Here is a 56,332-nt window from a genome sequence, read left to right on the forward strand (position 1 = left end):
CCTCTCACAACTTCCCGGAAGTGGCATCATCTATGCCCTCACCGTCTCGGCGGCGGAGGACACGGCCCGTCTGCTTCGCGAGGCCGGCCACGAAGTGCATGCCTACACCGGTCGCACCGACACGGCCGAGCGGGAGCAGCTCGAGCGGCGCCTCAAGTCGAACGAAGTCAAGGCTCTGGTCGCTACCAGCGCGCTCGGAATGGGCTTCGACAAACCCGACCTCGGGTTCGTCCTGCACCTCGGCGCTCCGTCCTCGCCGGTTGCCTACTACCAGCAGGTCGGCCGGGCGGGTCGCGCGACCGAGAACGCCGACGTTCTTCTTCTGCCCGGTACGGAAGATGAGGCGATCTGGAACTATTTCGCCACCTCCTCAATGCCCGTCGAGCACAAGGCCCTCGCGGTCATCGATGCTCTCGGCAGCTCGCCTCTGTCGACAGCGGCGATCGAGTCGCGGGTGGATCTTCGGCGCACCCCCCTCGAATTGCTGCTCAAGGTACTCGATGTCGATGGTGCGGTGCGTCGGGTCTCCGGAGGCTGGGTGGCCACCGGTGCCCGCTGGACCTACGATTCCGAGCGCTACGAGCGAATCGCCGCAGCGCGGGCGGCGGAACAGCAGTCGATGCTGGACTACGAGACAACACCCGGATGCCGCATGGAGTTCCTGCAGCGTGCCCTCGATGACGATACGGCGGTGCCCTGTGGACGATGCGACCGCTGCGCCGGCGCCTGGTACCCCACCGGGATCGAACCGGATGCTGTCGCGGCCGCCTCGGCTTCGCTCGACCGGGTGGGTGTCGTGCTCGAACCCCGAGCCCAGTGGCCCGGCGGCATGGACCGGCTCGGCATCACGGTTCGCGGCAACATTGCGGTTTCGGAGCGCAACGAGCCGGGGCGGGCGCTGGCCAGACTCACCGACCTCGGCTGGGGCGGAGCGCTCAGGGACCTGTTCGCCCCGGCGACGCCCGACGCCCGAGCGAGCCCGGCGCTGGTCGCGGCTTGCGTGCGAGTACTCGCCGACTGGGGGTGGGAGGAACGCCCGCTTGCCGTCGTCAGCATGCCCTCCCGCCACCGTCCCTTGCTCATCGCTTCTGTGGCGGAGGCTCTCGCCGCAGCGGGAAAGTTGCCATACCTCGGTGCGCTCGAACTGACCGGCGGCGGACCTTCGGGAGATCCGGGAGGCAACAGCGCCTATCGACTCGCGGGAGTCTGGGAGAGGTTCTCCCCCGCGAAACTCGCCCTTCCCGCGGGACCGGTGCTTCTGGTCGACGACCTGGCGGACAGTCGGTGGACGATCACGGTGGCCGGTCGCGAACTGCGGCGGGCCGGCGCCGCGTCCGTGCTGCCCTTTGTGCTCGCCCTGCGCGCGTGAGCGGCGGGGCAGAACTGGCTTTCGGGGCTCGGCCGCACAGCTCGCCCGCACAGCTCGGCCGCACAGCTCGCCCGCAGAACTCTGCTGCAGAACTCAGCTGCAGCACTCGATCTCAGCATCCGGGAGAAACGCTCGGGGTGTAGCGCCATGAGTGCGCCAGCAGCGGCATTAGGGTGGCGATCATGATCATCGTGACGACTAACGACATCGCCGGCTACCGCATCGACGCCATCTACGGCGAGGTGATGGGGCTCACCGTGCGGTCCCGCGACATCGGCGCGAGCTTCACGGCGAGCCTGCGTTCGATCGCGGGCGGTGAGCTTCCCGAGATGACGCGGATGCTCTACGAAAGCCGCCAGGAGGTCATGCGGCGGATGATCGCAGAGGCGGAAGCGAAGGGCGCCAATGCGATCGTCGCGATGCGTTTCGATACCTCCGATCTCGGCACCAACTGGACAGAGGTCTGCGCCTACGGCAGTGCGGTGATCGTCTCTCCGATCGCCGCGGGCGAGCCCGGATCGACCCTGCAGTCCGCCCCGCTCGCCGTCTGAGGCCGGCCGGAGCGCGGGTCACCCGCGCGAAACTAGGGACTTTCGTACTACTGCACGTCATGACGGTCGAGTACGGTGCCACACAGGCTGCAGCACGCGCAGCCCGACTGAAGTGGAGCCCAGATGACCGACACGATCAGCACCGTCGATACGGCGAACACCACCGCGGCGAACACGCCCGGCGACACCGAGCACGGCACCGGGGGCACCTCCTTCTGGCCGTCCAAGAACATCACCCCCCTCGATCCGCACACGCTCGCCCAGATCGACGGCTGGTGGCGGGCCGCGAACTACCTGTCGATCGGCCAGATCTACCTGCTCGACAACCCCCTGCTTCGCACCCCCCTGGCGCTGGAGAACATCAAACCCCGCCTTCTGGGCCACTGGGGCACGACCCCGGGGCTCAACTTCATCTATGCGCATCTCAACCGGATCATCCGGGAACGCGAACAGAAGACCCTCTACATCACCGGCCCCGGTCACGGCGGTCCGGGCATGGTGGCCAACAGCTACCTGGAAGGCACCTATTCGGAGTTGTACTCCTCGATCCGAGAGGACGCTGAGGGCATCCGTCGGTTGTTCCGGCAGTTCTCGTTCCCCGGTGGCATCCCGAGCCACGCGGCACCGAACGTGCCCGGATCGATCAATGAGGGCGGAGAACTCGGCTATTCGCTCTCGCACGCCTACGGTGCGGCCTTCGACAACCCCGACCTTCTCGTCGCGTGTGTGATCGGTGACGGCGAAGCCGAGACGGGTCCGCTCGCGACCGCCTGGCACTCCAATAAGTTCATCGACCCGCTTCAGGATGGCGTGGTGCTTCCGATCCTGCACCTCAACGGCTACAAGATCGCGAACCCCACCATCCTCGCCCGCATCCCGGAGGAGCAGCTGCTCGACCTCATGCGCGGCTACGGCCACAAGCCGTACATCGTCTCCGGGGGCTTCGACGGCGAAGACCCCCTGCGCGTGCACGAGCGAATGGCGGAGACCCTCGACGAGGTGCTCAACGAGATCGCGCGCATCAAAAAGGCGGCAGCGGAGGGCGAGCTCGAGGGCACCGCCGTCTGGCCGATGATCATCCTTCGCACGCCGAAGGGCTGGACCTGCCCGGCGGAGATCGACGGCAAGCCCGTGGAGAACACCTGGCGAGCCCACCAGGTGCCCCTTGCGAACGCCCGCGACACCGAGGAACACACCCGCATCCTCGAGAACTGGATGCTGAAGTACAAGCCTGCCGAGCTGTTCGACGAATCCGGTCGCCTGGTCGACTGGATCGCGGAGCTCGCGCCAAAGGGCGACCTGCGGATGTCTGCGACCCCCTTTGCGAACGGCGGTCGACTGCGTCGCGACCTCGAGCTTCCCGACTTCCGGGAGTCGGCAGTCGAGGTCGGAGAGCCGGGAAGCGTCGCGATTGAAGCGACGAAGGTGCTCGGTGGGTGGCTCGCCGGAGTGATCCGCGCGAACCCAACCAACTTCCGCATCTTCGGACCGGACGAGACGGCGTCCAACCGCCTGCAAGACGTCTACGAAGCCACCGACAAGCAATGGGACAGCGCGATCTGGCCGGTCGATGAGCACCTCGCGCGCGCCGGGCGAGTGATGGAGATGCTGAGTGAACACCAGTGCGAGGGATGGCTCGAGGGCTACCTGCTCACCGGAAGGCACGGCATGTTCAACTGCTACGAGGCATTCATCCACATCATCGATTCGATGTTCAGCCAGCACGCCAAGTGGCTGCAGGAGTCGAAGAAGCTCGAGTGGCGTCTCCCGATCTCCTCGCTCAACTACCTGCTGTCGAGCCACGTATGGCGCCAGGACCACAACGGGTTCAGCCACCAGGACCCGGGGTTCATCGACCATGTGGTGAACAAGAAGGCGAGCATCGTGCGGGTGTATTTCCCGGTCGATGCGAACACCCTGCTGTCCACCTACGATCACTGCCTGCGCTCCGTCGACTACGTGAATGTGGTCGTCGCCGGAAAGCAGCCGAGCCCGCAGTGGCTGAGCATGCCAGACGCGATCGCGCACTGCACCCGCGGAGTCGGCATCTGGGACTGGGCCGGCACAGAGGTCGAGGGAGAGGAGCCCGATGTTGTGCTCGCGTGCGCCGGCGATGTGCCGACCCTCGAGACGATGGCGGCGGCATCCATCTTGCGCGAGCGACTGCCGGAGCTCAAGGTGCGGGTCGTCAACGTGATCGACCTCATGCGCCTCCAGGACGAATCGGAGCATCCACACGGCCTTGCGAGCCGCGAGTTCGACGCGATCTTCACGACCGATAAGCCCGTCGTGTTCGCGTACCACGGCTATCCGACCTTGATCCATCGGCTCACCTACCGCCGCAGCGGGCACTCCAACATCCACGTGCGCGGTTTCAACGAAGAGGGCGGAACGACCACGCCATTCGACATGGCGATGCTGAACAGCCTCGACCGCTATCACCTCGTGATGGACGTGATCGATCGCGTTCCCGGTCTCGCCGCCCGTTCTGCGGTCCTTCGTCAGGACATGCAGGACTCCCGCCAGCGCGCCCGGGCGTACACCCGAGAGCAGGGCGAGGACATCCCGGAGGTCGCCGACTGGACCTGGAACGGATCCGGGGTCGGCGCGATCTCCGCCTCCGAAACGGGCGGGGACAACAGCTGAGGATCAGCAGGAAGGTCACGATTCGGGCACGTGCCCCAACGGGGTAGACCGACGCGTACAGTGCGACTCACAATGGTGAGGTGAGGCGAAAGGGGGGCCTGGTTGTGAGTCGGAAATCGCGGGAGCCTGCACCCTTGCAGACCGCCATGAGCCAGTCTTCGGTGTCGGACTATGGCAAACGGGGTACGGTATTCGGTTCCCTGATCGGTCTGGTGTTCTTCAGCCTGCTCGCCGGCGTGCTCGTGGCATCCCTCGCCCTGCCGTCGATTCTGGTCGCCAGTCGAGGTGCAAGCGCCTCGATCGGATTCTTCGACAATCTGCCGGGGTATCTCACTATCGATGCGCAGACCCAGCGCAACCAGATCTACGCCCAGCGCGACGGTGCACCCGTCGCCATCGCCACGATCTATGACCAGGATCGCCAGAGCGTGTCCTGGGACGGCGTCTCGAAATTCATCACCGAAGCGACTGTCGCCGGCGAAGACCGCCGGTTCTGGGAGCACGGCGGAGTCGACGTCAAGGCGATCGTGCGCGCGGCGGCGGGCAACCTCGTACACAAGTCGATCACCAGCGGCAGTTCGACCATCGCGATGCAGCTTGTGAAGAACATCCTGATCCAGCGTGCCCTGCGGGTGGACGATCCGGCCAAGAAGAAGAAGGCCTATGCGGCCGCGATCGACGATACTCTCAATCGCAAAGTGCGCGAGATGAAGTTCGCCATCGGCCTCGAGAAGCGGTACTCCAAGAAGGAGATCCTCCTCGGCTATCTGAATATTGCCGGCTTCGGTGGCAACACCTACGGCATCGAATCGGCGGCGCAGAAGTATTTCAGTGTGAGCGCGAGGGACGTCACGCTCCCCCAGGCCGCGAGTCTCATCGCGATGGTGCAGCAGCCGAACGCGCGAAATCTCAGCGACCCCTCGCTCTATGCCGCCAACAAAGAGCGCCGCGACCTGATCCTGTTCGACATGCACGACCTCGGCTACATCGAGGACACCGCCTACCAGGCGGCGTTGGCGACACCGATCGAACCGAAGCTGCGCACGCCCAACAACGGATGCCTCTACGCGGCCGACGCGAAGTTCGCATGCGACTTCGCCCTGCGGCTGGTCCCCACGCTCACCGCCCTCGGCGCCACCGCGGAGGCTCGGGCCGCGGCATGGGCAGCCGGCGGTTACAGCATCTATACGAGCATCGATCTCAACCAGCAGGATGTCGCGCAGAACAATCTCAACGCGAGCGCTCCCCCGGAGGAGTCGCGCTTCGCGCTGGGTGCGGCGGCGGTGGCGGTGCAACCCGGTACCGGCCGCATCGTGGTGATGGCGCAGAACAAGGCCTTCGACAATTCGAAGGACGGCGGTGGGCCGACGACTACCGCCGTCGACTACATGACCGACAAACAGTACGGGGGCTCGATCGGCTTCCAGACCGGGTCGACCTACAAGATCTTCACCTTGACGGAGTGGCTGGAGAAGGGTCATACCCTGAGCGAGGTCGTGAACGGCACAGCCCGACCGTTCAACCTGAGCACGTTCAACGCACGGTGCATCAACTCCGACGGCCAACCGCCGTTCTTCTTCCACAACGACTCCCCGGGCGAGGGCGGGATGATGACCGTCGCGACGGCAACGAAGAATTCGGTCAACCTTGCCTTCCTGTCCATGGCACAGAAGCTCGACGTCTGTGACATCCGGGATACCGCGAAGGCCTACGGCGTCCACCGCGCCGATGGGGCGGAACTCGGCGCCCAGCCCGCGGCGATCATCGGCACCAACGAGATCGCCCCGGTGACGATGGCGGCCGCCATCGCGACCGTCGGCGCCAACGGGATGTACTGCGCGCCGACGATCATCGACAAGGTCGTCGGGCCGGACGGCAAGGATGCCCCGGGGCAGCCCCGCTCCTGCAGCCAGGCGGTCGCACCCAACATCGCCGCGACCGTGGCCTACGCCCTCAGCGCCGTCATGACATCCGGCACCGGCACCGCCGGACGGCCGCGCGACGGTGTGCCGATCGTCGGCAAGACCGGGACCACCGAGGATGCGGCGCAGAACTGGTTGATCGCGACCACCACGAAGATGTCCCTGGCGGTGTGGGTGGGCAACACGGATGGTGGCCACCGCTCCCTCCGCAAGATCACGCTCGCCGGCACCAACGGCTACAACACCAAGTTCAACATCTTCCGCAACACCATGACCTCGCTGAACGCGAATCCGGATTATCGCGGTGGCGCGTTCCCCGCTCCCGATCCGGCTCTCGTCAGCGGACGCGGGACCGCAGCCGCTCAAGCCGCCGCCAAATAGACGCGATCCGAACGGTAGACAGATCGGGTGTTGACCGAGCTCGGTTGCGGGGCTAGCGTTCGAAAGTAGAACGTTCTCAAAGGAGAGACCCCCCATGTTCCGACGCAGCATTGTCGCGCCAGCCCTCATCGCAACCCTTGCCCTCGTGTCGCTGTCGGTCGGCTCGGCTTCCGCTTCCACCGCAGCCACCCCCGCGGCTGAGGCGGCCGGTGCGCCCGGTGCCACGAGCCATCAGGGCCAGTCCCGCAAGGACTGTGTCGGCACCTCGCGCACGACCGACTCCAAGATCTGGTTCACCGTGGCCGGAGGCATCCTCTCCGATGTCTACGCACCCACCCTCGACGCGACCAATGTCGAGACGATGCAGTACCTCGTCACCGACGGATCTTCCTTCACCGACCTGCAGAGCCGGGACACCACGTACACCGTGTCGTCTGATCCCACGGGCACGGTCTGCACGATCACGTCGACCGCGAAGAGCGGTGCCTACCGCTTGGTGAACACCTACCTCACCGACCCTTCGCGCGACAGTGTGGTGGTGCGCACCACCTTCCAGCCGCTCACGAAAGCGGCTCGCAGCTACGCGCTCTACGTGCGTCTCGACGCGAATGCGGGCGGGAACGGCGGCGGTGGCGCTGCCAACGGAGGTGCCGACAGCGCCGTCATCGATACGAGCAGCGGGCAGTCCGTGCCGGTCTCCTTCGACACGAAGACGACGAGCCAGGCCAACCGCACGGCCTATGCCGTGCCCTCCTTTCTCGCTCTCACGGGCGATCGGTCCTTCAGCAGCGCCAGCAGTGGATTCGTCGGAACAGCGAGCGACGGACTCGTCCAGCTCGATTCATCCCACACTCTCGGCCCGGTCACGACGACGGCGACGAACGGCAACGTCGAGCAGACCGTCGGCGTGCAGCGTGACCGCGAGGGCCGAGCCGTGCTCGCGCTCGGATTCGGCACCTCCCAGGCTGCGGCCGTCGCGACGGCGCGAGCGACCGTGAGCTCCTCGCAGGCCCGCCTGACGGCGAGTTACCTCGCCGGTTGGGCTCGCTACGACGCCGGCCTGAAGTTCCCGGTGCTCACGACCCCCGGGCTGACCGGCTCGCAGAGACTGGCCGCGATCAAGAACTATTACCAGTCGGCCAATGTGGTGAAGGCCTCAGAAGACAAGACGTACCCGGGCGCGATCGTTGCCGGATTGGATGCCCCGTGGGGCCAGTCCATCGTGGCGAACGACCCGAACAACCTCTTCGTCGGCGGCTACAAGGAGGTGTTCGCGCGCGACCTCTACGAGGCCTGGACCGCGCTCTACACCGACGGCGATGTCTCCACAGCGCAGGCGACGGTGCGCTACCTGCTGCTGAAGAGCCAGCAGGCGAACGGATCGCAACCCCGCAACTCGCTGCTGGATGGCACCAAGGCCGCCGATGCTTTCAACGACCAACTGGATGAGACGGCGTACCCGATCCTGATGGCACTGCAGTCCGGACTCGCCGGAGACAACACCCTCTGGCCTCGGGTGAAGAGTGCCGCCAACTTCCTCGTGAGCCACGGGCCCAGCTTCGGGGTCGAGCGCTGGGAGGAGCAGACCGGCTACTCCCCCTCCACCATCGCCGCCGAGATCGCGGGGCTCATCGCTGCCGCGACCATCGCCGACCAGCACAACGATCCCGCCAGTGCGCGTGTCTGGAGGGCGACAGCCGACCAGTACCAGCGAACGATCAAGACCTGGGGCGTGACGACGAACGGGCCGCTCTCCAGCTCTCCGTATTTCATCCGGCTCTCCAAGAACGGCGACCCGAATGCCGCGATCAGCTACAACGTGGGCAACGGCGGACCGACGCTCGACCAGCGTGCGGTGGTCGATGCAGGCTTCCTCGAATACGTGCGCCTCGGCATCCTGCCGGCGTCAGACCCGGTGATCCTCAATTCGCTCGCGGTGACGGATGGCACGATCCAGCGCCCCACCGACAGCGGCGCCGGATGGTTGCGCTACAACGGTGACGGCTACGGTGACTGCTTCGTCGGCGCCGGAACGAACTGCACGGTCACCGGCGCCCCCTGGACGAACAACTTCTCCGGAACTGGCCACCCGTGGCCGGTCCTGGGAGCGGAACGGGCGCAGCAGTACCTCGCCCAGGGACAGAAATCCGACGCGTCGTCGGTGCTGGTTTCGATCAACCGGATGAACTCCGGCCCGGGACTCGTGCCGGAGCAGGTGTGGGACCGGGCTGATGTGCCCGCCTCACCGTTCGGTACCGACCCGGCGACGGCATCCATCGGCTTTGTCAATGGCAAGGCGGACGGATCGGCTTCCCCGTTGACCTGGGGATCGGCGTCACAGGTTCGCCTCACGGCAGACCTGTCCGCGGGGCGCAGCCTCGAGCAGCCGGCCCCCGTGCGGGACCGCTATGTGACGCACACGCAGGGCTCGACACCGCTCACGGTCACGGCTCCGGCCGACGGATCTGCGACCGGCGCCACGACAACGGTGAGTGGCACTGCCGCGGCCGGCTCGGCCATCGACATCGCCGACGTGGCGACGGATGCGAATAGTGTCACCACCCTGACACACACGACGGCGGCCGCGGATGGGTCGTTTAGCGTCGACGTCACCTCAGCCGCCGGCACCAACGTCTTCGTGATCACGAGCACGGCGACGAACGGTGGCACCGCGCAGGTGGTGCGCTCGGTGGTGAACGACGTCGTGAACGGCACGCTCGTCTACAGCACCGACGACCCCACCGGTGACGACAACGGGCCGGGCAACTACGCCTATCCGAAGGCCGGCGACTTCCACGCGGGAGCCTTCGACCTCGACCGCTTCCAGGTCTACGACACAGGATCGACAGTCACCTTCCGGGTGCAGACCGCCGACCTCACCCCCACCTTCGGATCGACCAACGGTGCCCAGCTCGTGGATGTCTACGTCGCTATCCCCGGCGCCGCAGCCACCTCCACGGCATCGTCCTACCCGGGGATGAACTACTCGACTCTCACCCCGTGGAGCCGCCTGATCGAGGCGCAGGGGTTCGGAAACAACAGGTTCGTGGATGCCTCGGGCGCTTCGCTCGGCGCCGTGACGGTCGGCGCCAACGCGGTCAGCCGTTACATCACCTTCAGCGTGGACAAGACCGCACTCGGCGGAACGCCCGCGTCCGGATGGGGCTTCACCGTGGCCCTCACGGGCCAGGACGGCACGCATGGTGTGGATCAGACCCGCGCCTTCAGCGCGACGGCCGGTGATTACAGCTTCGGGGTGTGCGCCGTGGCATCGTCGAGCGCCCTGTGTTCCGCCGACCCGAACACCGTGCCGAAGGTGATGGACACGATCGTGCCGTCGGGAGTGTCCCAGGCGACTGAGCTCGACTACACGGCGGGGCCGGTGAAGCTGGCGGCGGTGATTCTGCCTTAGAGAATGCGCGCGCTGTGACGCCGATAGCCGCCCCGGGTGACCGGCTAGGATCTGCGAATGAGGGATTCTCGCAAGATTGTGGGCGTGACGCTCGCGCTGACCACCGTGGTGTCGGTGCTTCTCACCGGATGCGTACTCCAGTCTGAGGGAGACCGTCGCGCGTCTGATCTCATCACCGCGCTGTCCGAGAAGTTCGGCTCCGAAATCACTCCCCCGGAGATCAATACCCGCGATGCCGAGTATCTGGTCGCGACCTCACTGCCTGCGTACCAGTCGGCGTCCGCGGGCGCACCATCGGTCACGGTTGCGCCTCTGAAGTGGAGCGGGAGCACCGGCACTGGCAACGGCGCCCAGATCGAGCTCGAATTCCACGTCGAGGTGCCCTCTCACGCCGCGACCTCGATTGGAGACAGTTCCTACCAGGCCGGAAGTTCGACCCGCTGTTTCCACTATGCCGCGATCGGCTTTCGCTACTACGACACCCTCTCCGTGCACGAGATCCTGTGCCCGCCCGGCGAGCCACGCGCGATTCCCAGCCCGCGACCGCTTCCCGCACTGCCTGCCGACGCGGACACGCGCCTGACGGACGTTCTCACGTCCACAACGGCTGGCTCGCTCACCGCCGATGTGCGTCGAGCGTTTCCCCAAAAATTCATCCGAATCGAGAGCACCGAAGTCACTACCGGTCCGAAAACCGGCGAGCTCGTCGTGGCCATTGGTGTTCCCGCGCAGTTCGACTGCATGGTCGGCGTGCGCGGTGCGAGCGGGGTGACGATCATCCCGTCGTTCGATCGAATTCAGCTCATGCCCGGCGAGGAGGGGTGCACGCCTCAGCTTTACATCAATCCTGCGCGCTAGCGATGGCAGACTGAAGACCATCGACTTCCTCGCACCACTCTTCACGCGAACGGCGCCGGTCGCCGTGCCGTTGCCGGTGCTGCTCGTGATCCTGGCGGTCGCCGCAGTACTCAGTCTGCCGCGGGCAACGTGGCAGTACTTCGGACTCTTCGCGACACTGGTGCACGAACTCGGGCATGCGGTCGCCGCGATCCTCACCGGGCGGGTCGTCCACGGCATCCGCATCCGCCGCAATCACTCTGGTGACGCACTGAGCAGCGGGCGCGGCACGTTCGGCACCGTCGTGAGCGGGGTGTTCGGCTATCCGGCACCCGCCATCGTCGGCGCAGCCCTGCTCTGGAGCGTGTTCAACGGATACACCGCCCTCGCCCTGTTCGCCGGCGGGGTCGTGCTGGTGCTCACGCTGTTGGTGATCCGCAATGCTTTCGGCGCTGTCATCGTGATCGTCTCGGCGGCCACCAGTGCGCTGCTCTGGTTTTTCGCCACTCCCTCCCTGCAGGGCTATGCGCTGCTTGTCATCGGGATCGCCCTGCTCGTCGGCGCGGTGCGGGCTCTCGGAACGGTCATCGGCGTGCACCTGTGGCGCAGGGACCAACTCTCCACCTCGGATGCGTACCTGCTGTATCGCCGCACGGGCATCCCGTCGCCGTTCTGGCTCCTGCTCTTCACCGCGCTGATCGGCGCGAGCTGCGTCTTCGCGGTCTGGTCGTACCTGGGCTCACCGCTGATTGCGTGATCACCGCTCGCGGAGTCACCTTCTCGTGACCACCCGCCGCTGCGCCGACCCCGCCGACCTCGCCTGTTAGGGTTGCCGCGTGAGCGTACGAGTCGAAAAAGTGGACCTGCCGGGGATCGGCACGCGCCACGACGTGATCACCAAGATGGGCCGCCGCATCGGCGTGGTCTCCCATCGGTCGGGAGAGCGCGAACTTGCCCTGTTCGGCATTGACGACCCTGACGAGGCCGTCGATTCCATCGCGCTGACCGACGACGAGGCCGCCGCCCTCGCCGATGTGCTCGGTGCCTCCCTGATGCTCGGGCAACTCGCGGGCATCCGCGAGCAGGCCGCGGGACTGTTCACCGAGCAGCTTCTCATCTCTGCTGGATCGCCCTACGCCGGCGAGGTCCTCGGCGCCACGAAGGCCCGCACCCGCACGCACACCTCGATCGTCGCGATAGTGAGGGGCGCGGATGTCATCCCCTCACCCACCCCGGACACTGCCCTCGCGGCCGGCGACACCATCGTCGCGGTGGGCACCCGCCCCGGGCTCGACGCCCTCGCCCGCGTTCTCACCGACGGCTGATATCCCTTCCGCCGATGCATGACGCCGCCCTGCTCCTCATCGAAGTCGGGGCCGTACTGCTCGGTCTCAGCCTGCTATCACGACTGGCTGACCGCATCGGTATTTCGGCCATCCCGTTCTACCTTCTCGCCGGTCTCGCGTTCGGTGTCGGCGGCTTCGTACCCCTCGATGCCGGTAACGACTTCTTCACCTTCGGGAGCGAGCTCGGCGTGATCCTCCTGCTGGTCATGCTCGGGCTGGAATATTCGCCGACCGAGCTCGTCACCAGCCTGAAGAGCTCCCGGAGCGCGGGAATCCTGGATGCCGTCCTCAACGCCCTGCCCGGCGCGCTCTGTGCCCTCGTGCTCGGGTGGGGCCCGGTGGCCGCCGTCGCACTGGCCGGAATCACGTGGGTGTCATCGTCCGGGGTGATCGCCAAGGTGCTGCGGGACCTGCGTCGACTGGGCAACCGGGAGACGCCGACGATCCTGTCGATCCTGGTGATCGAGGACCTGGCGATGGCGTTCTAACTTCCCGTGCTCTCGGCGCTGGTGATCGGGGCCGGGGTGCTCGCGGGAGCGACCGCGCTGGTCGTCGCCGTGCTCGTGGTCGCGGTGATTCTGTACCTCGCGCTGCGGCACGGACGCATCATCTCCCGGCTCTTCGCAGCCAACCACTCGGAATCGCTCCTTCTCGGCGTGCTCGGACTCACCATGCTCGTGGCCGGCATCGCCCAGGAAGTGAACGTCTCGGCCGCGGTCGGCGCATTCCTGGTCGGGATCGCGCTCTCCGGGCGGGTGGCGCACAACGCGCAGCAGCTCCTGTCTCCGCTGCGCGACCTGTTCGCCGCGGTGTTCTTCGTGTTCTTCGGCCTCTCCACCGAGCCGGCCAGCATCCCTCCGGTGTTGCTGCCGGCCGCGATCCTCGCCGTGGTCACGATCGGAACCAAGACCTTCACCGGCTACCGCGCCGCGGCGGCCGCGGGAATCGGTGTGCCCGGCCGGTGGCGCACCGGATTCGCCCTGACTCCGCGCGGCGAGTTCTCGATCGTGATCGCCGGCCTCGCGGCAGGCTCCGGAATCGAGCCGCGACTCGCCCCGCTCGCGACCGCCTACGTGCTGCTGACCGTGATCGCCGGACCGGTCCTGGCCCGGATGACGGACTCCGCCTGGTTCCGCCGCCGGATCAGCGCCCGGCAGGAAAGGGTGCGAGCGGCCGGGGTCGCGTCGGAGCTGGGCTGATCCCGACGGATCAGGCTTCCACGGGCGCGAACCGGCGCACGCTCCGGCCATCCACGTCGACGTCGCCGAGGAACATCTCGCGAGGCCGTACCCACAGCCCGAACTCCCCGTAGAGCGCGCGGTAGACGACGAGCGACTCCTCGGTCTCCGAGTGCGTTGCCTCCCCGATGACCTCGTACAGGTTGCCCTTGTAGTGCCGGTAGGTTCCGGTGGGGACCGGGGAGGAAGCCTCCGGCGCCGAGCCATCGTGCGTGTCAACCATCCGAGAAGGCTAGCGCCTGCGCACGCGCGGCAGCTGTCGACCGTAGGCTTGGCGCGTGACGGATACTCCTCTCCTCGGCCCCGTCACCGCGCCAGAGCTTCAGGTGATGAGTTTCAACATCCGCCGGAGGATGCCGCGCCTCCTGCCCGGCAATCCGGACCGCTGGGTCAAACGGAGGCCGCTGGTCGCTCGACTGCTCGAGTCGGAGGTGCCGTCGATCATCGGCGTTCAGGAGGCACTGCCCGACCAGGCCGCATTCCTGCGCCATGCCCTCGGCACCCGCTACCGCTCCGTCGGCTACGGACGCAACGCCGACCGAGGCGGCGAAGGATGCCCGCTGTTCTATGACGGTCGACGTCTCGCGATGCTGCAGTGGAAGCAGACCGCCCTCTCGGACACTCCGGACGCCAGCGGTTCGACCACCTGGGGCAACAAGGTTCCTCGCGTGCTCGTCGAGGCCGTCTTTCGCGATCGGGAGACGGGAGTCGAGTTCCGCGTGCTGAACACCCACTTCGACCACCGGTCCCGCAATGCCCGCATCCATTCCGCCACTCGGGTGCGCGAGATCGTCGCGGCCAGCCCCCTACCGGCCCTTGTCACCGGCGATTTCAACACGAGCGTCGGCTCGCTTCCCTACCAGGCCATCACCACCGGGGGGACCCTCGTGGACACCTGGGATGTCGCGTCGGAGCATGTCTCGGAGGCGTGGGGTACCTTCCCCGACTACCGACCCCCTCGACTCGACCACAAGCGAATCGACTGGATTCTCGCGACACCCGGGATCTCGGTGTCCCGCACGGGCGTCAACGTCGCCCGGTTCGACGGTGCCTGGCCCTCGGACCACGCACCCGTGCAGGCGATCGTCACCCTGCCCGTGTGACCCCCAGACGGATCTCGATTTGCGCGGGGTATGGACATCCCTCCCGGAGTGGAGCTAAGCTCGCGGTTCTGTGCCGATCCTCGGCACGCCCCGATGATCTGGAAGTGAGGTGCCTGATGTACGATGTGACCCTGCCCCTCCTGAAGCGCGAGCAGCGCTATTTCCAGCACCTCGCCTAGGCAACCGACGTCATTCGACGCCCCCGCCTCAGTCGAGGCCCGGGGCGTTTTGTCTTTTCGATACTGCAGGTCGAAGAGTCGTCCCTCCCCGGGACCCTCTCCATTTCCACCCCCAGTAGACAGAAAGACTATGAAGAAAATCAACGACCGGCTCCTGAGCTGGGCGAGCATCCTCGACGAAAAGGCAGAGACCCAGGCTCGCACCACTGCCACGATGCCGTTCATCTACCCTCACCTCGCCCTGATGCCGGACGCCCACCTGGGCCTCGGTGCGACAGTCGGATCGGTGATCCCCACCCTGCGTGCGGTGATTCCGGCTGCCGTCGGCGTGGACATCGGCTGCGGCATGATCGCGGTGAAGACCCAGTTCACGAGGTCCCAGCTCGGCGACGACCTGCGCGAGCTCCGGGAGCAGATCGAGCGGGCCATCCCGACCTCGGCCGGCGCGTACAACCGCAAGATCGTCGCGACCGCCGAGCCGCGGATCCGCGAGTTGGAGGCTCTGGCCGAGACCGCCGGATTCGACCCGGAATCGTACGTCGGCAACTGGCGGCTGCAGCTCGGCACTCTGGGCAGCGGTAACCACTTCATCGAGGTCAGCCTCGACGAGACGGATGCCGTCTGGCTGTTCCTGCACTCGGGAAGCCGGGGTATCGGCAACAAGATCGCCCAGAAGCACATCAAGGTCGCGCAGGCGCAGATGAGCACATGGTGGATCACGCTGCCGGACCCCGACCTCGCCTACCTCGTGGAGGGCACCCCCGAATTCGCCCGGTACATCGCCGAGCTGAACTGGGCCCAGCACTTCGCCCTGCTCAACCGGGAGGAGATGATGGATCGGGTCATCCGCCAGGTGAACGAGTGGATGGGGATCGCCGTAGTCGAGCAGGAGCGGATCAACTGCCACCACAACTTCACGCAGAAGGAGACTCATTTCGGCAAGAGCGTCTGGCTCTCCCGGAAGGGGGCGATCTCTGCGAGGAAGGGCCAGTTGGGTCTGATCCCGGGTTCGATGGGCACCGCCTCCTACGTGGTGGAGGGGCTCGGAAACCCGGTCGCGCTCGAGTCGAGCCCGCACGGGGCCGGCAGGAACTACTCGCGGAGTGCGGCTCGCAAGACCTTCACTCACGAGCAGCTCCGGGAGGCGATGGTGGGCATCGAGTACCGGGACACCGAGGCCTTCCTCGATGAAATCCCGGCGGCCTACAAGCCGATCGACCAGGTGATGGCCGATGCATCCGACCTCGTGTCGATCGTGCACACGCTGCACCAGATCGTGAACGTGAAGGGCGACTAGCGCCGCGGATGTCGCGTTCCGGAGGAGACTCCGGGACGCGGCATCCGCAGCCGACGTTCCGTCGCCATCGGCTCGCCGCACGTCGGAGGTTTCGCAGCTCCCAACAGGGGAACGGAAGTGAAATCGCGACCGAACAGGGGCCGATCTTGACCGGGGAGATCAGCACGAAACCGTCGTCTGCCCGCTCCCGGTGATTGTTGCGGCAAAGCAGATGGTGAAGTCGACAGAGCAGAACGCCGTTCGGGACAGTGGTTGCCTCAGTAGAGGTCGAACTTGCCTATCCGGTGGTGCACGCGCTCGATATCGCAGGCTCGAATCCAAGGCTGAGGTGGCCTACGAAACAGCGGACGAAGGACGCTGCGTTCACGGGCGGCTACGACATTGTTGTCGACCCACCCTAAAAACTGCCCGAGCGTGATGCGACGCCCATGCAACCAAGGCGTGAATACGACCCATGCCAAGAACCCCAACGGAATCACGATCCACAAGAGGATTCCCCGGACGAACAATAGCGCGAGCCCCGGGATCACCCCGATGGCTTCCCTACTCGGGGCTGAATCGGTGGACTCGATCACGGACTCAACATATCGACATTGCAGGCTCACCTTGACTAAGCGACCGCCCAAGCTGGCAGGGACCACCAACAAACGATACGACTGTGGGTCGCCGTTCTTCGCTGCCGGTGCGCGCTACCGTGTACCCATGAGTGAGCGCCGTCGCACCGCCGTGGGACCCGTGCTCGTCGTGATCGCGCTGGCCGTGGCATCAGCGGTGGTGCTGATTCCCCAGCTCGCCAGCACTGACAGCGGGTCGCCGATCGTGCCTGAGGCATCACGGGCACCGGATACTTCCTCGCCCTCGGTCGCACCGATCCCCACCGAGCAAGGCCGGGTCACCCACCTCGTGGATGGTGACACGCTCGATGTCTCCCTTCGCGGGGTGCGCACGCGCATCCGGCTGCTCAACGTCGACACGCCTGAGACGGTCAAAGACAACACGCCCGTGCAGTGCATGGGGCCGGAGGCATCCGCTCGACTGAAGCAGTTGACGCCGGTGGGATCGACGATCGGGCTGGTCTTCGACGTGGAAAGGGTGGACCAGTACGGACGCACGCTGGCGACGGTAGTCACGGCGAGCGGGCAGAACGTGAGCGAGGTGCTGGCCCAGGAGGGGCTGGGGCGCGCTGTGCGCTACGGCCAGAACGTGGCGGGATATGCGACCGTGCAGGCGGCAGTGGCGCGCGCCAAGGACGCGAGGCTCGGGTTGTGGTCGGGGGCGTGCGGATAGTGCGTTCCCCGACGCCCGACAGGGCCTTGCGGACGAGCCCTAAGCGCTAGGCGACCATCTCGGCGCTGCGTTCCCACAGCGCTGAAGCGAGCTGCGCGTCATCCGCTTGCCGGTTGGTGCGTCCGGGCTTGCGCTTGATGTAGTACTCGCCTGGCGTCCAGTCAGCGCCGGGGTTGGTCGTCGCCAGCCAGACCAGGGTGTCGGCACCCTTCTCGTTCGAGATCAGGGTGTGGCGCAGGATGCTGCGATAGATCACGCGCAGCGGGCTGGTCGATTCGCTGGCGAAGTTCGATGCGACGACTCCGGGATGGAATGCTGCCGTGCTGATGCCGTCCGCGCCGAAGCGGCGGTCGAGTTCCTTGGTGAACAGGATGTTGTCGAGCTTGGCATTGCTGTACGCCTTGCCCGCACTGAACTGGGCAGCCAGGTCCAGGTCATCGATGTCGATGTTTCCGCTCAGGTTCGCGACGCTCGAGGTGTTGATGACACGCGCCCGGCTCTCGACCAGGCGGTCCATCAGCAGGGTGGTGAGCAGGAACGGCGCGAGGTGGTTCACCTGCAGGGTGAGCTCGTGGCCGTCCTCGGTGACGGTGCGGTCCCCGAAGATGCCGCCGGCGTTGTTGGCGAGCACGTCGATGCGCGGGTAGCGCTCGCGCAGCTCGGCGGCAAGGCGGCGCACCTCGCTGAGCTTCGAGAAGTCGGCGACGAAGTACTCGGCGCCGAGGGAATCCGCCACCCTCTTCGTCTTCTCGGCAGAACGGCCTACGATGACGACAGTGTGGCCGCTAGCGGCGAGGGCTCGGGCGGCTGCGGCTCCGATTCCATCGCTGGCTCCGGTGATGATCATGGTTTCGGGCATTGTCGATTATCACTCGACGCGGCTGGGTGTTCGCACCGCCGGGATCGGAGTCGTGCGCCCGCTCGGAGCCGAGGCTGCGCGAAGCCGAGGGCCGTCGAAGCACAGCGCCGTCGACGCTCTACCTGCTGGAAGCTCAGCCTGCTGGAAGCTCAGCTCGCGAAGTTCAGCCCGCGGCTGGCGCACCCAGCGCCTGAAGCGCCCGCGCCCAGTAGTTGACCTGGGCAGCGGTAGTGGCGAGGACGACCATCTCCCGCTCGGTGAAGGAAGCGCGCAACAATTCGCCGAATCCGTGCGGGAAGGCGAGGGGCGTCGCGGAGGCCAGCCGGGCGTATTCGACAGCGAGTCGCTCGGCAGGGGTGAGGGAGGGCACTTCGTCGAGAGGGCGGCGTCCCTGCACGGCCGCGAGTTCGTCATCCGAGATCAGTTTCTCCCAGCCGTTGGAGTTCATACCCATACAGAACGGACACTCGACGGCGAACGAGACCGCAAGGCGCACCAGCTTGAGCATTCGCTCGGTGACCCGCCCGTCGTGGTGGGCGACGAGGGATTCGAGGATGCCGGAGCCGATTGCCGCCCGCGGATACCAGCTGAGGAGCCGCGGGCCAAGGAGGCGCTGTCCCGCGGAGCGTTCGGCGACCCACAGGCCGACACGGAGGTAGAACGGAATTCGCCGGGGCGGCGTGATGAAGGCGCTCACGATGCGACCGGACAGGTGCGCACTATTCCTGCGGATCGGTGATGTCGCCCGTCGCCACTGCCGGGCGCACGGTGTGCGTCGTGCCGAGCTGGTCGGCCAGCGCTTGGCCCTCTTCGATCGCCTCTTCCTTGCTGGTGTAGCTCTCGCTGCGTTCCGGCTCGCCGATCACCCGGTTCACCCACTGGCCGTCTTTGTCCATGGTTTCCACGTCGCCCTTAGTCATGTCTCTAGAGTGCGCCCCGCGGATGGTTCGTGCCAGTTCTTTTCAGGATGCGCGGGTCTCGATTGGCGCCGTGGGCGGCGCTACTCGACCGGCAGGGCGAGCATCGCCTCGGCGGTGAGCGCCACCGAGCGGAGCCGGTCCTCGATGTCCCGCGACTGGTGTGCCGTCATCAATTCGTCCGCCTGTACAGAGGCCGCGAACTCCCCGAGGAAGTTGCGTACCTCCGAGGGGGTGCCGACGGCCGAGTAGCGCATCATGTTGGCGATGTTCCGCCCCTCGGGAGTGGTGAGGAAGGCATCGATCTGTTCGTCGGTGTAGTCGATCGCGGAGGGTCCACGGGCGATCAGGCTGCGCACCCGCGCGCGTCGGGTGGTCTCGAACTGCAGCCGGGCATCCGCTTCGTCTTCCGAGGCGATCACATTGACCGCCGCGATCGCGTAGGGCTCCTGCAACTGACGCGAGGGCCGGAATTCGCTGCGATAGAGCGCCATCGCCTCGTGGAGGGCATCGGGGGCGAAATGCGAGGCGAACGCATACGGCAAACCGAGCGCGGCCGCGAGTCGGGCGCCGAAGAGCGAAGATCCGAGGATGTAGAGCGGCACATCCGTTCCCCCGCCGGGAACGGCCTGCACGCCGGGCACTATCGACTCGCCGCGCAGGAAGGCCTGAAGTTCGAGCACGTCCTCGGGAAACTGGTCCGACGACCGGGGGTCGCGCCGCATCGCTCGCGCCGTGTTCTGATCGCTGCCGGGTGCGCGTCCGAGTCCGAGGTCGATACGTCCGGGGTGGAGTTCTGCGAGCGTCCCGAACTGCTCCGCGATCGTCAGTGGAGAGTGGTTCGGCAGCATCACGCCCCCGGAGCCGAGTCGGATGGTCGAGGTGTGATCGGCGACATGGCCGATGAGCACACTGGTGGCGGATGACGCGATCGTGGGCATGTTGTGGTGCTCGGCATACCAGACCCGGGTGTAGCCGTTCGCTTCGGCGGCCTGCGCGAGGCGAACACTGCTGGCGAAACTGTCCCGGACGCTCTGCCCGGGGGCGATCGGAGCGAGATCGAGGATGGAGAGGGGGATGGTCATACTGTCGGCAACGCATCTCGGAGGCGATTCGTTCCCGCCCGCGGACGATTCGTCTCCGATGGCGGATGTTCCGGCCTCGGGTGGCGGGCGCTATTCGACCACCGGGAGGGAATCCCGCGCCAGCATGGTCGCGCCGGCGACGGCCGCGGGCATGATCACGATCGCGGCGAAGGGCACCAGGAAGAGCAGGTAGGTCAGCACCCCGAACCCCAGGGTTCGTGACCGGCGGGCGGCGAGCATCCGTCGTCGGCCCGCGAGGTCTATTCCGCGGGAATCGAAGGCGAATCCGCTGAGCTCGACCGCGAGAAACCAGCCGCCGACGAACGCACCGAGCACGGGCACCACGGTTTGTCCGATGATCGGGATGAGCCCGCCGGCGAAGAGCAGCAGGCCGAGGAGTGCGGTCGTGATGAAGAGTCGGAGGCCGCCGAGCACCGAACGCCACCACGGCATGCCGTCTTCGCCGGGATCGGACGCGAAAGACTTCTCCGTGGCGCGCCAGATCCGTTCGTAGAAGGGATCGCCAACGGCCAGGGTCACCGCTGCGAACGTGAAGACCGCGAGCAACACCACTCCCCCGATCACCGCAACCGATCCGAGCACGCGCATGTCAGTGCGCCAGGGCTCCGTCCACCCCTGCGCGAACGGCGTCGCCCAGGCGGCGATCGCATCGAGATTGAGCGCGACGAGCACGATTCCCGTGGCGTAGAGGGCGCCGACGACGACTGCGGGGATCGCACCGAGGAGCATCAGCCGGGGTGAAGTGATCCAGAGGCGAAGGCCGCGACCGAGATATCCCATCCCCGAGAAGAACGACCTCACCGGCGAGCCCGCGGGATTCGCGGCCGCACGAGCGCGTGACTGGAGGAGATCAGCTGTTCGACCAGGTCGTCCTCGACCGAATTATCGAGACGGATCGTGATCCAGTGCTTCTTGTTGAGGTGGTAGCCGGGGATGATCGTGGGGAACTCCGCCCGCAGAGCGATGCTCTCCTCTGGATCGCACTTGAGGGTCACGTCGAACGAGTCGGAGCCCAGCGCCGAGAGGGCGAAGATCTTGCCGTTGCCGCTGGTCTTGAACACCGAGGTCTCTTCGCCGAACGGGAAGGTCTCGGTGGCCTGGGGCAACGAAAGGCAGAATTCGCGCAGGGAATCCGGGGTCATGGCTTCGACCCTACCCATCGATGTGCACTCTCAGGGACCCCCGCTTAGGCTGAATCGATGCCGTCTAACCATGCCCCTTTTCGTGGTCGGGTGAGCCTCGAGGTGCTGCGGGCCGAGGCCCGACAGGAACTCGAGACCGTGATTCACGAGCGTCTGCTTGCGGGTGAGGACCCCTGGGCGTTCATGGAAGAGCTGCCGACCGAAGACGAACTCGTCGTCTACCTCCTTCGTGCTGATGCGATCGCCTCGAATGATGGCCAACGCCCCTCCCCGACGCGTGAATACCGGGTGCTGCGGCAGATCGCTCTCGAATATCCGCCCCTGACGACACTCGTCTGGCGCCTGCTCGGGCGGCACGGGGCGATGGCGCCGACCGACGGCATCCGCGAACCATAGGCTGGAGAACATCATGCGACTGCTGCTCATCCGTCACGGACAGACCCCCGCCAATGTGCTCGGCCAGCTCGATACGGCGCACCCCGGCCCGGGTCTCACCGCTCTCGGTGAACGTCAGGCCATCGCTGTCGCCGAGGCGCTCAGCACCCAGCTCATCGATGGTGTCTTCGCCACGACACTGGTGCGCACCCAACTCACCGCGCGTCCCTTCGCCGAGGCGACCGTGATCGACGGACTGCACGAGATCGAGGCGGGCGCTCTCGAGGGACGTTCGGACAAGGCATCCGCTCGCACGTATCTCGAGACCGCGTTCGCCTGGGGATCGGGCGAGCTGGATGTCACGATGCCGGGCGCGACGGATGGCCACGCGTTCTTCGAGCGCTTCGATCGGGGCATCGCCGCCGTGACGCACCTGGATACCGCCGCGGTGTTCAGTCACGGTGCGGCCATCCGGGTGTGGACCGCCGGACGCGCGACGAACGTGCCCCCGATCTTCGCCGGCAGCCATGAGCTCGACAACACCGGAGTGGTCGAGCTCGCCGGGTCTCCCGAGGCGGGCTGGACGCTGGTGTCGTGGGCCGGCGCGCCGATCGGTGGACCGGATCTCGTGGATGAAGCGGCGGGCGATCCGACCGGGGAGCCGGTCGGTCGCTCGTAGGCGCCGATCCGGGCGCCGGGGCGACCTACTCGACCAGCGGGGCCCGGTTTGCGGGATGATCGTCGTATGGCATTCGACTGGTTCGAACGACAGGCCTCGCGGCTGCTCAAGCAGTCCGCAGAGGGCGATACGGTCCCGACCGACGATGCGGATGCCCGCAGCATCCTCGGCATGCTCGAGAGCCTGGGGCTCGTCATGATCGAGACCGGCCAGGCCACCAATGACGTGGAGGAGACGCTGCGTGCAGTGGCGAAGGTCTACAGCCTCGACGATGCGCGAACCGTGGTGCTGCCGACCTATGTGATGTTGCAGTCGACGACTGCGGGTGGCGAGGTGCGAATCGAGTCCGCACGTCCGGGTGGCGGCCGTCTCGACCAGACCGGCGCCGTCGAGACCCTGATCGGGCGAGCGCTTCGCAAGGAGGTGACACCCGCTGAGGCGATGGCCGAGGTCGCCCGCATCCGCACCGCGACGCCCCGGTTCGGCGCGGTGGCCGCCCTGCTGGGCCACGTGATCCTCACCGTGGGATTCGGGATGGTGATCAACCCGACCATCCAGGCCATCTGGGTCTACGCGGTGCTCGGCTTCGGCGTCGGCCTGTTGGTGTTGCTCGCGCGCAGGTTTCCCGGGCTGAGTTCAACGGTGCCGGTGATCGCCGCATTCGGAGTGACCCTGGTGACCGCCCTTCTGCTCGTGCACGTGGTCGGGGATGCTCCGCTTCGCATCATCGCGCCGCCCCTCGTCTCGTTCCTGCCGGGTCTCACGCTGACGATCGCCGCGATCGAACTGACCAACAACCAGGTGATCGCCGGCGCGAGCCGTCTCGTGTTCGGCGGTGCCCAGCTTCTGCTGCTCACGTTCGGAGTCTTCGCCGCGACGACCCTGGTGGGTGGCCTGCCGACCGCCCTGCCCGAACCGCTTCTCGGGCAGTGGGCCGGACTGCTGGGAGTCGCCCTGGTGGCGGTGGGATTCACCCTCTTCATGTCGGCTCCGAAGGGAGCGCTCGTCTGGATCTTCCTGAGCCTCGCCGTCACCTACGGGGCCCAGGCGCTCGGCGCGGTCGCGTTCGGGGCGGGCTTGAGCGGTTTCGTCGGAGCGGTCGTCGTGGCCCCCTTCACCCGCCTCGCGAGCCACTTCCGCACCTCGCCACCGGCATCGGTGATGTCGCTCGCGTGTTTCTGGCTGCTGGTGCCAGGGGCGCTCGGTTTCATCGGCCTCAGTGGCGCCGCACAGGGAGGCGCGGCGAGCATCCAGACCCTCATGACCGCGGGGATCTCGGTTCTGTCCATCGCGCTGGGTGCGATCGTGGGAATCAGCCTGAGCCGGGATGCCGGACGGCTCGCGCGGCTGGCCCGACGCGGCGTCTCGCGGTTGTGATGGCCCGTGCCGCGGTGCGCCCCCGCGAAGACGGGACGGCCACCGCGCCGCGGTTCACACCTCGGGAAGCGTGAAACTCTCCACGGTGCGGGCGGCGAGCAGCGGCACGATCCGGCCGAGCACCAGTCGCTCGAAGTGCGGCGACGCGCGGTGGGACTCGAAGTCCGCAGCACTCTCGTAGCGTTCGAGCAACACGAGCTGCTGCGAATCACCGGTCTTCAGGTAGGCATCGAATGAGATGCAGCCCTCTTCTTCGCGACTGACAGCTTCGAGTTCGGAGACCAGCTCGAGCACTGACCGCTCGTTTCCGGCGGAGATCGTGTAGTGGGCGATGGTGAGGAACATGCCCCCGATTCTATTTCGGGCTCCGATGGCGCCGTCGGCTGAGTCGCACCCTCGTGAGACCATGGACGAATGCCCGACGCCGCACCGATGGTCGACATCACCGACATCCAGCGACTCGTCGGCCCCGCCTCGTTCCAGCGTGGACTGGCGTACTCGCGGGGAGGGTTCGTCTCCAGTGTGAGTTGGAACCCGGAGACCCGGGTGGTGGGCGGAACCGTGAGCGGGTCGGCGCCGCAGCCCTATCGCTGCAGCGCGATCGTGTCGGCAGCCACGGGAAAGCCGACGGGTGGTCTTTGCTCCTGCCCGGTCGGATTCGACTGCAAGCATGTGGCCGCAGTGCTGCTGCAGAGCAACACCACCACGCTCAAGCAGCTCCCCGGACTTACCGTGAAGACGGCCGCTGGGCCGGCCGAGACAGCGGCCGAGACACCGGCCGACTGGAAGAGCGCCGTCATCGCTCTCACCGATCGCAGCGGGTCGTCCGGGGGTCGGAGCGCCCGCATCGGACTGCTTCTCGAGTTGAGGGAGTTGATTCCGCGCTCGCGCAGCCAGTGGAACGGCCCCAGCGCGAAGACCGCAACCGCATCGAGCACCGGCACCCGTCGGCTGGGGGTGCGGCCGGTGCTCCTCAGCGACACGGGCAACTGGACCCGGGGCAACGTCACCTGGAATTCCCTGGGGTATCAGGCCAATCGCCTCGCACTCGCGACAGAGCAGCAGCGCTGGTTCGCCCAGTTCGCCGCACTGCACCGGTCGACCCGCGAGGTCTACACGGGGCAGGAGCCCGACTGGCTCTACCTCGATGACTTCCACAGCCCGCTGTTCTGGCAATTGCTCGCGGATGCCGAAGCACGCGACATCGCGCTGGTCACGGGCAAGAAGGAGACGAGCGTGACGATCGGGCGCGACGCCACGGTGAGCATCGATGCCCGGCTCGACGGGGATCTGAGCCTCTCACCGATCCTGAGGGTGGACGGGGAGCCGCATCCGGCCGCCGCCGCCGGTCCGATCGGCGACCACGGGGTCTACGTGTGGGAGTTCGACCCGCGGCCGAGATTCGTCCTGGCCGCGACATCCACCCCGCTCGTCGACGAGCAGCGCGCGCTGCTCGGGGCGGTCGATCCCGTCGTCGTTCCGGCCTCCGACGTGGACGAGTTCCTGCGCGACTACTACCCGAGACTGAGTCGCACGATCAGCGTGGCCAGTGCTGATGCCTCGGTCGCGCTGCCGAAGCTGAGCCCACCGGTACTCGTGCTCACGATCGCCTACCAGCCGAAACAGACGGTGAAGATCGGGTGGGACTGGGACTATTCCGGACTTCGCAAGTCGCTTCGCGGCGCCGATGACCGGGACTTCGCCACCGAGCATCGGGTGCTCGAGCGCGTCCAGCGCGTTCTCGGCACCCTCTCGGATGACACGCTGCGCGGTCTCGCCGCGGCCGAGTTCGTCGATCGGGTGCTGCCGACGCTCGGCGCGGTGGAGGGAGTGAGGATCGACTCCGTGGGGACGCGCCCCGACTATCGGGAGCTCACCGGCATCCCGAAACTGACCTTCACGACTGTCGCCACCGACACCAGCGACTGGTTCGACCTCGGCGTGTACATCCACATCGACGGTCGGGACGTGCCATTCACCAAGGTCTTCACCGCGTTGTCGAAGGGCAGCTCGAAGGTGCTGCTTGTCGACAATTCCTATCTCTCGCTCGATCAGCCGGTGTTCGAAGAGCTGAAGAGGCTCATCGACGAGGCATCGGCCATGGCCGAGTGGGAGACCGGCGTGCGGATCAGCCGGTACCAGGCCAGCCTCTGGTCGGAGTTCGAGGATCTCGCCGATGAGACCGTCGAAGCGCAGGCGTGGCGGGAGTCCGCGCAGGGTCTTCTCGCGATCGATTCGGTCGAGTCCACTCCCGTGCCGGCGAGCGTCGACGCCAGTCTCCGTCCCTACCAGAAGGAGGGTTTCGACTGGCTCGCCTTTCTCTGGCGGCAGCGGCTCGGTGGCATCCTCGCTGACGACATGGGTCTCGGAAAGACCCTTCAGGCGCTCTCGCTCATCGCCCACGCCCGGGCGGAAGCGCCGGGTGAGCCGTTCCTGGTGGTCGCCCCCACGTCTGTCGTGTCGAACTGGCTGGCGGAGGCCGCCCGTTTCGTTCCCTCGCTGGCCGTTCGCGGCGTCTCCACCACCCGGCAGTCGCTGGCCAAGCTGGCGGACGGCGCCGACATCATCGTGACCTCCTATGCGCTGTTCCGTCTCGGCCTCGACAACTACCGGGCACTCGGATGGTCGGGCCTGGTGCTCGACGAAGCCCAGTTCGTGAAGAACCCGGCATCGAAGGCGCACGAGGCCGCCGTCTCCCTTCAGGTGCCCTTCAAACTCGCCATCACGGGCACTCCGATGGAGAACAGCCTCACCGACCTCTGGTCGCTGTTTCACATCGTTGCGCCCGGACTGTTCCCCTCCGGTCGCAAGTTCGCCGAGGAGTACGTGCGGCCTATCGCCTCCGGTGAGTCCACCGAACACGCCGCCCAACGGATCGCCCAGCTTCGCCGTCGCATCCGTCCGCTGATGATGCGTCGCACAAAGGAGCTTGTCGCCGCCGAATTGCCCGCGAAACAGGAACAGGTGCTCCAGGTCGAGTTGGCGCCCCGCCATCGCAAGCTCTACGACACCGTGCTGCAGAAAGAACGCCAGAAGCTGCTCGGCCTGATCGAGGACCTCGATCGCAACCGCTTCATCGTGTTCCGCTCACTCACACTGCTGCGGATGCTGAGCCTCGACGCGTCCCTCGTGGACGAGGCGCACGCCGACATCCCCTCCTCGAAACTCGACGCGCTGTTCGATCAGCTGGACGATGTGGTGGCGGAGGGGCACCGCGCCCTCATCTTCAGCCAGTTCACGTCATTCCTCCGAAAAGCGGCGAGCCGGCTGGATGCCGCGGGCATCGCCCACGAATATCTGGACGGAACCACCCTGCACCGCGGGGACGTGATCTCGCGCTTCAAGTCGGGTGACGCGCCGGTGTTCCTCATCAGCCTCAAGGCCGGCGGGTTCGGACTCAATCTCACCGAGGCCGACTACGTGTTCCTGCTCGACCCGTGGTGGAATCCCGCCACCGAGACCCAGGCCGTCGACCGCACCCACCGCATCGGCCAGACCCGACCGGTGAACGTCTACCGGCTGGTGGCCACCGGCACGATCGAGGAGAAGGTGATGGCCCTGCGGGACCGCAAGGCACGACTCTTCGACGCGGTGATGGATGACGACGCGGTCTTCAGCACCGCGCTCACCGCCGACGACATCCGCGGCCTGCTCGAATAGACCGGCCTCAGGCCGGGGCCAGGAACGCCGTCATCGCCGACGCGAGTGCCGCGGGATCCTCGACCCCGCACAGTTCCCGGGCGGAGTGCATGGAGAGGAGCGCGATGCCGACGTCGAAGGTGCGGATGCCGAGTCTCGTCGCGGTGATCGGTCCGATCGTCGATCCGCAGGGCACGGAATTGTTCGACACGAACTCCTGGTAGTCGACACCGGCCTGGCGGCAACTGCGCGCCCACTCCGCGGCACCCAGCGCGTCGGTGGCGTAGCGCTTGTTCGCGTTGATCTTGAGCAGTGGTCCGCTGTTCACGAGGGGCCGGTTCACCGGGTCATGACGTTCCGGATAGTTCGGGTGCACCGCATGGCCGGCATCCGCTGACAGGCACCACGATTGCGCGTGCGCGCGTGCGCGATCCGAAGGGGTGGCATTGCCGATTCTGGCCAGCACGCTCTCGAGGAACGGTCCCGCGGCGCCCGATCGGGTTTCGCTCCCCACTTCCTCGTGGTCGAATGCCGCGAAGACCGCGATCGAAGGGGCCGTTGCGGCTCGAGCCGGCTCCCCCGCGACAGCCAGGAGTGCCACCAGTCCGGCGTGAACGGAGGAGAGGTTGTCCAGTCGGCCGGAAGCGAACAGTGTGCCGTCGAGCCCGAAGACGCGGGGTGCCGCGGTATCGGCGGTCACGATGTCGTAGCCGACAACGTGCCTGCCGGCGCGGCCGGCGAGGCCGGCGAGGTGGGCGACGATATCCGTGTCCGCTAGCGCGCCCACTCCGATCACGGGGTTGAGGTGTTGCTGCGGATTGAGGGTGAGTCCTTCGCTGTTGACCCCGCGATCGAGGTGAACCGCCAGTTGCGGGAACCGGAGGAACGGCCCGGTGCGCACCAGTTCGGTGGTGCCGTCGTCGAACACGAGCCGTCCGGCGAATTCGAGCTCCCGATCGAGCCAGGAGTTGTAGAGCGGGCCGCCATAGACCTCGACTCCCGGCTGCAGCCAGCCGTGCGCCGCCGTGGTGGGCTTGGGCTTGAGAACGAAACCCGGAGAGTCGGTATGGGCGCCGACGATGCGGTACGGACTGGTCGGCCCGGCGCCGTCCGGCGTGATCCAGGCCACGATGGCCCCGTCCCGCACCACGAAATATCGGCCAGCGGCAACCGGCCAGTCCTCGGATTCCTCCAGCGCCGTGAAACCGGCGGAGGACAACCGGCGGGCGGCCTCTGCGACGGCGTGGAATGACGAGGGGGACGCCTGCACGAAGGCGGCGAGGTCGGCGAGGTGGGTGAGGGCTGAATCGGCGGTGGAACGACCCGCCGGCGTGGGGGCAACGGGCGAGGCGGTCATCTGCTCATTCAAGCACGCGCGCCCCGTCGCAACCCCGCACGCCGGTGCGTGCAGCCCGCTACCCTCGAACAGTGACCTACGAATATGCCGAAGCCCCGATCGATGCCCTGTCCGCCGAACGTCTCGCCGCTCAGGGCCTCGACTTCTCGCTCGTCGACACCGCCGACCGTGAGGCGCTCACCACCTGGGTTCAGGCGGAGAACCGCGGTTTTCACGGCACGCGCATGTCGCAGGAGAAGCTCGACGTTCAGCTCCCCCACATCGCGCACCATCGCACCACCGGGGTCTGGGATCCCGATGCAGCGGATCCCGCGTCGCCGGTCGCCACCGTGAGCACCTGGGTGATGGACCTCACCGTGCCGGGCGAAACGAGCATCCCCGCCTGGGCCGTGAGCGCCGTCACCGTCTCGCCAACGCATCGTCGTCGGGGAATCGCGCGCGCCATGCTCGAAGCCGAACTGCGCACGGCCGTTTCCCTCGATGTGCCCGTGGCGATCCTCACCGTGACCGAGGCCACGATCTACCGCCGCTACGGATTCGGACCCTCGGTCATGAGCGCCGACTGGACCATCGACACGACACGCGCGCGGTGGATCGGGCCGGAGACATCCGGCTCCCTCGGCTTCGTCGAGCCGGAGACGCTGCTGCGCGACGGCTACGAACTGGTGCAACGGGTGCGGCTGCGCACCCCGGGCCAGGTCGAGTTCGCCGACATCCTGTGGGAACGGCTTCTCGGCATCGACGGTGATCCCGAATCGGCGAGGGGCCTCCGCGTCGTGCGATTCGACGATGACGAGGGCGAGCTGCAGGGTTTCGCCGCGTACCGGGTGGTCGAAGCGGGCGACGACTTCACCAAGCACCGGCTCGACCTCGCCTTCCTCGTGTCCGCCACCGATGAGGCCTACGCCGGGCTCTGGCGGTTCCTGCTCGAGATGGATCTCGTCTCCTCGATCTCTGCGCCGTTGCGCACCTTCGACGAACCACTCCTCTGGCAGGTCTCCGATCCCCGTGCCGTGAAGCGCAACGGGGTGCGCGAACACCTGTGGACGCGCGTCCTGGATGTGCCGGTCGCGCTCTCGGCCCGGCGTTACAGCGCCGCCGGTGTCTTCGTGCTCGATGTCAGTGATGATCTCGGCTTCGCCGACGGACTGTTCCTTCTCACCGTCGCGGCCGACGGCAGCGCGACCGTCGAGCACCTCGACACCGAGGCTCCGGATGACGCCGCCGCCATCGCGCTCACGGTCGACGACCTCGGGGCTCTGTACCTCGGCGGTGTTTCCGCCGTCACCCTGGCCCGGGCCGGGCGGATCACCGAACTGCGACCGGGCTCGGCCGCATCCCTCGATGCCTCGTTCCGATCGCCGGTCACGCCGTGGCTCAGCATCTGGTTCTGAGCGCCGGGGAATCCCTGACGGTCTAGGCCGGAGCAGCACCAGCGGCTGGACCCAGCTCGGCGAGGTCCACAGAGGGCAGCACGATCCAGCCCTCCCGACCGGCGCGCTCGATGGACTCGGGCGGCGGCCGGTGCCAGCGCCCGAGGGCGTGGGCGCGGGCGGCGAGGGCCGCGATGACCGCGTCGAAGACATCATCGGAGGCGGTCATGACAGCGGCCACCGGCGCGAGATCGAGCCACGGCGCGCGTTCGACGATCGCATCGAGCAATACCGTGCGCACGGCGGCATCCGTCTTGTAGCCGACGGTGGAAAAACCCCACAGTCGCAGCGTGGCCGAAGGGTAGACCTCGGCCGCGACGCCTCCCGCCGCCCGGTCGATGGGGCCAAGCACCCCGGCCAGGGCGTCGAGCAGCGCGGCACAGTGCATGGCGGTGAGCCCGAGACGGTCGGTGGCGACGCTCAGCGGCCAGCGCCCGGTGCGCTCGCGAGCAGCGCGATCGGTCTCGCGATAGGCGAGCCGTCGTCGCCACTCCATGCCCGATCCGGAACTCTCCGCGGCGAAGCGCTGGAGGGGCTCGCCCGCGGAGTGCCGGGTGATGAACGAGACGAAGTCGTCGGGCCAGCCGAAGGCGCAATCGATGCCGAGGGATGCCACGGTCGGTGCGATCTCCACGATCCGGTCGTCACCGACTCCGAGTTCGAGTTCGACGACGCGGGCGGAGTCCTCCGACCAGTCGATGACGGCGAGCGCGGTTCCCCGCGGCTCGGCGGCAAGGTCGACGCCGGCGGTCAGCACGGTGCCCCGCTCAGTCCCCGATTGTGCCGGCGCGTGGGGCTCAGGCCTCTGGCTTCTGGAACCAGGGCGGGTAGACCGAGACCTTCGGGCTGTACTCCGACGATTTGAGGATCGCGCGCACCTCTTCCCGCGCGCGATCGTTGGCGACCCCGACCAGCGTCACCAGTTCGAAGGGCAAGCTGTCCTTGACCAGGAGCTCGGCCTCCACGATGGTCTCGGCGTTGTCGTCGGCGCGCAGGCGCCGCAGCATCCGTTCGCTCGACTCGGTGGAGGCGGCGAAGCGGGTGAGCACGTGGGCGGCGTCGCCGTCGGTCACGACTATGGCGCCGTCGTCCGTGTGCTCCGTCGCATGCTTCACCGTGCTCACGAGCAGCACGAAGTCGGCGGCAACCGCTCCCCGCGCTTCCGGAGAGAGGCGTGGGTCGACGGAGTCCGAGCGGATGTCCTCCCACATCGTGGAGTTCGGCACGAGGAAGAATGGCACGAATTCGGCCACATTCGCACTGCCGAGGCCGGACACGGCTGTCGCGCGTCGCGATTCCCGGGTCTCGGGCGAAGAGAGGTCCACCTCAGGGCGCCCGGTGAAGGTCTCGTTGCTATCGGCGAGGATCGCCCCCGACGAGAGGATGCCGGCGAGATTGCGAATGTGGGTGAGGTGATAGATGCGCTGGTCACTCACGCTTTCGACAGTCTTCGAGGCTGCCGATGCTGCTCGACGCGTCACCGCTGCCTTGGCCCGCGCGTTGCGCTGGCCTGCCGCTGTGACCACTTCGAGCACGGGAACGGCCTTGGGGAAGCACTGGTCGCACAGGCCCGCTTCGAGTCCGTGAATACATTCGGCCACAGCAGAACCTCTCATTTGCGCGAAGTCCGTGGTTGGCGCACTCCAGAGACAACGTTACGCAGGTTTGGTGCCGGTGGTGCACCACTGCTAGCAAGTCGAGCCTTCGGCTATGTTTCGTCGCGTTACGCAGCGGGATGACATCCCTTCCCCCGGAACCTACTCTCGGGGGAAAGAAGCGAAGAATCCGAATCCCCGGGCAGGAGGCCAGCATGTCGAGTACCACACCACCGGTGACCGCGACCATGCTGTGCACTCACGCCCCCGGCACAGCCTGCACGTCGGCGGTCGCGGGCCACGCCGTTTCCGCGATCCGTGACCGGGTCACCGCCGCGACACCGAGCAAGTGGCGCGACGGACTCGTCGTGCACGTGTCATCCATCGGCGCGATCGGTGGAAGCTGGCTCGCCGTGGCACTCCTCGACCAGCCCGACGCCGTGTGGGTCTGGAATCATGACGACCTGAGCTCGGTCGTCTCGATCGGCGAGCCGGTCGCTCTCCACGAGCTGTACGACACGCTCGCCGTCGGCTCGACCCGGGTGAGCGTGCTGCGCGCACCGCGCTGACTCAGCACACATCCGCGGAGACTGCGCTGTGTCGCCCGATTTCTAGGCTGCGAGCATCGAGTCCATCATCTTCTGGCAGGCCATCGCGCACTGGCGGCAGACCTCGGCGCACATCGCGCAGTCGGCGCTCATCCCGGCCATCGCCTCGCACTCGTCGGCGCAGCTCATGCCGGCCACCACCATGGCCTGAAGCATCGCCATCATCGCCGGCCCGTTCATGCCGTTCGGGCGGAGCATCATGCGCATCATGGTGTTCGCCATATCGGCAGAGTTCTGGCACATGGCCGCACACATCGCCATCTCCGCTGACATGGCCATCGAGCCGGCGCACATCGTGCAAGCCTGCTCGCAGGCCGAGCAGGCTTCGATGCATTCCTGCATCGCCCCCATGTCCATGCCCTGCATGGCGTCGGAGTGCATTTCCATCATCTGCATCGCGGTGTTCGACATCGTTTTCAGTCCACCCTGGGCTGACTCGCGTCGGAGGGTCCGGCGGTGCTGAGTAACGGCCCGATCGGCTCCAACCTACGCCTCGGGGATGCCGTTGTCTGTCCCTCCCGGCGCTGTGACTTCCCCGGGTCAGACGTCAGGACAGCCGGCCCAGGCACCCCAGCTTCGAGGGTCGTAGGCTCGAGGTATGCCCACTCGCGCCGAATTCACGCCCCCCGCAGGTTCCGTCCTGATGTTCTCCACCACGTGGTGCGGCTACTGCCGCAACCTCAAGGGCCAGCTCGAGCGCGCGGGCGTGCCCTACACCGAGGTGAACATCGAAGAGGTGGACGGAACGGCCGAGCTCGTCGCCGAGGTGAACGGTGGCAACCAGACCGTGCCAACCCTCGTCTTCCCCGACGGATCGACCGCCACGAATCCCTCGCTCGCGACAGTGCAGGCTCGCCTGATGGATGCGGCTTCCGCGGGTCGATGAGCTTTCTCTCCGACGAGTCCCGGCGTTCCCTCGATTCGCTGGAGACCGCGACTGAGCCCCTCGATCGTCTTCGGGCGGTGCGGCAGGCATCTCTCGCGCTCGAGCGGGATCCCGCTCAGCTGCGGGCGGTGCGGGACTCCCTCGACTCCGGCGAGGGCTGGGACCGGGTAGCGGATGCCGCGGGCCTCGGAGTCGCAGCCGCCAAGTGGGGCTGGCAGGGATCTGACGAACAGATCGCCGAGCGACTGGCCGCCGGGCGCAAACGCTCCGCGCGCCCGAGCAGCGTGCCGACGGGACTTCCCGGAGAGTCCGTCGCCGACGCCGCACGCATCCTCGGGGTGACGGCGCAGGCGGTGTACCTGCGCATCAGCCGGGGAACCCTCATTGCGACGACCGTGACCCTCGACGACGGACGGTCCTACAAGCGGGTGCTGTTGTGATGCCCGAACTCTCGACCATCCTTCTCACCGGCTTCGAGGCCTTCGACGGCGCTGCATCGAACAGCTCCGGGGACGCGGTCGCACTCGTCGCGTCCCGGTGGAGCTCGCCGATCCGGCTCGTCACCGCGGTGCTGCCGGTCGTCTTCGACGCCGCTCCGCAGCTGCTCGGGAGTCTCATCGCTCAGCACCATCCCGAGTTGGTCATAGCCACCGGCCTCGCCAACGGGCGCCCCGCCATCACCCCCGAGCGACTCGCAATCAACCTGGCCGATGCACGGATTCCCGACAATGCCGGCGCTCAGCCGCTCGATGAACCGGTCGATGAGGCCGGGCCCGCCGCGTACTTCAGCGGATTGCCGGTCAAGGCGATAGTCGCGCGGCTGGCTGCCGAAGGGATTCCGTCCACCCTCTCGCAGACGGCGGGAACCTTCGTCTGCAACGCCGTGATGTACAGCCTGATGCGCACCGTCGCGGGCACCGACGTCCGCGCCGGTTTCATCCACGTGCCGTGCTCGCCCGAGCTCGCGGTGGGAACTGCGCATCCGAGTGTTCAGCTCGAGAGCATCGCGCGGGCACTGGAACTGGCGATCGAGGTCTGCTTAGAACCGGAATCCCTCGAACGGATCAGGGGCGGCGCGGAGCACTGATCGGGAATGCCGGGTGGTCGGAGGACGACACGGTGCGCAGGTTTGCGCCGAACTCGAAGGTGGCCTTCACGAAGTGACCGGCCAGGGCGTCCTGCACCCAGTACCGGGCGTCATCCCACATGCGCCCGGTCGGGATCTCGGCCACCGGAAACCACTCGGGCACCAGCTCGTCGGACTCCCGGGCATCGCCGCGCCACTCCCGGCCGACGAACACCCACGAGCGTTGGCTCCAGGCCGGCTTGAACGGGAACGGGTAGGTCAGCTCGCCGACGAGTTCGACTCGGCCGAGTTCGATCGACGTCTCCTCCGCGACCTCTCGCCTGATCGCCTGCTCGGGAGTCTCCCCCGGTTCGATCTTTCCGCCGGGCCCGACGAGATTGCCCTCACCCAGCCCGAACTTCTTGCGGCCGAGCAGCACTTCCTCACCCCGCGCTCCCTGCCGAAGCAGATAGCAGACGCAGACCTCAGGCAATGGCATCCGGCAAGCATAAGGGCCGCGGATAGCCTGTTCGAGGGCACGGGAGAGCGGGGATGCGCGGCCGAGACTGCGGGCGGCACCGGACCGAACGCGTGGTTCGTGCGCGGAGCGGCGAGCCATTATGGTGAAACCGTGACGAAGATGTCTGTTGTCGATTCCCCGGTGCGCACCGATGCTGCTGCCCTGCGCCGAATATTCGGGTTCCTGCGCATCGCCGTCGGGCTGCTCGTGCTCGCCGCGCTCGTCACCCAGGTGACCGCGGACCTGCTCCACGACTCGTTCAAACCCGGGGAGTACTTCAGTTACTTCACCATCGAGTCCAGCATGATGAATGTCGTGGTGCTGCTGGTCGGTGGCAGTGTCGCCCTTCGTGTTCCGCGGGACACCGAGCTGTTCACCAGCGTGCGGGTCGCCATCCTCTCCTACGCGGTGATCACCGGGCTGGTCTACAACGTGCTGCTACGCAACATCCCGGGCGATGGCAGCTACGAACCGCCGCGCTGGTGCAACGAGGTCATGCACGTCTGGGTGCCCATCTTCATCCTGCTCGACTGGTTGCTGGCTCCGGGGCGCGCCCGGGTACCGTGGAAGCGACTCTGGCTCGTCATCTCTTATCCGCTCGCCTGGCTGGCTTTCACCATGATCCGCGGCGCGATCACCGGCTGGTATCCCTACCCCTTCCTCGAGCCGACAGGTCCCGGTGGCATCCCGAGCCTTCTCGTCTACGTCATCGGGATCGCCGCGTTCATCGTGGCGGTGGCGTCGGCCGCCATCGGTTTTGCGCGCCTCACGGCGAGGGCTGACCGCGCCGCGCCCTGAGGCGCACGTCGGTCGCCCCCCGGTGTTCCGAGTACAGTGGCGCTGAGATGTCGTTCAGCCGCCGCAGTTTCCTCCTCGGTGCAGGGTCAGGACTCTCCCTGCTCGTGGTGACCGCGTGCGTCGAAGAATCCCCTCGTCCGACGACGTCCCCGACGCCTTCCCCCACTCCGTCCTCCCCGGTGCCTCGGCCCTCCGGCATCGAACGGAGTGCGTGGTCGACGGATCCCTTCGCGCGCGGCTCTCAGAGTTTCCTCTCGCCCGGTGCGACCCCGCAGCATCGGGATGATTTATCCCAGCCGGTCGGCGGACGGGTCTTCTTCGCCGGGGAGGCCACCTCTGCCGACCGTGCCGGAACGGTGCTCGGGGCCCAGCAGTCCGGGGCGAGAGTCGCCTCCGAGTTACTGGGGATCGTGTCAGCCGGCGAGAAGGTGGCGGTCATCGGCGCCGGCGCCGCCGGCACCGAAGCCGCTCGTGCGCTCGTGCGACGCGGCGTCGACGTCATCGTGCTGGAAGCGCGGGATCGTGTCGGCGGGCGCATCGACACCCGCACGCCGAAGTCCTGGCCGCTCAGTGTCGAGCTCGGTGCGTGGCGGCTCGGCGAAGTGGCCGACCAGTCGCTGCTCTCGCGTCTCGCCGCGCTCGGCATCGAGTCGAACCCGCTCACCGGTCTTCGTGCCCAGGGAGTGGATGGACACACCGCGGACAACACGGTCGGGGGCCCGGCACTCGTCACCGCTCAGACCTGGGCCGAAGCCCAGCTCGTCGACCCGAGTCTCACCGCGGCGCTCGATGGTTCGGGGGCAGTGGCGACAGCGGCCGGCACCACCGTGGAGGGACTCGCCGGAAGTGATCTGCTCGACACCGCGCTGGCGACTCTCGCCGGGGTGACGGGAGCGAGCGCCTCGGAACTCTCCACCTGGTACGGCCTCGCGGACCTACCGCCCCGCGACAGGATCGTCACCGGCGGGTACTCGGGGCTCATCACCGATGCTCTCGACGGTGTCCGGGTGTCCCTGTCCACAGCGGTGCTCGGCGTCTCCTACAGCGATTCGTCGGTGAGTCTCAAACTCGGTACGGGCGAATCCCTCACGGTGGACCGCGTCATCGTCACGGTGCCGCTCGGAGTGCTCAAGAAGAATGCTGTGGCCTTCGACCCCCTGCTGCCATTCCCCCACCGATCCGCCATCGCCGCCCTCGGGATGGGCGCGGTGGAGACCGTCTGGTTGAGATTCGACAAGCCGTTCTGGTCGACGGATGCGGCGGTCTGGAGCCTCGTCGGCACCGAGAGCGACATCACGGACTGGGTCAACCTCCAGGCGATCACCGGCGAACCCGTCCTGGTGGGAATAGTCGGAGGCAAGGCGGCTCGACGCGTGGTGAAACTCAGCGACGACGACCTTCTGGAATCCGTTCTGGCGTCCCTCGCTCCGTTCGCGGAGGCGTGAGCGCCGCGCGCGCCTCCCAGCGTGCCGTCCAGCGCTCACCGAGCGGCATGGTGCGACTCACCGCCACAAGCGCGGTCGAGATGCCCCCGAACAGCAGTACGGCGATCGAGCCGAAGTAGAAGAACTGTGCGACGTTGGCCAGCTGGGCCGGGTCGAGGAAGAAATAGGGGTACCAGCCCACGATGGGTCCTCGCGCGAGCGTGACCAGCCCCCAGCCCAGCATGAAGACGAGCACGATGGCGATGCTGCGCCACGGGGCGATGCCGCGCCCCGGGCCGATGATCCAGTCCAGAACGGCCACTGCCGGCAGCACGAAATGCAACACCACGTCGGACCAGGGCACGTCGATGCGGAAACCTCGCTCCCCCGACTGCTCGATGATCAGCGCGAAGATGATGCCGCACGACACCGTGCAGCTGAGCACGGTTGCCCGCGCCAGGTCCAGCCAGGGCGCATCATCCTGCCCCCGAAGCGAGACGACGGCGGCGATGATCGTCACGACCAGGAAAAGCATGCTGCTCTGGATGGTGAGGTAGGCGAAGAAGTTGCCTGGAGTGAAGGTCGCCGACCCGAGTCCCCAGAGGAAGCGGGAAACGAGGGCCACCAGGCAGACCGCCGCCATGAGCAGCCGGAGGGCGCCGAATGTCGCCCGTAGCTTCACCGTGCTGTCCACCTCCGCCGCGGTCCCAGGGAAAACTGGACTCGACCGCACCCTGCAGTCTACGAAGTCTCAGCACGTCGACCCGTCCGCCCCGCACGCCGAGAGCGACTCCGGAATCGGGAGGGAGGGCGCACGACGGGGGTCAGCTCGCGATTGCGGTGTGCTGCTGCCGCCGCGCGCGGACGCTCGCGGCCACTGTCGTTGCCGTGATCGTGAGCAGGGCACCGAGCAGCAGTGCGGCATCCTCTCCCGGCTGCAGAAGCCGGAGTTGGTTGCCGAGAGCCGCTGCGGCGATCGGAACCCCGAGTTGCCCCGCAGCAACCACACCGAGCAACAGGGGCTGGGAGACCAACCGGGCGGAGAGATGGCTGAGAATCGCGGCGGCTCCGAGGCACCCACCCAGCAGGATCATGCCGGGATGACTTCCGAGATCGGAGAGGCTTATCGACGCGCCGAGCCAGACGAAGAACAGTGGTCCGAAGAATCCCTCGGTGATGCCGAAGAGCTGACGGGCGAGCCGTCGCGGCTCGCCGATCGCCGCCACCACGAGCCCGAGCAGGAATCCCGCGAGGAGCACCGACACCTGTGCGAATTGGGCGAGCGCGGCGAGACCGAAGAGCAGGAGCAGGTTGATGCGCAGTTCGAGCGCGAACTTGCGACGCTCGGAGAGGCGACGCACTCGCTTGCGCAGGCCATTGCGGTCCAGTGCGCGCAACGCGAAGAAGAGGATCACCGCCGCGGCCACGACGGCGATCGCGCCGATTCCCGTCGTGAGCGCCCGTGCGGGGTCGATCGCCAGGGGGAGAGCGATGATGCAGGCGGCATCCGCGATCGCCACCTGCGCGACGAGCTGGGTCGTGTCCCCGAGCTTCAGCGAGCCGACGATCGGCAGCACCAGCGCGGCGGATGACGAGGCGATCACCACCCCGTAGAGGGCGGCGTGCCCCGTACCGAACAGGGCAGCGAGCCCGATTCCGGCGAGAGCGGCGACCAGACCGACCAGTACCGCTCCGAGCGACCCCCTGCCGAGCGCCCGCCGAATCGTTCCCTCGCGAATGGGCACGTGTGAACCGACGACGAACATGACGAGGGCGAAACCGACGTTGGCGAGCAGTGTGAACGTCGGCTCCTTCGAGTCGAGCAGACGAAGACCGGATGCCCCGACCAGCAGTCCCCCGAGCAGTTCACCCACCACGCCGGGCAGGTGCCAGGACTCGCGACCCGCGAGCAGCGGGCCGAGAAGCCCGACGAGCACGACGAGGGCGAGCAGGGAGAAGCTCATGGCGTCAGGCTAACCTGCCGCACGTGCGGAGCGGTTGCGGCCCGCATCAGGTGCCGGAATGTGCCTGGCGCAACCAGTCGAGCAGCTCGGGATCCGGTCCAGAGTCGTCATCGACGCGGACACGATGGGTGACCATCGTGTTCCACGATCTGGCCGCCTCGAAACGCTCTGTCGGGGCCACGCCCTTCCGCTTGATCCCGATGTCGAGACGCGCGGCAGTGGGGAGCAGGATTGCGAACTTGCGACCGTCGGAGACCAGGCTGAGGTAGGTGTTGGTTGGCGCGAGGCTGAGATCCCGCCCGGACCCCCGCAATGCCTCGATGAGCATGTCCGCGAACTGGCGCCAGTGGGCCTTGGCTCCCGCGAAGATCGCGTCGATCCTGTCGTCGGAGCTTCCCGAAGCTCGACCGTTCGGGGTGAGGATCGAGATGAGCGCCATCGCGTGACCCGGCCCGAGGTCGAAATCCGTCTTCAACCAGCTCTTGATCTGGCCAGCGGTGACCCCGGGCTCGAGCAAGCCCTTGTCGCGTGCGAGTGGTCGGAAGTCCTCGGGGTCGAGACCCGTCTTCGCCTTGATGGTGTCCAGATACGCCTGGAAGGTCATGGCGTCACTCCCCCGGGTCGGGCGGGCGCACGCCGACAACCGAGCGCCGGGTGATCGTTCGTTCGCGCATGGCCAGGAACAGGGGGAAGACGAACGCGAAGGCGGTGATGCCGGCGAGGACGACATAGATCCAGCCACCCCGGAGTCCGAGCCGCCGGGACTCCACGATGATGAGGATGCTGCCGGCGACCGCAGCGATCAGCAGGTCGACGGTGAGCGACGACACGGCCGGACCGCTGCTGACCCAGTCGCCCACGAAATCGCGAACCTGCACGATCGCGGAGATATTGAAACTCCAGGTGCCGATCAGGCCGATGATCGCGAGAACGAGATAGATCACGGCGAGGGGGGTCCAGTGCTGGGTGATGCCGCTGCGGGGTGACCCGGTGCCGGCTGGAGGTGTCATCCACCCATGATGGCCGCTGGTGCTGGCATCCGCACCCCGTCGACTCTCATCGCTCGCGCCTAGAATTTGCAGACTGTGACTTCTGCGACCCCCTTCACCCCACCTGCCCCCGAAACCACCCGCCCCACACTGCAGGGCACGTTCGGAATGGTGGCCTCCACCCACTGGACCGCGACCGCCTCCGCCCAGGCGGTGCTGGAACGCGGGGGCAACGCCTTCGATGCCGCCGCAGCGGGGGCGTTCGTGCTCCACATCGTCGAACCGCACCTGAACGGGCCCGGCGGTGATCTCGTGGGGATCTTCGCCACCGCCCTCCGCCCCTCCGAACCGGTGGTCCTGATGGGGCAAGGGCCAGCGCCGCGAAACGCGACGATCGAGCACTACCGCGCCGAGGGACTCGATCTGGTTCCCGGGGCCGGGGCACTCGCCGCAGCGGTGCCGGGTGCCGTCGACGCCTGGCTGCTGCTCCTCAGGGATCACGGCACGTGGGAGCTGGGCGAGGTGCTCGCCTTCGCCCGCGACTATGCCCGGGACGGGCATCCGCTTCTCGGCAGAGTGAGGTCGACCATCGCCGCGGTCTCCGAACTCTTCGAGAGCCACTGGCCGAGCTCGGCTGCGCTCTGGATGCCCGATGGCCGGCTTCCCGGCAAGGACGAACTCTTCACCAATCGCGCCTACGCCGACACCCTCGACCGTTTGGTGGCTGCCGGCAGCGACGCCGACTCCCGCGAGGCGCGCATCGATGCCGCTCGCCGGGCCTGGAGCAGCGGGTTCGTCGCCTCGGCCGCCGCACGATTCGCGCGCGAGCCGCACCGGCATTCCTCCGGCACCGATCACGCGGGCGTCATCGACGAACAGGACTTCGCGGACTTCCGAGCGAGCTACGAGCCGGCGACCACCCTCGAATTCCGCGGTGTCACGGTGGCGAAATCGGGAGCGTGGGGCCAGGGTCCTGCCCTACTCCAGTCCCTTGCCATTCTCGACGGGTTCGACGGCGCTCAGCTCGACCCCTCCACCGCCGTGGGCGCCCACACGATCATCGAGGCCCAGAAGCTCAGCCTCGCCGACCGGGAGGCCTACTACGGCGACGTGGAGGTGCCGCTCACGCACCTGCTCTCGGCGGAGTACGCGGCACAGCGACGCGCCCTCATCGCTGAGGGTGCCTCTCGCGAATTCCGCCCCGGAGTGGTTCCCGGCGTGACGGCATACCGGCCTCCCCTCCGCAGCGCCGTCGAGCGCGTCGAAATCACGGGGTTCGCCGGCAGCGGCGAACCGACGGTATCCCCCGCCGGGGTGACCGCCGGCGACACCTGCCACATCGATGTCGTTGATCGCTGGGGCAACATGATCTCGGTGACTCCCTCGGGAGGCTGGCTCCAGTCCTCCCCCACCATTCCCGAACTCGGTTTCTGCCTCGGTAGCCGCCTGCAGATGATGTGGCTCGACCCGGCCGCGCCCTCCGCCCTCGTGCCCGGTCGTCGCCCGCGCACCACCCTCACCCCCACGATGCTCTTTCGTGACGGTCATCCGATCGCCGCCCTGGGAACACCCGGAGGCGACCAGCAGGACCAGTGGCAGTTGCTCTACCTCCTGCGCACCCTCGTCGGCGGCTACACGGCGCAGGAGGCGATCGATGCGCCGACGTTCCACACCACCTCCTTCCCCGAATCCTTCTGGCCGCGCACCTGGGAGCCGGCGGGCGCGGTCGTCGAAGGACGCCTGGGGGCGGCCGTCATCGACGAGCTTCGTCAGCGCGGGCACGCCGTCACCGTCTCGGGCGACTGGAGTCTCGGCAGGCTCTCGTCAGTGGGCAGAGATCCGGCCACCGGGCTGCTCACGGCCGCGGCCAACCCCCGTGGGGCGCAGGGCTACGCAGCGGGCCGGTGATTGCCGCCGCGCTCGACGGTGATACCGCGATGGGTTGTCTCGTCCCACTCGTAGACCGTCACCCCGCCGATGAGCACACGCTCGGCCCGGGAATTGATGTCGAGTGGATCACCGGACCACAGCACCACGTCCCCGTCCAGCCCCGGAGAAAGCGATCCGACCCGCGAATCTAGACCGAGGATCGACGCCGGATTCACGGTGAGTGCCTGGAGTGCGACATCCCGGGGCAGCCCCTCCTTCACCGCGAGCGAGGCCTGGTGCACGAGGAAGTTGATGGGCACTACCGGGTGGTCCGTGGTGATCGCCACGGTCACACCGGCCGCCGCGATCGTGGCAAGGTTGGCGATCGCGCGATCTTTCAACTCCACCTTCGATCGGGAGGTGAACATCGGGCCGAAGATCACCGGGATACCGCGTTCGGCGAGGATGTCGGCGATCTTGTGGGCCTCGGTCCCATGATTGACCACGAGCCGGTACCCGAACTCGTCGGCGAGGCGGATGGCGGTGGCGAGGTCGTCATGACGGTGCGTGTGCTGGTCCCAGGCCAGCTCCCCGTCGAGTACGCGGGCGAGCGTGTCGAGCCAGAGGTCCTTCTTGAAGGGTTCACCGTTGTCGGCGGCGTTGGCGCGCTGGGCGGCATAGAACCGGGCGTCCTCGAAGGCCTGGCGGATCACCAGGGCCACGCCCATGCGGGTGGCCGGCGTCTTGTCTTTGTGGCCGTATACCCGCTTCGGGTTCTCGCCCAGTGCCGACTTCACGCTCACGGAGTCGCTGATCACCTGTTCGTCGATCGTGCGACCACCCCAGGTCTTCATGGCGACGGTCTGGCCGCCGATCGGGTTACCGCTGCCGGGCTTGACGACAACGCTGGTGATGCCGCCGCTGAGGGCGTCCCGGAAGCCCTCGTCCTCGATGTCGATGGCATCGATCGCCCGCGCCGCAGCCATGTTGGGATTGGTCATCTCGTTGGTGTCGTTGCCCGCCGGACCGTTCGCCTCCTCGTGGATCCCGACATGCCCGTGCGATTCGATGAAGCCGGGCAACACCCAGGTGCCATCGGCGGGGATGATCACCGCGTCCTTCGGAATGCGCACGTGCGCACCGACCTCGATGATCACGCCATCTTCAATGAGTACCGTGCCGTTCTCGATCGGGTCGGATGAGACGGGCACGACATAGCCGCCGGTGATGGCGACGACGGTGCTGGGTCGAGAAGGAGTCATGCCTCCACGCTAACCCGCGAGTGCCTCTTCGATGCTGCGCGCAGGACGTCCGGTGACGCGCTCGACATGGTCCGTGACCCGTTCGGTCTCGCCATCGGCGATGGCCGTGTACGTGCTGACCCAGGCATCGAGCTGCCACTGTTCCGCCCCATAGTGGGACCGCGATTCGTAGGCCTCCGGCAGCGTCTCGGCGGCATACCTGAGGTCTCGTCCGATGGCGGCACCCGCGCGGGTGGCGACCTCGTCGAGAGTGAGCGCTTCGGGTCCGGTCAACTCGTACGTGACTCCGGCGTGGTCATCGGGGGCGCGAAGGATTCGGGTGGCGACGTCAGCGACATCGGCCCGGGCCACCGCCGACACCCGACCCTCTCCGGCCGGCCCGCGGATGACTCCGGAATCATCTGCGAAGAACGGAAGCAGGTCGGAATAGAAGTTGTCCCGCAGAAGTGTGAACTGCATTCCACTTCCGCGGATCGCCGTTTCGGCGTCGGCGTGATCGCGCCCGAGGGTGAAGACGGCCTGGGGGTCGGCGCCGAAGAACGAGGTGTAGACGATGTGGTGCACTCCGGCGGCGGCCGCGGCCTCGATGAAGGTGCGGTGCTGCACGCGCCGGAACTTCGACTCGGCGGCGGAGACCATGAACAGCACGTCGATGCCCTCGAGAGCGCGCACCGCGTTCGAGGCGTCCCCGTAGTCGGTCACCACCACCGGCGATCCGGCGATCGACGGAGCCTTCGCGGCATCCCGAACTACGAGCGTAGGGGTGAGATCGGCGAGCTGTCGGGCCACGAGGCCGCCGACATGCCCGGTGGAACCGGTGATCGCGATGACTGTCATCCCTCCACGCTAACCAGCGAATGTGGGAGTAGCCTCCCGGTTTCGCGTCTGAGGGAGAGGCCGGCTCAGCGGCTGCTGACGCTCGCAAATGTGCGGATCGCGAGCGGCACGAAGACAACCAAAAGCACGATTATGCCGATCAACACCGTGATTTCGGGATTCTGCTGCGCCCAGTTGTCGGCGACCGGCGAACCGGGCGGGGTGTTGCCGAAGAGGTTGCGCACCGCCGAAACGAGCGCCGACACCGGGTTGAACTCCGCGAATACCCGCAAGGGTGGCGGCAGAGTATCGCTGGGAACAAACGCGTTCGAGATGAAAGTGAGGGGGAACAGGATCAGGAACGACACGTTGTTGATGACCTCTGGACTCCGCACGCTCATTCCGATGAAGGCCATCACCCAGGAGAACGCGTAGGCGAACAGCAAGAGCAGTGCGACGGCGCCGAGTGCCTCGAGGAAGCTCGATCGGATGCGCCACCCCACGATGAATCCGGTGGTCATCATCACGACGAGGGACACGGCATTGATGAACAGGTCGCCGTTCGTGCGCCCGATCAGCACGGCGGAGGGGCTCATCGGCAACGTGCGGAACCGGTCGATGATTCCGTCTTTCAGATCCTGGGCCATCGCCGAACCCGAATAGGTGGATCCGAACACGATGGTCTGGGCGAAGATGCCCGCCATGATGAATTCCTTGTAGCTGCTGCCGGGAATGTTTATGACGCCCGCGTAGACGTAGGTGAAGAGCAGCACGAACATGATCGGCTGGAGCGTCGTGAAGACGAGGATGTCGGGCACGCGCTTGATCTTTATCAGGTTGCGGCGGGTCGTTATCCAGCCGTCGGAGAACCAGTGGGAGACGGCCGAGCGCGTTCCCGTGCTCGTGCCCGGCGGGGCGGTGCGCTCTGCGGTGGTCATGATCGGCTGTCCTCGCTCTCTGCGGCACGGTTCTTCTCGGCACTTTCCTTCTCTGCGCGTTTCTTCCTGCTCGGGGCGACATCCGCCGCCTCGACAGTGGCGGAGTGGCCGGTGAGCCGCAGGAAGACGTCGTCGAGGGTCGGACGCCGCATCCCGGCATCGAACAACCGGATGTCGCGACTGCCGAGCTCGGCGAGGATCGACTGAAGCGCGACGGGCGCGTCCGAAGCGTTCACCGAGAGTTCGCGGCCCTCCGCTGTCGTTACCGGCTCGGAATCGCCGAAGCGACGCAGCACCCCCACGGTCGCCTCGCTGTCGCCAGGGTCGACCAGGGTTATCTCGACCCGTTGACCCCCGATCGACGCCTTCAGCTCGTCGGAGGTGCCTTTCGCGATGACCTTGCCGTCGTCGATCACCGAGATGCTGTCTGCCAGCTGGTCGGCTTCTTCCAGGTATTGGGTCGTGAGCAGCACCGTCGTGCCCTGACCGACCAGGCTGTTGATGATGTCCCACATGCCCAGGCGGCTTCGTGGATCGAGCCCCGTGGTCGGTTCGTCGAGGAACAACACCTTCGGTCGGGTCACTAGGGCGCCTGCAAGATCGATCCGTCGACGCATGCCTCCCGAGAAGCCCTTCACCGGACGATTCTTCGCCTCTTCGAGGTCGAACAGGGTGATGAGCTCCTGGGCGCGGATCCGGGACTGGGCTGCTCCGAGGTGATAGAGACGGCCGACCATATCGAGATTCTCGAACCCGGTGAGGTTTTCATCGACGGCGGCATACTGGCCGGAGACACCGATGATCGGGCGGATGCGCTCGGGCTGGGTGAGCACGTCGATGCCGTCGATGCGCGCGCTGCCCGCCGTGGGACGGGTGAGCGTGGTGAGGACCTTCACCGTGGTGGTCTTGCCCGCACCGTTCGGCCCGAGGAGGGCGGTGACGGTGCCCTGAGGAACGGCGAGATCCAGCCCGTCGAGCGCGTGGACGGGACCGGCACCCTTGGGGGTGTAGGTCTTCGTCAGGCCTGTCGCTTCGATGAACGCCATGGGCCGAGGGTAGCGATTGCCAGTGACACCGGGCAATGGTCCCCGGCAGGGCTCGCAGGAGGCTCAGTGAGCCGAGCGCTTCTTCTTCGACACGTCGACCTGGAGTTCCGTCTGCACTTTCAGTGCGAGATCGCGAAGCAGGGCGGCATCCGCCCGGGAGAATTTGCGCGGCTTCGAGTCGATGAGGCACAGCGCGCCGACCCGCTGGCCCTCCGCCTCGAGCGCCACCCCCGCGTAGAACCGGATACCCGCATACCCCGTCACGAACGGATGCCTCTTGAAGACCGGGTCCACCGCAGTGTCCTCGATGGTGAACTGGTCGGTGCGGGTGATCGTGGTGTTGCAGAACGCGAGCTCGCGCGGCACATCGACCCGATCCATGCCAACGGCGGACTTCATCCACTGGCGATCGTTGTCGATGAGGGTGATGGCAACGATGTCGGTCCCGAAGGCGGCCTTGGCCTGCGCGACTATCGAGTCGAAGCGCTCCTCCGTCTCGGTGTCGAGGATGCCGAGAGCATCGAGGGCAGCCTGCCGCGCCGCCTCGTTGCGGCGGATGAAACGAGTGGCGCTGACCGCCGGCACGAAGCTCGCGACGATCGGCGGTGCGATGATGGCCGCCCATTCCTCATAGGTCTCGCTCGTCGCATTGACCTCGGAATTGGTGAGAGCGGCGATCTGCTCCGCCCGAGGGGGGTCCGGTGCGAAGGGGATGAATGCGGCTCGGGGATGCCGGGCTACGACCCGTTGTGTCGCCGCGTTCAGCAGAGCGGCCCGGCGCTCGGTCGGCCGGAGGACGACCCCCGGCAGGCGGGCGATCAGACCGGCATTCGGCACCGCGACCACGAACACGAGCAGGCTCGCCGGTGTGTTCGTCTCGAGGAAGCGGAACACCTTCTCCAGCCCCCGCGACCAGACCGCAACGGACGAGAGCCGCAGAGCTTCGTTCACGCCGATGGTCATCACTATCGCGTCCTGGGCGCCGAGATCGCGCCTGGCGAGTTCACGCAGGCAGCTCGCTGCGGTGAGATTCGCATCGGCGATGATCTCGATCACCGTTCCGTGGTTCGTGCTGTCGGAGATCGCCCGCGCGAGATGTCCCGCGATCGACCGGTCGTAGGAGGAGACCCCGTAGCCGACCGAGAGGGCGTTGCCGATGAGGATCACGCGATCGGGATCGACCCCGAGCGTCTGCACCTGCGGATCATCGAGCGGTCTCGAGAGGTTCTTCCACCTCTCGCTAACGGAGAGCAGCCAGCCCAGAATGATGGGTCGCATGAAGAAATCGGAAATATTCCCCACCATAGTGGCCCCCAGAACTGCGAAAATTCCCCTGCGTGACGCTGTCGGACGAGCGGGTCTCCGCTCACGAGTGCCTCTCCGGCAGCCTACGCTTAGCGGCCCTCGGCGGCGGCAGGAACCCGGGGTGGCGCCAGAGCGGTCAGCAATGCACCGCCGTCGGGAACGCCGAGACCCGTGCAGGCATCCCATCCCGGTCCGGCGGCGAAAGCACCGTTGTTCCCCGCCGTGATGTCGCGGAACCCGTTCTCGTGAGCCACGACCGAGGCGAGCTCGTAGAGTCGCGGATGCATGAGTCCGAATGGCGCCCCGGAGGCCTGGGCGAGGCGCGCCACCAGCGCCGCCCACAACGGGGCGACCGCGCTCGTGCCGCCGTAGATCTTCTTCTCGCCATCAACCAGAACCTCGTAACCAGTGCTCGGGTCGGCCACTGCTGCGACATCCGGCACCCCGCGTCCGGCGGTACCGCGGGATGATGCCGGCACGCCCGCGCTCTTCTGCCAGCTCGGGAGTGCGAAGACGTCGCTCACGCCTCCCCCGGTCGCTCCGGCGCCCGCACCGTTGTTCCAGACGGTCTCCGACGTCACTCGTCCAGAAGAGGCCCGCAGGCTCGTGCCGCCGCAGGCGAGGACATGGGGACTGGATGCCGGGAAGTCGGCATGGTTTCGCCCATCGGCAGCCCCGTCTGAGCTCCCGTTGTCTCCCGCCGCGGCGGTGACGGTGATGCCGAGGCTGGCGGCATCGACGAAGGCCTGGTCGAGGGCGTGCCGTGCCTGGGCGGTCCAGGCGTCTTCGCTCTGGCCCCAGCTGATGCTGATCGCGGTGGGTGTGATCGCCGCGTGAGTGGCCTCGCTCACCGCGTCAACGAAACCGGCGTCGGTGTTGGGGGCGAAGTAGACCACGATGTCCGCGCCGGGACTCAGTGCGCCGGCCACTTCGATGTCGAGCAGCACCTCGCCGTCCGCCCCGGCAGCGTCGGCCCCCGGCACGTTCCGCGCCCCATCGACGCCGACCGCTGCCACCTTCGGCCCGGTGATGCCGAGGCTGGCGAAGTAGGCGTCCAGTTCGGTCTGAGCGTAGCCGCCGCCCAGTTCGATGATCGCGATCGTCTGGCCCGTGCCATCGAACTGCGGGGGAAAGTTGTAGATCTCGGCGAGATCGAGGGGCGTGTAGCTCACCGTCACCGCGCGAGCCTGCGCCACCCGGAACTCGGCGCGCGCCTGGGGGCGGTCATCCAGTCCGAGCACCGCGGTGACGATGCCGTCGAGAACGGCCGGCACCATCAGCATTCCGCTGCGGTTACGGTGATGCACCTCGGCGCCATCGCTCGCCCGGCTCGTGACCGATTCGAGATGGGTGCCGAATACACGCCCGAGGGTGATCGCCGAGCCGGAGATCCGAATTCGGCGGGAGGCGAGGTCCGATGACACCACCTGGATTCCGAGGCCCTCGAGAGTCGTCGTGACGGTCTCGACGTCCGCGGCATCCGCACCCATCTTGGCCTCGAATTCCTCGCGACCCAGACGAACCGAGGGATCGAAACTCGCCCCGGCCCGTCGCCGCAGCACCACTGTCACCTCGATGTCCGTGCCCTCTCGCGAGGGTACGGCGGCCGGCGCGATCACGTCAGCCGACTGGCGGTTGCTTCCCGGGAGCGGAACCAGGGGCAGGTCGGGGGGAGTATCTGAGTGTTCGGACATGGTTACGGTCTACCGGTACGTCTACCGAGAATCAAGATGCGTCGGCAAGCTCGCAGTCGTGGCTCAGTTGCTCACGTCGCCGCGCCAGGCGCCCTGTTCGCTGCCCTGCTCCTCGATGAACTTCTTGAAGTTCTTCAGGTCGCCCTTGACGCTTGCGTCATCGATGCCCAGCGCGGCGCCTGCCTTCTCGACCAGGCCCTCCGGCTCCCAGTCCAACTGCACGGTGACGCGACTGGTGCTGTCGTTGAGCTTGTGGAAAGTGACCACGCCGGCCTGCGTGACGTCTCCCCCGGTGCTCTTCCAGGCCACCCGCTCGTCGGGGTGCTGCTCCGTGATCTCGGCGTCGAACTGGCGTTCCACGCCTGCCACCTTCACGACCCAGTGGTTGTGGGTGTCGTCGATCTGGGAGATGGACTCGACGAAGCTGAGGAAGTGCGGGAAGGATTCGAACTGGGTCCACTGGTTGTAGGCGGTGGTGACGGGAACATCCACGTCGATGGTTTGGATGACCTGGGACATTGTTTTCTCCTTGTGATCGGTGAGGCTGGTGATCGGTGATACGCCGCACGGTACGGACTCCCGTCGGGCCCGTGCTCGGCGCCCAGCAGAATTCCAGCCTTGGGGGGCGAGGGTTGACCCGGCCTGCGCGGGAGGGTACCGGCGGGCAAAAGGTGCGAGCATTGCAGCATTCGCTTGTCAGGCGGATCGAAGGAGACAGAACCGGTGAAGATCCTGGTGGTGGAGGACGATCCGCAGATGGGCGCGCTCATCGAGCGCGGACTCACCGCGGAGGGCTACGACATCCACGTCGTCGACAACGGGGTGGATGCCCTGATCGCGGTCTCCACCGAGGAGTTCTCGCTCGCTGCGATCGACGTGATGCTTCCGCAGATGTCTGGATTCGAGATCTGCCGGCGCATCCGCCAGTCGGGGAGTTCGATGCCGCTCCTGCTGCTCACCGCGCGCAATGCGGTGGAGGATCGGGTGTTCGGCCTCGACGCGGGAGCCGACGACTACCTCACCAAGCCCTTCGCCTTCGCCGAGTTGAGTGCGCGGGTGCGAGCACTGCTGCGCCGGGATGCCAGCGGCGACAAGCTCGTGGTCACCGTGGGTGGTCTCCGCATCGATTCGCTCGCCGTCTCGGTGAGTGTCGGCGGGCATCCGCTCTCGATGAGTCCGAAGGAATTCGCACTCCTTCGACTGCTCGCCGGAGACGCCGGCGCGGTGGTCAGTCGCACGCGAATCCTCGAAGAGGTGTGGGGGTCGACCCAGAACATCGATCCCAACATCGTCGACCAGTATGTGAGCTACCTGCGCCGCAAGCTCGAACCGGTCGCCTCCGGGGTGCGGATCGTCACCAAACGCGGCAGTGGCTACCTGCTCGAGACTCTGTGACGCGGACGCGGCAGTGAGAATCCTCCGCCACGTCACCATCAGGTGGCGCATCACCATCGGCACACTGGTCATCGCGATCGTGCTTGCCACCGCTGCGGTGGTCGTCTTCCGCGCGCAGGTCGAACACATCCTCAGCAGCACCACGACCACACTGCTGCGCCATGATGCCGCTCCCTACGTCAGGGACATCACGGATACGGGAACACCGAGCATCGAACGAGCGGGCACCGGGCAGCTGGTGGCGGTGATAGATCCCGCCGGCACGGTGGTGGAATCGAGCCTGCCGCGGACCCTCGAAGACCGGGTCGCGGATATCGTGAAGCTCCCCGGCGATACGAACACCGTGGTCAACGCGGATGACTCCTATCGGGTGTACAACGCGACGGTCATAACGAACGAGGGCGCCTGGACGATCATCACCGCCCGCAACGAAGACTCATCGATCCTCTCCCTCGACCGCATCACCCAGGCGCTGATGATCGGTGCCCTCGTGATCGTGATCGGCTTCGGTGTGGCCTCCTGGCTGCTCACCGGCGCTGCACTGCGGCCGGTGGACCGCATGCGCAAGCAGGCGGAGGCCCTCGTCGCGCAAGGGTCGACGGAGCCTTTGCCGATCGGCTCGGCCACGGATGAACTCTCCGAGCTCGCGACGACCCTCAACCTCTTCATCAGCGATGTCCGGCAGTCCGTCGACCGGGAACGCCAGCTGGTGTCGGATGCGAGCCACGAGTTGCGTACCCCTCTCGCCATCCTCATGGCGCAACTCGAACTCGCGCATCTCTCCCATGGCGACGCCGATGCCCTCGAGGCCCAGATCGTGAGCGCGCAGCATTCCGTCGCACGCCTCTCCGGGCTCGCGACGGGTCTTCTCGAGCTGTCGCAGCTCGAAGCCCGGGTGCCGGACATCCGGAGCAGTTGGGTGCAGCTGGCCGACGAGCTCGCCGCGTCGGTCGACCGTGCCCGGATGGTCGCCGTGGCCAGCACGGTGACCGTCGACTTCGACGTCGCCGGTGAACCGACGGACTCCAGCTATCTCATCGCCGTGGAGAACTTCGGACGCATCATCAACAACCTCACCAGCAATGCGATCGCCGCCCAGCCCCGCGGGGGTTCGGTGCGGATCGCGCTCCGGCACTCCGACCGCGAGCTCTTGCTCACCGTCGTCGATTCCGGGCCGGGAATGCCGGAGAGCTTCCTGCCCGTGGCTTTCGACCGGTTCAGCAGACCGGATGCCGCCCGCGCGGCCAATAACGGCGGAAGCGGCCTCGGGCTGGCCATCGTGCAGGCCATCGTGCAGGCCGCCAACGGCTCGGTGACCCTGTCGAACGCCGCCGGATTCACCGTGACGGTATCGCTCCCGGCACTGGCCACGAATGGGGCGCACTAGCCCAACCTGTATGGATTCTCACGCCGACGGGCCCGGATCCGCACAGAACGCCAAGTCCCACTGTCGAGGATGAAGTCATACCGGCAGCCGCCGGAGCACATCATCCAGGGGGACGGCGCGTGAGCACCACCGAAATCGGCACCGGCGCAGCAGATACCGGAGCGATCGAGATCGATGCGGTCGACCGTGCCGGGGCAGTCCGCCGTTCCGAGCGACCGGGTGGCACGCGATTCGGCGGTCTGCGGCCGTCACGCTGGTTCGGCGCGGACGCGGGCATCGGCCCTGTCGCAGCGCTTCTCGGCGCGGCCGGTTGGCTGCTCACCTTCATCGGATCCTGGATCCCGGCATTCTGGGGAGACGAAGCGGCAAGCGTCATGTCGGCGGAGCGACCACTGGCCACGATCTGGCGGGAACTGGGACGGGTCGACGCCGTTCACGGCGCGTACTACGTGTTCCTGCACTTCTGGATCGATGCCTTCGGCGCATCCGAGCTCTCGGTGCGGCTGCCGAGCAGCATCGCGGCCGGTGTCGCGGTCGCGGGCACTGTGGTGCTCGCCCACCGTCTGTTTGCGCGCTCCGCTTCCCCCCGGGCGGTCGCCGTGGTCGCGGGCCTCGTCATGATCCTGCTCCCCCGGGTGAGCTACATGGCCGCGGAGGGCCGGTCCTACGCGATCGGAACGGCGGTGGCTACCTGGCTCGCTGTGCTCTTCGTGACACTCCTGCAGCGCCGCGTCACCCGTCGGCTGCCGTGGATCGGTTTCGCCCTCCTCTTCGCCGCCTCGATCTACGTCTTCCTCTACCTCGTGCTGCTCGCCGTGGTCTTCGCGGTCGCGCTCCTCGCCGCCCGCCCCGGCCGAGCTGTCATCCGTCGCTGGTTCTCGGCGGTCGCGGCGGGAGTGCTTCTCGCGGCGCCCGTCATCGTCTACGCCCTCGGCGAGCATGGCCAGATCTCCTTCCTGGCTCACCGCAACTACGTCACCTTCACCCGGATGTTCGTGATCCAGTGGTTCGGCAATCCCTGGCTCGCACTCGCCTGCTGGGCGCTGATCGTTGTCGCCGTCGTCGCACTCATCCGCTCGCGCAATCGGGCGGTCGCCCTCCTGCTCGGCTGGGTGGTGCTGCCGATGGGGCTCCTCATCTTCGGCAATGCTGTCATCGCTCCGATGTACACGATCCGCTACCTGTCCTTCTGCACGCCGGCGGTCTCGATCCTCGTGGCCTTCGGAGTGTGCGCGCTCTTCAGCCGCGGAGCCGCCGCAGGCTGGATCCGTGCCGCGGCGGTACTCGCGCTCGTGGCACTCGCCCTGCCAACGGAGGTCTTCCAGCGCACCGAATTCGCCAAAGACGGCGGAAGCGACCTGCGCCAGGCCGCCCAGGTGATCGGATCCAACGCGAAAGCGGGTGACGCCGTCGTCTTCGATGAGACGGCGAAACCCTCCCGCAAACCGCGACTGGCCCTCCACCTCTACCCGCAGTACTTCACCGGGCTCTCCGATGTCACGCTGCGCTCGCCGTACTCGCAACGCTCGGGCATCTGGGATTCGGTGTGGCCGATCGCGGCTATCGCCCCGTCCCTCCAGAGGACATCCGCCGTCTGGGATCTCGAGCTCGTCACCCCGGGATCGACCGCGATCCCGGCCAACATCGTCGCTCTCGAACGACTGGGCTACTCGATCTCGCGCCAGATACCCGTCCATCGAACCGTCGTCTACGAACTCACCCGGGAGACACCATGAACCAGACAGAGAACCGCACCCTCGTGGTCGTGCCGACCTACAACGAGCGGGAGAACATCGCCGAGATCATCGCGCGCGTCCTTCGGAGTGCTCCCGGTGTCGACGTGCTCGTCGTCGACGACAATTCCCCCGACGGGACCGGCGCGATGGCGTCGGCACTCGCCTCCGGTCATGACCGGATCAACGTCTTGCATCGGGCCGGCAAGGAAGGACTCGGCGCCGCCTACCGGGCCGGGTTCGCGTGGGGTCTCGAGCGCGGCTACGAGCGCCTGGTCGAGATGGATGCCGACGGCTCCCACCAGCCGGAGCAGCTCGAACGCCTCCTCTCCGCGCTCGACGATGCGGACGTCGTGCTCGGGTCCCGCTGGGTTCGCGGCGGCTCCGTGGTCAACTGGCCCCTCAAGCGCATGCTGCTCTCCCAGGGAGGCAGCCTGTACGCACGGATCGCTCTCGGGCTCCCGGTGCGGGACATCACCGGCGGCTTCCGTGCCTTCACCGCCGACGCGCTGCGCGAGATCGGCTACCAGGATGTGCTGAGCCAGGGTTACTGCTTCCAGATCGACATGCTCTGGAAGGCCTACAGCGCGGGCTTGCGCATCTCCGAGGTGCCCATCACCTTCGTGGAGCGGGTCCACGGCGAGTCGAAGATGAGTTCCGGCATTGTGAAGGAAGCCATCCTGCGGGTCACGCTCTGGGGTCTCCAGGGCCTCCCCGCGCGGCTGAGAGGCGACCACCGGTCGGCCGTGGCTGCGGCATCCGCTCTGCGACTCGCTCGCGAGCAGGCCGATTCGCGGGCCGCAGAGGTGCGCGTGCTTCGCACGAGTTTCGGCGGGGAGCGCAATCGTGTCGCGTGACTCCCGCAGGGCGCTCGTACGGCAACTGCTGAGCTTCGGGCTCGTCGGGGGTGTCGGCCTCGTCGTCGACATCGTGGTGTTCAACGCGCTGCGCACTACCGTGTTCGAGCCTCACCTCGTTCACGGTGGCCCGATCATCGCCAAGGTGATCTCCACGTCGATCGCTATCGTGGTCAACTGGATCGGCAACCGCTACTGGACCTTCCGCACCGAGCGTCGAATGACGAGCCGCGCGGCCGTGTTGCGCGAGGGGGTCGAGTTCGCCGTGGTGAGCCTGATCGGCGCGGGAATCGCCCTCGGCTGTCTCTGGATCTCGCACTACGCGCTGGGTTTCACCTCGGTTCTCGACGACAACCTCGCGACCAACGTGGTCGGGCTCGCGCTCGGTACGGCTTTCCGTTTCGCCCTGTACCGGTTCTGGGTGTTCTCCGGACGCCGTCGCGGCGCGTCTGTCGCCGTCGCTCCCCTGGCTTCGCGCAGTGAGGTACTCGCTCCGTAGACCTTCCGCGGCCGCAGTGGGCATACGACCTAGCGGCGGGAGTCGTATCCTCCTCCGCGATGCGTTTCGGCCGCGGTGAATCGGCGGATCCCCCGCCGCACTCTCGACTCGGCATCCCGTTCCTGCGACACGCCGTACGGATGTCGGTGGCAATTGACATATTCGAATGTATGTTCGAATATGAGGGAATGGCCTCCGCAGCAGCAGTTCTCGACGACTCGCCCACGCGAGCCACCGTCGAAGAGCTTCAGGCGCGCATCCGTTCGATGCAGGCGACCACTCTCGATACTCGCACGATCCCCACCCACCCGGCGATCGCCGGGCTGCTGCCCGGTGGGGGGCTCAAAGAGGGCGCGACCTACTCGGTGGACAATTCCGCGACGCTGCTCATGGCGCTGCTCGCCGGTCCCTCTGCGGCGGGTTCGTGGTGCGGTGTCATCGGCGTCCCCGAGTTCGGGGTGGAGGCCGCCCAGCATTTCGGCATCGACCTGGAGCGGCTCGTGCTTGTGCCACATCCCGGCGAGCAGTGGCTCGGTGTCACCGCGGCGATCGCCGATGTGCTCGGGGTGGTCGTCACCCGGCCGCCCAAGCGAGCGAGTGACTCGAGCGTCGCGCGCCTGAGCGCCCGGCTGCGGCAGCGCGGGGCGACCCTCATCGTGCTGGGGCCATGGCCGCAGAGCGAGGCGATGCTGAGCCTCTCCGACAGCCACTGGAGCGGTATCGGCCAGGGCAACGGTCATCTCAGCGCCCGGCAGGCCACGGTCACGGTCTCCAGTCGCGCAGGGCGCCCGCGGAGTGCCCGTCTGTGGCTGCCCGATCTCAACGAGCAGTTCTCCGAGGTCGACAGGTTCACCCAGCCGGAGACGACCAGTCGGCACGAGGCGCATCGGCACGAGGCTCATCTGCAGGACGCTCATCTGCAGGAAGCGACGGCCTGATGCGTCGCACCACCACGCTCTCCCCGCCCGGCGCCCCCCTGCGCACCATCGTGCTGTGGTGCCCCGACTGGCCCATCACGGCTGCGCTGCGCCTCCTGGGCGCAGACACCGGCAGCAATCCGACCGCAGCGGATGCCCCACTCGCCCTCATCGACGCCGGCCAGGTCTTCGCCTGCTCGGCATCGGCGCGCGGTGAGGGGGTGCGGCGCGGACTCCGGCTGCGCGAAGCCCAGGCCCGCTGTCCGGAACTCCGGGTGCTCGACTACGATCCCGCGCTCGACATCCGCGCCT

55 protein-coding genes and 1 pseudogene (2 of these 56 only partly in view) are annotated in these 56,332 nt (G+C 67.1%); 31 read left to right on the forward strand and 25 right to left on the reverse strand.

The genetic code is table 11. From position 1 onward, the window contains the following. The 9 genes and pseudogenes from VLI63_RS00270 to VLI63_RS00310 all read left to right on the forward strand — a co-directional run. Window positions 1–1,369 carry the 3' portion of a RecQ family ATP-dependent DNA helicase gene (locus VLI63_RS00270; protein WP_409154921.1) on the forward strand. It extends 731 nt beyond the left edge of the window, so the window shows 1,369 of its 2,100 coding nt (coding positions 732–2,100); its start codon lies off the left edge, out of view; it ends in the stop codon at window positions 1,367–1,369. 182 nt (window positions 1,370–1,551) lie between these two features. Beyond that, window positions 1,552–1,920, forward strand: coding sequence for a YbjQ family protein (locus tag VLI63_RS00275; RefSeq protein ID WP_354575543.1), 369 nt, complete (start codon window positions 1,552–1,554; stop codon window positions 1,918–1,920). Between the two features lie 123 nt (window positions 1,921–2,043). Next, entirely contained in the window at window positions 2,044–4,566 is a 2,523-nt protein-coding gene (locus VLI63_RS00280) for a phosphoketolase (RefSeq protein ID WP_409154922.1), read from the forward strand. A gap of 146 nt (window positions 4,567–4,712) precedes the next feature. Continuing rightward, window positions 4,713–6,869 carry a transglycosylase domain-containing protein gene (locus tag VLI63_RS00285; RefSeq protein WP_409154923.1) on the forward strand — a complete coding sequence of 719 codons (2,157 nt, stop codon included), beginning with the start codon at window positions 4,713–4,715 and terminating at the stop codon, window positions 6,867–6,869. Between the two features lie 94 nt (window positions 6,870–6,963). Continuing rightward, window positions 6,964–10,281 carry a glucodextranase DOMON-like domain-containing protein gene (locus tag VLI63_RS00290; RefSeq protein ID WP_409154924.1) on the forward strand — a complete coding sequence of 1,106 codons (3,318 nt, stop codon included), beginning with the start codon at window positions 6,964–6,966 and terminating at the stop codon, window positions 10,279–10,281. Between the two features lie 57 nt (window positions 10,282–10,338). Further along, window positions 10,339–11,139, forward strand: coding sequence for a hypothetical protein (locus tag VLI63_RS00295; protein ID WP_409154925.1), 801 nt, complete (start codon window positions 10,339–10,341; stop codon window positions 11,137–11,139). 64 nt (window positions 11,140–11,203) lie between these two features. Beyond that, window positions 11,204–11,875, forward strand: a complete 672-nt coding sequence (locus VLI63_RS00300) for a M50 family metallopeptidase (protein ID WP_409154926.1) — start codon at window positions 11,204–11,206, stop codon at window positions 11,873–11,875. Between the two features lie 79 nt (window positions 11,876–11,954). Beyond that, window positions 11,955–12,443 carry a cation:proton antiporter regulatory subunit gene (locus VLI63_RS00305; protein WP_409154927.1) on the forward strand — a complete coding sequence of 163 codons (489 nt, stop codon included), beginning with the start codon at window positions 11,955–11,957 and terminating at the stop codon, window positions 12,441–12,443. A gap of 14 nt (window positions 12,444–12,457) precedes the next feature. Further along, window positions 12,458–13,663 (forward strand): annotated as a pseudogene (locus VLI63_RS00310) (cation:proton antiporter). Window positions 13,664–13,673: 10 nt separating this feature from the next. On the opposite strand, the gene VLI63_RS00315 reads toward VLI63_RS00310, so the two are convergent. After that, on the reverse strand, window positions 13,674–13,925 hold the full coding sequence (locus VLI63_RS00315; protein WP_409154928.1) for a DUF1653 domain-containing protein: 252 nt from the start codon (window positions 13,923–13,925) through the stop codon (window positions 13,674–13,676). A 55-nt stretch (window positions 13,926–13,980) separates the two neighbouring features. Here VLI63_RS00315 and VLI63_RS00320 point away from each other — a divergent pair, with 55 nt between their 5' ends. Next, complete coding sequence (locus tag VLI63_RS00320; protein ID WP_409154929.1) at window positions 13,981–14,805, forward strand: endonuclease/exonuclease/phosphatase family protein; 825 nt, start codon at window positions 13,981–13,983, stop codon at window positions 14,803–14,805. Window positions 14,806–15,114: 309 nt separating this feature from the next. Then, window positions 15,115–16,281, forward strand: a complete 1,167-nt coding sequence (locus VLI63_RS00325) for an RtcB family protein (protein WP_409154930.1) — start codon at window positions 15,115–15,117, stop codon at window positions 16,279–16,281. A gap of 257 nt (window positions 16,282–16,538) precedes the next feature. Here the strand turns inward: VLI63_RS00325 and VLI63_RS00330 are convergent, their stop codons facing one another. Continuing rightward, window positions 16,539–16,856, reverse strand: a complete 318-nt coding sequence (locus VLI63_RS00330; protein WP_409154931.1) for a hypothetical protein — start codon at window positions 16,854–16,856, stop codon at window positions 16,539–16,541. A 127-nt stretch (window positions 16,857–16,983) separates the two neighbouring features. Between VLI63_RS00330 and VLI63_RS00335 the strand changes: the two genes are divergently transcribed. Then, window positions 16,984–17,568, forward strand: coding sequence for a thermonuclease family protein (locus VLI63_RS00335; RefSeq protein ID WP_409154932.1), 585 nt, complete (start codon window positions 16,984–16,986; stop codon window positions 17,566–17,568). A 46-nt stretch (window positions 17,569–17,614) separates the two neighbouring features. Here VLI63_RS00335 and VLI63_RS00340 read toward each other — a convergent pair whose 3' ends face one another. The 6 genes from VLI63_RS00340 to VLI63_RS00365 form a co-directional block, all read right to left on the reverse strand. After that, window positions 17,615–18,427, reverse strand: coding sequence for an SDR family NAD(P)-dependent oxidoreductase (locus tag VLI63_RS00340; protein ID WP_409154933.1), 813 nt, complete (start codon window positions 18,425–18,427; stop codon window positions 17,615–17,617). A 163-nt stretch (window positions 18,428–18,590) separates the two neighbouring features. Next, a complete protein-coding gene (locus VLI63_RS00345) occupies window positions 18,591–19,124 on the reverse strand; it encodes a carboxymuconolactone decarboxylase family protein (RefSeq protein WP_409154934.1) in 534 nt (177 codons plus the stop codon). Window positions 19,125–19,146: 22 nt separating this feature from the next. After that, window positions 19,147–19,347 (reverse strand): DUF2188 domain-containing protein, encoded by a 201-nt coding sequence (locus tag VLI63_RS00350; protein WP_409154935.1) that lies wholly within the window; start codon window positions 19,345–19,347, stop codon window positions 19,147–19,149. 80 nt (window positions 19,348–19,427) lie between these two features. Further along, entirely contained in the window at window positions 19,428–20,429 is a 1,002-nt protein-coding gene (locus tag VLI63_RS00355; protein WP_409154936.1) for an LLM class flavin-dependent oxidoreductase, read from the reverse strand. Window positions 20,430–20,519: 90 nt separating this feature from the next. Continuing rightward, window positions 20,520–21,251 carry an EI24 domain-containing protein gene (locus tag VLI63_RS00360; protein WP_409154937.1) on the reverse strand — a complete coding sequence of 244 codons (732 nt, stop codon included), beginning with the start codon at window positions 21,249–21,251 and terminating at the stop codon, window positions 20,520–20,522. Beyond that, the gene (locus VLI63_RS00365; RefSeq protein ID WP_409154938.1) at window positions 21,248–21,592 is read right to left on the reverse strand and encodes an MmcQ/YjbR family DNA-binding protein; all 345 of its coding nucleotides are present in this window, start codon (window positions 21,590–21,592) and stop codon (window positions 21,248–21,250) included. The genes VLI63_RS00360 and VLI63_RS00365 overlap by 4 nt, the downstream gene beginning before the upstream one ends. A gap of 57 nt (window positions 21,593–21,649) precedes the next feature. Between VLI63_RS00365 and VLI63_RS00370 the strand changes: the two genes are divergently transcribed. From VLI63_RS00370 to VLI63_RS00380, 3 genes are all read left to right on the forward strand, one after another. Then, entirely contained in the window at window positions 21,650–21,988 is a 339-nt protein-coding gene (locus tag VLI63_RS00370; protein ID WP_409154939.1) for a tryptophan synthase subunit alpha, read from the forward strand. A gap of 13 nt (window positions 21,989–22,001) precedes the next feature. Further along, window positions 22,002–22,646, forward strand: coding sequence for a histidine phosphatase family protein (locus tag VLI63_RS00375; RefSeq protein WP_409154940.1), 645 nt, complete (start codon window positions 22,002–22,004; stop codon window positions 22,644–22,646). A 66-nt stretch (window positions 22,647–22,712) separates the two neighbouring features. Further along, entirely contained in the window at window positions 22,713–24,023 is a 1,311-nt protein-coding gene (locus VLI63_RS00380; RefSeq protein WP_409154941.1) for a threonine/serine exporter ThrE family protein, read from the forward strand. Between the two features lie 54 nt (window positions 24,024–24,077). Here VLI63_RS00380 and VLI63_RS00385 read toward each other — a convergent pair whose 3' ends face one another. Then, window positions 24,078–24,368 (reverse strand): putative quinol monooxygenase, encoded by a 291-nt coding sequence (locus tag VLI63_RS00385; protein ID WP_409154942.1) that lies wholly within the window; start codon window positions 24,366–24,368, stop codon window positions 24,078–24,080. A 69-nt stretch (window positions 24,369–24,437) separates the two neighbouring features. Here VLI63_RS00385 and VLI63_RS00390 point away from each other — a divergent pair, with 69 nt between their 5' ends. Further along, window positions 24,438–27,683: an SNF2-related protein gene (locus tag VLI63_RS00390; RefSeq protein ID WP_409154943.1), complete on the forward strand. Its 3,246-nt coding sequence runs from the start codon at window positions 24,438–24,440 to the stop codon at window positions 27,681–27,683. A gap of 7 nt (window positions 27,684–27,690) precedes the next feature. On the opposite strand, the gene VLI63_RS00395 is transcribed toward VLI63_RS00390, so the two are convergent. Continuing rightward, entirely contained in the window at window positions 27,691–29,019 is a 1,329-nt protein-coding gene (locus tag VLI63_RS00395; protein WP_409154944.1) for a M18 family aminopeptidase, read from the reverse strand. 71 nt (window positions 29,020–29,090) lie between these two features. Here VLI63_RS00395 and VLI63_RS00400 point away from each other — a divergent pair, with 71 nt between their 5' ends. Next, complete coding sequence (locus tag VLI63_RS00400; RefSeq protein ID WP_409154945.1) at window positions 29,091–30,413, forward strand: GNAT family N-acetyltransferase; 1,323 nt, start codon at window positions 29,091–29,093, stop codon at window positions 30,411–30,413. A 22-nt stretch (window positions 30,414–30,435) separates the two neighbouring features. On the opposite strand, the gene VLI63_RS00405 is transcribed toward VLI63_RS00400, so the two are convergent. Together VLI63_RS00405 and VLI63_RS00410 are read right to left on the reverse strand one after the other, a co-directional pair. Beyond that, a complete protein-coding gene (locus VLI63_RS00405; RefSeq protein WP_409154946.1) occupies window positions 30,436–31,209 on the reverse strand; it encodes a DUF429 domain-containing protein in 774 nt (257 codons plus the stop codon). Between the two features lie 40 nt (window positions 31,210–31,249). Next, window positions 31,250–32,053: a DUF4433 domain-containing protein gene (locus VLI63_RS00410; protein ID WP_409154947.1), complete on the reverse strand. Its 804-nt coding sequence runs from the start codon at window positions 32,051–32,053 to the stop codon at window positions 31,250–31,252. Window positions 32,054–32,262: 209 nt separating this feature from the next. Between VLI63_RS00410 and VLI63_RS00415 the strand changes: the two genes are divergently transcribed. Then, the gene (locus VLI63_RS00415) at window positions 32,263–32,616 is read left to right on the forward strand and encodes a hypothetical protein (protein WP_409154948.1); all 354 of its coding nucleotides are present in this window, start codon (window positions 32,263–32,265) and stop codon (window positions 32,614–32,616) included. Between the two features lie 42 nt (window positions 32,617–32,658). On the opposite strand, the gene VLI63_RS00420 is transcribed toward VLI63_RS00415, so the two are convergent. Beyond that, window positions 32,659–33,066 (reverse strand): hypothetical protein, encoded by a 408-nt coding sequence (locus VLI63_RS00420; RefSeq protein ID WP_409154949.1) that lies wholly within the window; start codon window positions 33,064–33,066, stop codon window positions 32,659–32,661. A gap of 187 nt (window positions 33,067–33,253) precedes the next feature. Between VLI63_RS00420 and VLI63_RS00425 the strand changes: the two genes are divergently transcribed. Genes VLI63_RS00425 through pcp form a run of 3 tightly spaced genes read left to right on the forward strand, consistent with a single transcriptional unit; the run spans window position 33,254 to window position 34,628 of the window. Beyond that, the gene (locus VLI63_RS00425; protein ID WP_409154950.1) at window positions 33,254–33,541 is read left to right on the forward strand and encodes a mycoredoxin; all 288 of its coding nucleotides are present in this window, start codon (window positions 33,254–33,256) and stop codon (window positions 33,539–33,541) included. Further along, window positions 33,538–33,981, forward strand: a complete 444-nt coding sequence (locus tag VLI63_RS00430; RefSeq protein WP_409154951.1) for a hypothetical protein — start codon at window positions 33,538–33,540, stop codon at window positions 33,979–33,981. The genes VLI63_RS00425 and VLI63_RS00430 overlap by 4 nt, the downstream gene beginning before the upstream one ends. Then, a complete protein-coding gene (gene pcp / locus VLI63_RS00435) occupies window positions 33,981–34,628 on the forward strand; it encodes a pyroglutamyl-peptidase I (RefSeq protein ID WP_409154952.1) in 648 nt (215 codons plus the stop codon). Before VLI63_RS00430 ends, pcp begins: the two co-directional genes overlap by 1 nt. Here pcp and VLI63_RS00440 read toward each other — a convergent pair. Beyond that, on the reverse strand, window positions 34,606–35,106 hold the full coding sequence (locus VLI63_RS00440) for an 8-oxo-dGTP diphosphatase (RefSeq protein ID WP_409154953.1): 501 nt from the start codon (window positions 35,104–35,106) through the stop codon (window positions 34,606–34,608). The two genes, pcp and VLI63_RS00440, sit on opposite strands and share 23 nt — an antisense overlap. A gap of 141 nt (window positions 35,107–35,247) precedes the next feature. On the opposite strand from VLI63_RS00440, the gene VLI63_RS00445 reads away from it, so the two are divergent. Both VLI63_RS00445 and VLI63_RS00450 read left to right on the forward strand, forming a co-directional pair. Next, on the forward strand, window positions 35,248–35,925 hold the full coding sequence (locus VLI63_RS00445) for a Pr6Pr family membrane protein (RefSeq protein WP_409155750.1): 678 nt from the start codon (window positions 35,248–35,250) through the stop codon (window positions 35,923–35,925). A gap of 47 nt (window positions 35,926–35,972) precedes the next feature. Next, complete coding sequence (locus VLI63_RS00450; RefSeq protein WP_409154954.1) at window positions 35,973–37,370, forward strand: FAD-dependent oxidoreductase; 1,398 nt, start codon at window positions 35,973–35,975, stop codon at window positions 37,368–37,370. Here the strand turns inward: VLI63_RS00450 and VLI63_RS00455 are convergent. The 4 genes from VLI63_RS00455 to VLI63_RS00470 all read right to left on the reverse strand — a co-directional run bounded on the left by VLI63_RS00455 (window position 37,309) and on the right by VLI63_RS00470 (window position 40,323). Then, window positions 37,309–38,031, reverse strand: a complete 723-nt coding sequence (locus VLI63_RS00455) for a Pr6Pr family membrane protein (RefSeq protein ID WP_409154955.1) — start codon at window positions 38,029–38,031, stop codon at window positions 37,309–37,311. The genes VLI63_RS00450 and VLI63_RS00455 overlap by 62 nt on opposite strands. 142 nt (window positions 38,032–38,173) lie before the next feature. Further along, complete coding sequence (locus VLI63_RS00460; RefSeq protein ID WP_409154956.1) at window positions 38,174–39,313, reverse strand: cation:proton antiporter; 1,140 nt, start codon at window positions 39,311–39,313, stop codon at window positions 38,174–38,176. A gap of 46 nt (window positions 39,314–39,359) precedes the next feature. Then, the gene (locus tag VLI63_RS00465; protein WP_409154957.1) at window positions 39,360–39,917 is read right to left on the reverse strand and encodes a DUF4287 domain-containing protein; all 558 of its coding nucleotides are present in this window, start codon (window positions 39,915–39,917) and stop codon (window positions 39,360–39,362) included. A 4-nt stretch (window positions 39,918–39,921) separates the two neighbouring features. After that, the gene (locus tag VLI63_RS00470) at window positions 39,922–40,323 is read right to left on the reverse strand and encodes a DUF2834 domain-containing protein (RefSeq protein ID WP_409154958.1); all 402 of its coding nucleotides are present in this window, start codon (window positions 40,321–40,323) and stop codon (window positions 39,922–39,924) included. A 147-nt stretch (window positions 40,324–40,470) separates the two neighbouring features. On the opposite strand from VLI63_RS00470, the gene VLI63_RS00475 reads away from it, so the two are divergent. After that, window positions 40,471–42,210, forward strand: a complete 1,740-nt coding sequence (locus VLI63_RS00475) for a gamma-glutamyltransferase family protein (RefSeq protein ID WP_409155751.1) — start codon at window positions 40,471–40,473, stop codon at window positions 42,208–42,210. Here VLI63_RS00475 and VLI63_RS00480 read toward each other — a convergent pair. The 7 genes from VLI63_RS00480 to VLI63_RS00510 all read right to left on the reverse strand — a co-directional run bounded on the left by VLI63_RS00480 (window position 42,192) and on the right by VLI63_RS00510 (window position 49,751). Next, window positions 42,192–43,433, reverse strand: a complete 1,242-nt coding sequence (locus tag VLI63_RS00480) for an amidohydrolase (RefSeq protein WP_409154959.1) — start codon at window positions 43,431–43,433, stop codon at window positions 42,192–42,194. The two genes, VLI63_RS00475 and VLI63_RS00480, sit on opposite strands and share 19 nt — an antisense overlap. A gap of 9 nt (window positions 43,434–43,442) precedes the next feature. Beyond that, on the reverse strand, window positions 43,443–44,270 hold the full coding sequence (locus VLI63_RS00485; RefSeq protein ID WP_409154960.1) for an SDR family oxidoreductase: 828 nt from the start codon (window positions 44,268–44,270) through the stop codon (window positions 43,443–43,445). Between the two features lie 65 nt (window positions 44,271–44,335). After that, entirely contained in the window at window positions 44,336–45,187 is an 852-nt protein-coding gene (locus VLI63_RS00490) for an ABC transporter permease (RefSeq protein ID WP_409154961.1), read from the reverse strand. Beyond that, window positions 45,184–46,233: an ATP-binding cassette domain-containing protein gene (locus VLI63_RS00495; protein WP_409154962.1), complete on the reverse strand. Its 1,050-nt coding sequence runs from the start codon at window positions 46,231–46,233 to the stop codon at window positions 45,184–45,186. The genes VLI63_RS00490 and VLI63_RS00495 overlap by 4 nt, the downstream gene beginning before the upstream one ends. A 63-nt stretch (window positions 46,234–46,296) precedes the next feature. After that, a complete protein-coding gene (locus tag VLI63_RS00500; RefSeq protein WP_409154963.1) occupies window positions 46,297–47,511 on the reverse strand; it encodes a GAF domain-containing protein in 1,215 nt (404 codons plus the stop codon). Window positions 47,512–47,627: 116 nt separating this feature from the next. Further along, window positions 47,628–49,232: a protease pro-enzyme activation domain-containing protein gene (locus tag VLI63_RS00505; RefSeq protein ID WP_409154964.1), complete on the reverse strand. Its 1,605-nt coding sequence runs from the start codon at window positions 49,230–49,232 to the stop codon at window positions 47,628–47,630. A 63-nt stretch (window positions 49,233–49,295) separates the two neighbouring features. Further along, window positions 49,296–49,751: an SRPBCC family protein gene (locus VLI63_RS00510; protein WP_409154965.1), complete on the reverse strand. Its 456-nt coding sequence runs from the start codon at window positions 49,749–49,751 to the stop codon at window positions 49,296–49,298. 204 nt (window positions 49,752–49,955) lie between these two features. Between VLI63_RS00510 and VLI63_RS00515 the strand changes: the two genes are divergently transcribed. The 7 genes from VLI63_RS00515 to VLI63_RS00545 form a co-directional block, all read left to right on the forward strand. After that, complete coding sequence (locus VLI63_RS00515; RefSeq protein ID WP_409154966.1) at window positions 49,956–50,627, forward strand: response regulator transcription factor; 672 nt, start codon at window positions 49,956–49,958, stop codon at window positions 50,625–50,627. Window positions 50,628–50,640: 13 nt separating this feature from the next. After that, window positions 50,641–52,014 (forward strand): sensor histidine kinase, encoded by a 1,374-nt coding sequence (locus VLI63_RS00520; RefSeq protein WP_409154967.1) that lies wholly within the window; start codon window positions 50,641–50,643, stop codon window positions 52,012–52,014. 119 nt (window positions 52,015–52,133) lie between these two features. After that, window positions 52,134–53,750 (forward strand): hypothetical protein, encoded by a 1,617-nt coding sequence (locus tag VLI63_RS00525; RefSeq protein ID WP_409154968.1) that lies wholly within the window; start codon window positions 52,134–52,136, stop codon window positions 53,748–53,750. Further along, window positions 53,747–54,604 carry a polyprenol monophosphomannose synthase gene (locus tag VLI63_RS00530; RefSeq protein ID WP_409154969.1) on the forward strand — a complete coding sequence of 286 codons (858 nt, stop codon included), beginning with the start codon at window positions 53,747–53,749 and terminating at the stop codon, window positions 54,602–54,604. The genes VLI63_RS00525 and VLI63_RS00530 overlap by 4 nt, the downstream gene beginning before the upstream one ends. Continuing rightward, window positions 54,594–55,103, forward strand: coding sequence for a GtrA family protein (locus tag VLI63_RS00535; protein WP_409154970.1), 510 nt, complete (start codon window positions 54,594–54,596; stop codon window positions 55,101–55,103). Before VLI63_RS00530 ends, VLI63_RS00535 begins: the two co-directional genes overlap by 11 nt. A gap of 170 nt (window positions 55,104–55,273) precedes the next feature. Next, complete coding sequence (locus VLI63_RS00540; protein WP_409154971.1) at window positions 55,274–56,041, forward strand: hypothetical protein; 768 nt, start codon at window positions 55,274–55,276, stop codon at window positions 56,039–56,041. After that, window positions 56,041–56,332: the start of a DNA polymerase Y family protein gene (locus VLI63_RS00545; RefSeq protein WP_409154972.1), read on the forward strand. Its footprint extends 1,316 nt past the window's final position; only the first 292 of its 1,608 coding nucleotides appear in the window; the start codon lies at window positions 56,041–56,043; its stop codon lies beyond the right edge, outside the window. Before VLI63_RS00540 ends, VLI63_RS00545 begins: the two co-directional genes overlap by 1 nt.

This window comes from Lacisediminihabitans sp. H27-G8, from assembly GCF_046156175.1.
Lineage (GTDB): Bacteria > Actinomycetota > Actinomycetes > Actinomycetales > Microbacteriaceae > Lacisediminihabitans.

What these genes read in the sequence shown, in the direction of transcription:
- VLI63_RS00380 (WP_409154941.1), top strand. Translation starts at nt 22,713, where the DNA reads ATGGCATTCGACTGGTTCGAACGACAGGCCTCGCGGCTGCTCAAGCAG.
- VLI63_RS00510 (WP_409154965.1), bottom strand. Translation starts at nt 49,751, where the DNA reads ATGTCCCAGGTCATCCAAACCATCGACGTGGATGTTCCCGTCACCACC.
- VLI63_RS00415 (WP_409154948.1), top strand. Translation starts at nt 32,263, where the DNA reads ATGTCGAGTACCACACCACCGGTGACCGCGACCATGCTGTGCACTCAC.
- VLI63_RS00315 (WP_409154928.1), bottom strand. Translation starts at nt 13,925, where the DNA reads ATGGTTGACACGCACGATGGCTCGGCGCCGGAGGCTTCCTCCCCGGTC.
- VLI63_RS00445 (WP_409155750.1), top strand. Translation starts at nt 35,248, where the DNA reads ATGTCTGTTGTCGATTCCCCGGTGCGCACCGATGCTGCTGCCCTGCGC.
- VLI63_RS00485 (WP_409154960.1), bottom strand. Translation starts at nt 44,270, where the DNA reads ATGACAGTCATCGCGATCACCGGTTCCACCGGGCATGTCGGCGGCCTC.
- VLI63_RS00470 (WP_409154958.1), bottom strand. Translation starts at nt 40,323, where the DNA reads ATGACACCTCCAGCCGGCACCGGGTCACCCCGCAGCGGCATCACCCAG.
- VLI63_RS00495 (WP_409154962.1), bottom strand. Translation starts at nt 46,233, where the DNA reads ATGGCGTTCATCGAAGCGACAGGCCTGACGAAGACCTACACCCCCAAG.
- VLI63_RS00430 (WP_409154951.1), top strand. Translation starts at nt 33,538, where the DNA reads ATGAGCTTTCTCTCCGACGAGTCCCGGCGTTCCCTCGATTCGCTGGAG.
- VLI63_RS00290 (WP_409154924.1), top strand. Translation starts at nt 6,964, where the DNA reads ATGTTCCGACGCAGCATTGTCGCGCCAGCCCTCATCGCAACCCTTGCC.
- VLI63_RS00375 (WP_409154940.1), top strand. Translation starts at nt 22,002, where the DNA reads ATGCGACTGCTGCTCATCCGTCACGGACAGACCCCCGCCAATGTGCTC.
- VLI63_RS00275 (WP_354575543.1), top strand. Translation starts at nt 1,552, where the DNA reads ATGATCATCGTGACGACTAACGACATCGCCGGCTACCGCATCGACGCC.
- VLI63_RS00280 (WP_409154922.1), top strand. Translation starts at nt 2,044, where the DNA reads ATGACCGACACGATCAGCACCGTCGATACGGCGAACACCACCGCGGCG.
- VLI63_RS00355 (WP_409154936.1), bottom strand. Translation starts at nt 20,429, where the DNA reads ATGACCATCCCCCTCTCCATCCTCGATCTCGCTCCGATCGCCCCCGGG.
- VLI63_RS00335 (WP_409154932.1), top strand. Translation starts at nt 16,984, where the DNA reads ATGAGTGAGCGCCGTCGCACCGCCGTGGGACCCGTGCTCGTCGTGATC.
- VLI63_RS00490 (WP_409154961.1), bottom strand. Translation starts at nt 45,187, where the DNA reads ATGACCACCGCAGAGCGCACCGCCCCGCCGGGCACGAGCACGGGAACG.
- VLI63_RS00385 (WP_409154942.1), bottom strand. Translation starts at nt 24,368, where the DNA reads ATGTTCCTCACCATCGCCCACTACACGATCTCCGCCGGAAACGAGCGG.
- VLI63_RS00460 (WP_409154956.1), bottom strand. Translation starts at nt 39,313, where the DNA reads ATGAGCTTCTCCCTGCTCGCCCTCGTCGTGCTCGTCGGGCTTCTCGGC.
- VLI63_RS00350 (WP_409154935.1), bottom strand. Translation starts at nt 19,347, where the DNA reads ATGACTAAGGGCGACGTGGAAACCATGGACAAAGACGGCCAGTGGGTG.
- VLI63_RS00420 (WP_409154949.1), bottom strand. Translation starts at nt 33,066, where the DNA reads ATGTCGAACACCGCGATGCAGATGATGGAAATGCACTCCGACGCCATG.
- VLI63_RS00285 (WP_409154923.1), top strand. Translation starts at nt 4,713, where the DNA reads ATGAGCCAGTCTTCGGTGTCGGACTATGGCAAACGGGGTACGGTATTC.
- VLI63_RS00325 (WP_409154930.1), top strand. Translation starts at nt 15,115, where the DNA reads ATGAAGAAAATCAACGACCGGCTCCTGAGCTGGGCGAGCATCCTCGAC.
- VLI63_RS00340 (WP_409154933.1), bottom strand. Translation starts at nt 18,427, where the DNA reads ATGCCCGAAACCATGATCATCACCGGAGCCAGCGATGGAATCGGAGCC.
- VLI63_RS00425 (WP_409154950.1), top strand. Translation starts at nt 33,254, where the DNA reads ATGCCCACTCGCGCCGAATTCACGCCCCCCGCAGGTTCCGTCCTGATG.
- VLI63_RS00450 (WP_409154954.1), top strand. Translation starts at nt 35,973, where the DNA reads ATGTCGTTCAGCCGCCGCAGTTTCCTCCTCGGTGCAGGGTCAGGACTC.
- VLI63_RS00370 (WP_409154939.1), top strand. Translation starts at nt 21,650, where the DNA reads ATGCCGTCTAACCATGCCCCTTTTCGTGGTCGGGTGAGCCTCGAGGTG.
- VLI63_RS00440 (WP_409154953.1), bottom strand. Translation starts at nt 35,106, where the DNA reads ATGCCATTGCCTGAGGTCTGCGTCTGCTATCTGCTTCGGCAGGGAGCG.
- VLI63_RS00505 (WP_409154964.1), bottom strand. Translation starts at nt 49,232, where the DNA reads ATGTCCGAACACTCAGATACTCCCCCCGACCTGCCCCTGGTTCCGCTC.
- VLI63_RS00395 (WP_409154944.1), bottom strand. Translation starts at nt 29,019, where the DNA reads ATGACCGCCTCGCCCGTTGCCCCCACGCCGGCGGGTCGTTCCACCGCC.
- VLI63_RS00365 (WP_409154938.1), bottom strand. Translation starts at nt 21,592, where the DNA reads ATGACCCCGGATTCCCTGCGCGAATTCTGCCTTTCGTTGCCCCAGGCC.
- VLI63_RS00540 (WP_409154971.1), top strand. Translation starts at nt 55,274, where the DNA reads ATGTTCGAATATGAGGGAATGGCCTCCGCAGCAGCAGTTCTCGACGAC.
- pcp (WP_409154952.1), top strand. Translation starts at nt 33,981, where the DNA reads ATGCCCGAACTCTCGACCATCCTTCTCACCGGCTTCGAGGCCTTCGAC.
- VLI63_RS00530 (WP_409154969.1), top strand. Translation starts at nt 53,747, where the DNA reads ATGAACCAGACAGAGAACCGCACCCTCGTGGTCGTGCCGACCTACAAC.
- VLI63_RS00480 (WP_409154959.1), bottom strand. Translation starts at nt 43,433, where the DNA reads ATGACTCCTTCTCGACCCAGCACCGTCGTCGCCATCACCGGCGGCTAT.
- VLI63_RS00465 (WP_409154957.1), bottom strand. Translation starts at nt 39,917, where the DNA reads ATGACCTTCCAGGCGTATCTGGACACCATCAAGGCGAAGACGGGTCTC.
- VLI63_RS00390 (WP_409154943.1), top strand. Translation starts at nt 24,438, where the DNA reads ATGCCCGACGCCGCACCGATGGTCGACATCACCGACATCCAGCGACTC.
- VLI63_RS00475 (WP_409155751.1), top strand. Translation starts at nt 40,471, where the DNA reads ATGGTGGCCTCCACCCACTGGACCGCGACCGCCTCCGCCCAGGCGGTG.
- VLI63_RS00500 (WP_409154963.1), bottom strand. Translation starts at nt 47,511, where the DNA reads ATGCGACCCATCATTCTGGGCTGGCTGCTCTCCGTTAGCGAGAGGTGG.
- VLI63_RS00295 (WP_409154925.1), top strand. Translation starts at nt 10,339, where the DNA reads ATGAGGGATTCTCGCAAGATTGTGGGCGTGACGCTCGCGCTGACCACC.